The sequence below is a fragment of the Bacillus cereus genome (assembly GCF_002567495.1).
Classification (GTDB): Bacteria; Bacillota; Bacilli; order Bacillales; family Bacillaceae_G; genus Bacillus_A; species Bacillus_A cereus_AQ.
Genome location: NZ_NVAP01000023.1, coordinates 1 through 57,671, shown reverse-complemented (window position 1 = coordinate 57,671; position 57,671 = coordinate 1). Strand labels below are relative to the sequence as shown.

Sequence of the window (57,671 nt, the reverse complement as noted above, 5' to 3'; positions counted from 1 at the left end):
TACAGGTTACGTTCTCTATGTTTGTCCTAGCTAGAAAAAAATATGCTTTTAACATGGTAGACTACTACCTATTAAAACCATAAGGAATTCTACGTGCCCATTAGGGTTTTGATATCTTTAGACAAAAAATCCCGTATGAAGATACATTTCTGCATATCTTCATACGGGATTTCCCAAAGTTTAGTCTTCGTCTTTAACATCCATATCTTCTGGAATTGGTTCGTTTAGTATTTCTTCCACTAACTGCTTATATTTCTCCATTTGCTCTAAATGTGTATTAAATTGTTCTTTATTTACTAAATATTGCTCTCCATCGAATAGCGCACGAATTTTCTTTTGCTGAATTAACTCTTCAATATATGATTTTGGCAGATTCAAGTACTCCGCAGTCTCTTCTACTGTTATATACAATGCGTTCATTCCTTTATTATTTTTTCATATATACTGTATCTTACTTTACTTTATTTTTGTAAACAAATAAAAAAGATTTTGTAAATGCAGTTTAAAAAGCAGGTAGATGCATTCCATATATTGTATAATAGTATATAGTAAGAATTTTTTAAATATATAAGGGTGTTACCCATTTACACAAAGGAGAGTTAACATATGGCTACTCGTCACATCATTACAATGTTAGAAAAAACACTACAAGTTGAAACAGAAAACACAATTTCTCATTTAAATGTATCTTTATCTGATCGTTTTCTTTCTCAAAGCGCAACAATACATGGAAACAATTGTTATCATACAATTGGTGAATGGTACAAAAATCATTTCTTATTCCAACAAGATGATTTCCTTTGGGCTAAATATGCTTTCTATGACGCATATTGTGAAGCCATCAAAAAACAAGGCCACCTTACAAAACGCGTCCGTCAAATATTAGAATCATTGGCTCGAAAACACGGAAAACAATATATTGCTTCTATACTAAATATGCCATTTCCTAATGGACGCGCTAAAGGGACAGCATAATGAAGCCATGTTCTGCGTAAGCAAAACATATCTTCATTGTTTTCTAGGATGCTTTACAAATAAAATGTTCATATCACACGAACTGATGAAACCGGTGTCATTATAATGATTGAAAATATAGTAAACAGGAAAACCCCCACTTACATCTCTCATCCATTTGAATAGAGAAATAAGTGGGGGTATACTTGTTCCTTATTATTTCATCATCTGCTTAATCAGTTCGCGATTTCTCTTCTTAAATACTTCATTATGAGAAGAAACCATTCCGTACTCACTTGCATCTGGTTGAATAAATTGTTTTGCTTTATTCACAGCATTTCCAGCATCTTGGAATGCACCTGCAATTAAGTGTAATTTCCCTTCATGCTTTAAAATATCTCCAGCAGCATATAATCCATCTACTGAAGACTCACTATTTGCATTCCCTGCAATATAATAATTGTCTATAATTGCAACGTCTAACTCACTATTTTCTAATAATGTAATATCACGTTCATATCCATGATTAATAATAACTTCATCAATAAGTAAATGAGAAACCTCGCCCGTTTCATGATTTGTTAATTCTACATATTCAATCGCTTCATGATTATCACCAGCAATTAATTTTGTAATCGATGTATTAAAGAAACACTCCGCTGAGCTGTTCATTAGTTGTTTTACTTGTGCTTCATGACCAGATAATTCTTCTTTTCTATATGTTACATACACTTTTTTCGCAATTGGTTCCAATTCATTTGCCCAATCAACAGCAGAATTACCTCCGCCAGAAATAATAACTGTTTTACCTTTGAAACGCTTTAAAGATTTGACTGTATAATTTAAATTCGATACTTCAAATCGCTCAGCACCTTCAATGGATAACTTTTGCGGTTTCAATATACCACTTCCAGTTGCAACGATAACTGTTTTTGAAAAATGTTCTTCCCCATCGCTTGCTTTTAACGTAAAAGTACCATCTTGATTACGAATAATTGATTCTACTTTTGTATTTAATACAACTTCCGGCTTAAATGTTAGCCCTTGCTGTACAAGTTGTTCAATCAATTTATCACCTGTAACTGGCAATAGCCCTCCTACATCCCAAATCATCTTTTCCGGATAAACATGTATCTTTCCACCTAACTGTGGTTGAAATTCTATTATTTTCGTTTTCATCTCTCTGAGTCCACTATAAAAAGCTGAATAAAGCCCTGCAGGTCCTCCGCCTATCACGGTTACATCAAACAATTCTTCTCGATTCATTCGTGCTCACTCCTCAGCTACTAATCATTGATTATCATTCTCAATAAAATATAACCTGTTTCTACAAAATTTACAATCAAAATTACTATTGACAATACACCCATATAAAATTATATTATTTAAAGAATCAATAGTGATAATCATTATCAACTTGTTAATAATTAGTAATTTTGGGATTACATCTTCTTTCATTAATATGGTCAATACTATATTGTGAAATCTCACATTCAAGATTTTTAATAGGCGTTTTGCATTACCACTACTCTTTCAAAAAGATTAAAGTTAAACAAATTATTGTATACACATACCATCTATTTAAAGGAGAAAGACGATGAAAAAGTTATTTATTTCACTAACAGTTCTTTTCGTTTTTGTTATGAGTGCTTGTAGCAATGGCTCTACAGACAAAAAGAACGATGCAAAAGGTAGCAAATCAGAAACAATTACATACCAATCTGAAGATGGTAAAAAAGTAGAAGTTCCTGCAAATCCAAAACGCGTTGTTGTTTTATCATCATTCGCTGGTAACGTAATGTCATTAGGTGTAAATCTTGTTGGGGTGGATTCATGGTCTAAACAAAACCCACGTTTTGATAGCAAACTTAAAGATGTTGCTGAAGTATCAGATGAAAACGTTGAAAAAATCGCTGAACTAAATCCAGATTTAATCATTGGTTTATCAAATATTAAAAATGTCGATAAGTTAAAGAAAATCGCTCCTACTGTAACATACACTTACGGAAAAGTTGATTACTTAACACAGCATTTAGAAATCGGTAAATTATTAAACAAAGAAAAAGAAGCAAAAACTTGGGTTGATGATTTCAAGAAACGTGCACAAGATGCTGGTAAAGAAATTAAAGCAAAAATCGGTGAAGATGCAACAGTTTCTGTTGTAGAAAACTTCAACAAACAGCTTTATGTATACGGCGAGAACTGGGGCCGTGGAACAGAAATTCTGTACCAAGAAATGAAATTAAAAATGCCTGAAAAAGTAAAAGAAAAAGCATTAAAAGATGGTTACTACGCATTATCTACTGAGGTATTACCTGAGTTTGCTGGTGATTACTTAATCGTAAGTAAAAATAAAGATACTGATAACTCATTCCAAGAGACAGAATCATACAAAAACATCCCAGCAGTAAAAAATAATCGCGTATATGAAGCAAACATGATGGAATTCTATTTCAATGATCCACTGACATTAGATTTCCAACTAGACTTCTTCAAGAAGAACTTTCTTGGTCAATAATACAAACATGAGGAATTCTTAATTTAAGAATTCCTCTTCCTTTATTCTATGAAAAGAAAAGATGTGAAACGAATGACAAAAGATCATGATAATCCACGTTCCATGGCTTTTACATACAAACTAATTTTAAGTATAATTGCATTCTTTCTTATTTTTATGATTGCAATGGTATTAGGTGCTGCAGATACTTCTATAAAAGATGTATGGTTAGCACTCACTTCCTCCGCTAAAGGAGACAAAATATCTATTATTCGCGAAATACGTTTACCACGTGAAGTTGCTGCTATCTTTGTAGGAGCTGGACTCGCTGTTTCTGGAGCTATTATGCAAGGTTTAACACGAAATCCACTTGCAGACCCTGGATTACTTGGCCTAACTGGTGGAGCAAATGCTGCACTTGCGTTAACGCTGGCTTTCAATCCTTCCATCAGCTATCTTTACTTAACATTAGCTTGTTTTATCGGTGCTGCCATTGGCGCTCTTATGGTATTTGGAATTGGTATGGTGAAAAAGGGCGGCCTTTCTCCCCTTCGAATTGTATTAGCTGGTGCTGCAGTTTCAGCATTTCTGCTCGCAATTTCAGAAGGAGTCGGCATTTACTTTAAAATTTCACAAGATGTATCACTTTGGACTGCTGGAGGCGTAATCGGAACAACTTGGAGCCAATTGAAAGTTATTATTCCGGTCATTTCTATCAGTATCTTTATCGCTATCTTACTAGCAAAAAAATTGACAGTCCTTAGTTTCAGTGAAGAAGTGGCTGTTGGACTCGGTCAAAAAATTATCGTCATTAAAACAATTTTATTTATCATTATTATCTTACTTGCTGGTGCCTCTGTAGCACTTGTCGGGAACATGGCATTTATCGGATTAATGATACCTCATATGGTTCGTCCAATTGTGGGTCCAGATTACCGATTTGTTATTCCGATATCAGCAATCGCTGGCGCATCCTTTATGCTACTTGCAGATACAATCGGGCGTACTATTAACGCTCCGTATGAAACACCAGTTACGGCAATTGTCGCTATTGTAGGATTACCATTCTTCCTATTCATTGTTCGTAAAGGAGGAAAAACATTCTCATGATGCCATCTATTTTAAGAAAACAACGTCTTATTATACTCGCTTTACTTATACTGACCATCACAACCATTGTAGTTGGAATGGGACTCGGTTCAGCATCGTTATCTTATGATCGACTACTCCCAACACTAATGGGACAAGGAACTTTTAAAGAGGAGTTTGTTTTATATTCTTTAAGGCTACCGAGAATTATCATTACATTATTAGCTGGTATGGCACTCGCTTTATCGGGCGCTATCCTGCAAGGGATTACACGTAACGATTTAGCTGAGCCTGGTATTATTGGGATTAACTCTGGTGCTGGTGTTGCCGTTTCTATTTTCTTTCTATACTTCCCAATAGACGTAGGTTCGTTTCTTTACTTACTACCAGTCGTTGGGTTTATCGGTGCTCTTCTGACAGCTATTCTAATTTATGTATTTTCATATAGCAAATCAACAGGACTTCAGCCAATACGGTTAACATTAACCGGTATCGGTTTTTCATTTGCACTATCTGGAATGATGATTGTCCTTATTTCATCTGCTGATCGTATGAAAGTCGACTTTATCGCCAAATGGATTGCGGGAAACATTTGGGGAGATGATTGGGTCTTTATTTTCGCAATGCTCCCATGGTTAGTCGTATTAATTCCGTTTGTTTTCTATAAAGCAAATCGATTAAACATTCTAGCATTAAACGAACCCGTCGCAATCGGCGTTGGAATTGAAATTGAAAAAGAACGTAGATACTTATTAATTGCAGCTGTTGCACTTGCTGCTGCAGCTGTTTCCGTAACAGGAGGAATCAGTTTTATCGGGCTGATGGCTCCTCACATCGCAAAATCTTTAGTAGGTCCAAGACATCAAATCTTCATGCCAATCGCCGTTTTAATAGGCGGATGGTTATTACTACTAGCAGACACAATCGGACGAAACATCGTTGAACCTAACGGTATCCCAGCAGGTATTGTCGTTGCTTTAATTGGTGCTCCTTACTTTATGTATTTATTGCTGAAGAAAGCATAAAAATACCCTCAAGAGTGAAATCTTGAGGGTATTTTCGTTTTATTTTACTGCTGCCCATATCCTTCAAACTTCTTCGCCAAATTCTCCATCTCATCTTCTGGCAACAACTTCGGTTCCCCGACACTTTTCGTTTGATAATAAATTTGAGCACAGAACTCAATCTCTTCTGCAACAGTAAACGCCATTTTTATATTGTTTGCACCAGCAATTAAACCGTGATTGGCAAGTAACACGGCACGACGATCTATCATTCCTTCGAAGGCAGCCTCTGCTAATCGCTTCGTGCCAAATGTTTCATAGGGCGCACAGCGGACATTCGGACCTGCAAAAGCAATTAAATATGACACAGCAGGAAGCTCCCATCCTAATGATGCAATCGTCTTTGCATAAGGAGAATGTGTATGCACAAGCGCATTTATGTCTTCACGATTTCTATAATAAATAAGATGCATATCTAATTCACTTGATGGTTTTCTCTCTCCTTCTACTACTTCACCATCTAAGTTTAATATAACTACATCTTCTGGCTTTGTTCCATAATACTCTAGACCACTTGGGCTAATCGCAATAAGACCTTGTTCACGATTGAAGATACTAATATTACCGCCCGTCCCCTTTGTTAAACCACTAGAAATCATTTTCTTTCCATACGCTACAATTTCTTCTCTTTCTTTTTGTAATAACATATACATCCCCCTAAGTATGAAGCTTCTGATGACTGATTTTTATATTTATCTACTTATTGAAATAGCTTTTTTAAGTTCTCCGTAAACGGTGCTTTTACAATCCCTTTTTCCGTAATAATTGCTGTTACATTTTCATGTGGCGTAACAGCAATTGCTAGATTATATACTTTGCTTTCTTTCGGAACCGAATATTGTCCGAAACGATTAATCACTTCAGAAGCATCTCTTTCTTCCATAAAAATACTTCGTGAACTTAGAAATGGTTTCCCTTCCATACTAATTGTAAACGTTTTCTTAAAGCTATAAAAAAAGAATAGGTTTAATTTTTTTCATCCTATAAATATGTATTCTTCTTTTTGAAAGGTATATCTAGATTTTATTATATCTTGTTAGCACTTTGAGTCAATGTTTCTAACTATCAGCGTAATATACTTCCTAATTACATATTTGAGCTGACAAAAATTGTTCAAAAAGATTTCGATTCATTTTATTTTATTTATCGCACAATTCTTTGTAAAATAGAAATAAGCAGTTCCTTTTCAAATACATAACTTCTAAGAAATATTTCCTTCCTAAGAACTTATACTTACACCATATCTCTAACATACACACTAAACTTTCAATCACTCATCTAAAATTGATAGACTTAAAATTACCTTTCTATTCCCTGATAGCCTTAATTGAGAATAAATATTAATTAAATTGGAATAAAGTTGCTTTATTCGCTTGACAAAATAACCACTTCTATATGATAATTAATATCGAATTAGAATTATTATAGTTAATTAAAAAATATATTTTATGAGCACACTATTTTTTGATGCTCACAACCAACATTTAGGAGGAATTTTAACATGTTATTAATCGGCACAGAAGTAAAACCGTTTAAAGCTAATGCTTACCATAATGGAGAATTTATCCAAGTTACTGACGAAAGTTTAAAAGGAAAATGGAGTGTAGTTTGTTTCTACCCAGCTGACTTCACATTCGTTTGCCCAACTGAACTTGAAGACTTACAAAACCAATACGCAACTCTAAAAGACTTAGGCGTTGAAGTATACTCTGTATCTACAGATACTCACTTCACTCACAAAGCATGGCATGATAGCTCAGAAACTATCGGCAAAATCGAATACATTATGATTGGTGACCCAACTCGCACAATCACTACAAACTTCAACGTTTTAATGGAAGAAGAAGGTCTTGCTGCTCGTGGTACATTCATCATCGATCCAGACGGCGTTATCCAATCTATGGAAATCAATGCTGACGGTATCGGCCGTGACGCAAGCATTCTTGTTAACAAAATTAAAGCAGCTCAATACGTACGTAACAACCCAGGTGAAGTTTGCCCAGCTAAATGGCAAGAGGGTTCTGCAACACTTAAACCAAGCCTTGACCTTGTAGGCAAAATCTAAGGAGTTCGATCAAAATGATACTAGATGCAGATATAAAAACACAACTATCCCAATATCTTCAATTAATGGAGAACGATATTTCACTTAAAGTAAGCGCTGGAGACGATGCAGTATCTAAAGATATGTTAGCTCTAGTTGATGAATTATCTACTATGTCATCTAAGATTACAGTAGAAAAAGTTGAACTAGAGAGAACACCAAGCTTTAGCGTAAATCGCCCTGGTGAAGACACTGGTGTTGTATTCGCTGGTATTCCATTAGGACACGAATTTACTTCATTAGTGTTAGCTTTACTACAAGTAAGTGGACGCGCTCCAAAAGTTGAGCAAAAACTAATCGATCAAATTAAAAACATTCAAGGCGAATATCATTTTGAATCTTATATCAGCCTAAGTTGTCATAACTGTCCTGATGTTGTACAAGCTCTTAACGTAATGAGCGTTCTTAACCCTGGTATTACACATACTATGATTGATGGCGCTGCATTCAAAGAGGAAGTAGAAAGCAAAGACATCATGGCAGTACCAACAGTTTTCCTAAATGGCGAATCTTTCGGAAGCGGTCGTATGACACTTGAAGAAATTTTAGCTAAAATGGGTAACGGTCCAGATGCATCAGAGCTTTCTGATAAAGATCCATACGATGTTCTTGTTGTTGGTGGCGGCCCTGCTGGTGCAAGTGCAGCAATTTATGCAGCACGTAAAGGCATCCGCACTGGTATCGTTGCTGAGCGCTTCGGCGGTCAAGTAATGGATACTATGGGTATTGAGAACTTCATCAGCGTAAAACGTACTGAAGGTCCTAAACTAGTAGCAAGCCTTGAAGAGCACGTAAAAGAATACGACATCGATGTAATGAATCTACAACGTGCGAAACGTTTAGAGAAAAAAGAACTTATTGAAGTGGAACTTGAAAACGGTGCTATTCTGAAAAGTAAGAGCGTAATCGTTTCTACAGGTGCTCGCTGGCGTAATGTTGGCGTACCAGGTGAAGCTGAGTTCAAAAATAAAGGTGTAGCATACTGCCCACACTGTGACGGTCCATTATTCATCGGAAAAGATGTAGCAGTTATTGGCGGAGGTAACTCTGGTATTGAAGCAGCTATCGACTTAGCAGGTATTGTTAAGCACGTAACTGTTCTTGAATTCATGCCAGAATTAAAAGCTGATGCTGTATTACAAGAGCGTCTTAACAGCTTACCAAACGTAACTGTTCTGAAAAACGTTCAAACGAAAGAAATCACTGGTACTGACAAAGTAAACGGTATTTCTTACATCGATCGTGAAACTGAAGAAGTTCATCACGTTGAATTACAAGGTGTATTCGTACAAATCGGTCTTGTTCCAAACACAGACTGGTTAGGCGAAACAGTTGAACGCGCTCGCGGTGAAATCGTAACAGACAAGCACGGCGCTACAAACGTACCAGGAGTGTTTGCTGCAGGTGACTGTACAAATAATCCGTACAAACAAATCATTATCTCTATGGGTTCAGGTGCAAACGCAGCTTTAGGTGCATTTGATTACTTAATCCGTAACTAATAAAAAAACAGGTGCCAAGGCACCTGTTTTTTTATTACCCTAATGTATACACTAAAAACCTCTCATGTCCATTCTTCTCATAAGCACCTGACAATCTAACTTCTTTCTTCAGCTCAAACGCAGTCTGATTCTCTAAGAAGAAAATATAATCCTCCGAAGGATAATATAAAATAATATCCACTTCTCTCTCCATTTCTTCTACCGAAAGCAAAATGTTATTGACTACGTTCATAAACACTTGTACAGAAAATGGATTAAAGAAATAAAACCGATTATCACGCGAATCAATCTCATATTCTTGTGCCAAACAACATTCAAATTGAATTTTATCTTTACTGTTTCGCACCTTTCGTCCATAACGATCACGATTATCCATCGCTTCTTTATAAAACTCTTCATTCATTTCAATTCCGACTGCTGATGCACCACATTTATGATGCATATAAAAGTTTAATCGACCTTTCCCGCACCCAAAGTCTACAATTCGGTCGCTACTTCGTATTTCATATTGATTCAATAACTCATCTAACCCGCTATACGGCGTCGGTTCATAGCGGTGATAATGCATAGACTTGTTAAACCCTTTTTGCTCACCGACTGTTTTTATATGTAAAACTGCATCGTAATATTGTTCGTTCATTCGTTTTCTCCTATTAAAAAATGGTACTTATTATTATACACCATGTACTGGAGACTCATTTTTCATCAAATTAATTGGTACGTGAAATTATATAAACTTAACAACAATTCACAACAAAAAAACAGGAGCTCTCTAGCCCCTGTCTTCTAACACTTTCAATACTGTTTGCTTCAATATTTCTACCCCATCCATAACACAACTATGATCAAACCTCATATACGGATGGTGTAATCCAGGTTGTAGATCTGCTCCTAGTCCAAGCATGACAGCTTTTAAATGTGGTCTTTTCACTGTGTAATAATGGAAATCATCGCTTCCCGTCGTATAGAGAGGTCCCGTACATCTCTCTTCCCCATACACTTCGAGAATACCTTTACGCATAAAGCGCTCTGCTTCTTCTGAAACCTCTGCTCCTGGTGCAAGATCCATCCATTCGTATGAAGTTTTTGATCCCATCGATGCTGCTGATTCTATTACATGCTCAATCTTTTTCTTTAATTCTTCTAATAGTATATTACTCTCTGCTCTTACATCTAAACTAAAATGACCATTTCCCGGAATGATATTTAAATTATCACCACCAGCTTGGCATCTCGTCATTTTTACTGAATAGGAACTTTGCGGTGATAGCCAAATATTTTTCAAACCGATATTAATCATGGAAATGACATCAATTGCATTCACACCTTGGTGTGGTCTTGCCCCGTGTGCATCCTCCCCATGAATCATACCCTCTAAAAATCCTGCTGCTCCATGGCGAATAGATGAGGCTGCTTGTTTCAAAGATAGTTCTTCAATCGGTCTTAGATGGACGCCAAATAAGAAATCAGCATCATCTACAGCACCTTTCTCTACCATCTTTAAAGCACCATTCCCCTTCTCTTCTGCCGGCTGAAAAATAAATCTAACCGTACCACTTTTCCATCTCATATTTTTTAATTGTAAAATAAGTCCCATTACAATAGTCATATGAGCATCATGACCACACGAATGGTTTGCCTTAAATTCTCCATCTACTTCTTGCCAAAGTGCATCCATATCAGCACGAATCGCAATAACTGGATTCCCGCCTCCAATCTCAGCAATTACACCTGGGCAATCATCAAATGTTCTATATGAAATTCCTTCTTCTTTTAAAAAGTTAGTAATATACGCTGTCGTTTCATATTCTTTCCAACTTACTTCAGGGTTTTCGTGTAAATGCTGAAAAATCTCCGTTAAGCGCTCTTGTAGTTCTAATGTTTTCAACGTTCCAGTCTCCTTCCCAAATTATAAACCATCAGATTAATTATACTTATGAAAAACAGATGTTTTTATGAACATATTGAATTTTAAGAAAAAAGTCAATTATTTATTTTTAGAAACTTCAAAAGCTTACTCCGCATCTATATTACAAACTAAAATAACAAATAGAAGATTCCTTATTTTCTGTTTTTTATTGACGCTTACATATATCTTTAGTTATCATAACCTAATAAACGTCTATTTTACGACAATTCTAAAAATACAAACAAACATACGTAACAAGGAGGAAATTTATGAAAAAAGAAATACCTTTTGGAGTAGCGATTATCCCTATTATCATTACCGTTGCAGTTATGATGGTTACAATTGTTGTATTAAAACAAAGTCCTCACGTTCCACTTATTATCGGTACAACCGTTGCCTCTATTGTCGCTTGGCGTTACGGTTACAAATGGAACGATCTTGAAGAATCAATGTATAAGGGAATTCGTCTTGCATTACCCGCTATCGTCATCATTATTCTTGTTGGCTTAACAATCGGTGCTTGGATTGGCGGTGGAATCGTCGCAACAATGATCTACTACGGTTTAAAACTTTTAACTCCATCACTATTTTTAGTTTCGATTACCGTGATTTGTTCTATCGTTGCGTTAGCCATCGGTAGCTCTTGGTCTACAATGGGAACAATTGGTGTTGCTGGAATGGGAATTGGCCTAAGTATGGGAATACCAGCTCCAATGGTTGCTGGTGCCATTATTTCAGGCTCTTATTTTGGCGATAAAATGTCACCGCTTTCAGACACAACTAACTTAGCCGCAGGATTAACAAATACAGATTTATTTGCGCACATTCGTCATATGTTATTTACTACAGTTCCAGGTTTAATTATTACTCTTATCGTCTATGCTCTCTTAGGAAGAACCTTTGGTGCTAACAATATTGATGCGAAGAGCATCGATCAAACGTTACAAGTATTGCAACAAAACTTTGTTATCTCACCTTTCCTACTCATTATACCCGTAGCTGTTATGGTATTGGTCGCTAAAAAGGTCCCTGCTATACCAGCGATTCTCGTCGGAATTATTTTAGGATTCTTATCACAAGTCTTTATTCAAGGTGGTTCGGTCTCAGCATCTGTCGGTGCACTCCAGGCTGGATTTGTTATAGACACTGGAAACAAGCTAGTAGACGAACTATTTAACCGCGGTGGCCTAGATTCGATGATGAATACAGTCTCTATGACAATTGTCGCTATGACGTTCGGAGGAGTACTAGAACATACAGGTATTCTTCGCTCAATTGTAAATCAAATTTTAAAGTTAGCGAAATCAGCAAAAGGGCTTATCGCTTCTACTATCGCATCTTGCTTTGCAACAAACCTTACTTGCTCTGAACAATATATTTCAATTGTTGTCCCTTCAAGAATGTACGCAAATGCCTACACGGAAAAAGGACTACATTCAAAAAATTTATCCAGAGCATTAGAAGATGGCGGAACATTAACTTCTGTCTTCGTTCCTTGGAATACGTGCGGTGTATTTATTCTCGCAACACTTGGCGTAGGTGCATTTGAATATGCTCCTTATGCTATTTTGAATTTCATCGTACCTATTATCTCAATCATTTATGGCATAACTGGTTTCACAATTGTAAAACTATCAGACATTGAAAAAGCAGAACTACTAAAGAAACAACAGGCTCAACTAGAAGCTTAAAAATAGTGGTAAATTCAGTTCATATAGTGCGCGAGGTCGCCCTTGTTGATAGGGCATTTCCTCGCCACAAATATGAGCATACCCACAATCAACTAATTTCTTTAACAGCCTTTCTGTCGACCTTCGAGTCACTTGTAAGTACTCAGAAAGATCAGCCGCTGTAAACTTCAATGACGGATGCGATTGACTAAACTGAATGATTTTTGACAAGTTTGCCGGACTAAGCTTCGTTTCCTTCGCTATTTTCATTAATTCAGGATTATCATTTTTCAAACTTTGTACTCCCTGTTCTTTCGGGAACGGACCAAATAATTCTTTATCACTTGTTAGTATATAAAAACAGCGATCTATTGGATTATTCTTTGCAAAACCTTGAGCGATTTTAGCATTTTGCTCCGCTTCTTTCACAGTTTTTCCATAACCAAATCCAATAGCTATCGTTCCTTCTACACTCGTAAACAAGTTATCTATCGCATTTGTTTTAATAATCGATTCGATATCACCACGAGTTGTATACAAAATACATGTCATTTCATCCACTTGTTTAAATGAACCACGTAGTTCTTTTGAAATGACATCTAGTTTTTCAAGCAAACTCGTTCTTAATTCTAAAGAAGAAATAATACAAGCACCAACAGTAGCTGAATAGCTTTTTGCTAACTCAGCTTTTATTTTTGCATCTTTTAACCCATGTATAATGGATTGTGTTGGATCAATCATACGCTCTGCAGGAACACCTATTTTTTGAAGCTCGTCGTAAACAGCGTGAATACTAGTTAAAGCTAAACGGGCCTCTCCAGATTGATATTTGGCTACATGAAAATCGATAACTCTATTTATTTCATCTTTACTCCACAGCATATTTTCATAATCCAATACTTGCGGACTTTCTTTTATACCAATATCCTGGAACACATTTGTAATAAAGGAGCTGTCTACTAAATCGATGGAAATGTTATGTGGTTGAATATCTTGATGATACATGACAGAAAGAATTGAAGATGCGACTGTCGTCTCGTCTTGCTGTAAGTATGTACTTGGAATTCGTAATTGTTCTCTCATTTCTTTTGCCATATAATAAGGTAAAGCACCTGAGAAAAAGATGACATCACAAGGCTTTAGACGCTTTAATAGTTCAGAAGATTCTGCCGGATGAAGGTAAATGTATGGATCAATTTCTATTTCTTCTAATTTATGAGCAATAGGAAAAAGGTTCTCCATAAACTCCTTTGAACCGACAACTGCAATTTTTATCATCATTTTCTCTAACTCCTTATTATTAATTAACGACTATTTAACGTCAACTATATCAAATGTACAAAACTATTGTAAACAGGAAGGGGTTTCTATTCAATGAAAATTACAGCTATTCATCTTTACGCAATTCGTTTACCGCTTCGCAATCCGTTTGTTATTAGTTATGGTTCTTATTCCGATATGCCTTCTATTATCGTCAAAATGGAAACAGACGAAGGTATTATCGGTTACGGTGAAAGCGTTGCTGATGATCACGTCACAGGTGAATCATGGGAAAGTACTTTCTATACTTTAAAACATACGCTAGCTCCTGCTCTAATTGGGCAAAATCCAATGAATATCGAAAAAATACACGACATGATGGACAATACAATTTACGGTGTTCCAACAGCGAAAGCCGCAATTGATATTGCTTGTTTTGATATAATGGGCAAAAAACTAAATCAACCTGTATATCAATTAATTGGCGGGCGTTACCATGAAGAATTCCCTGTCACTCACGTCTTAAGTATTGCCGATCCTGAAGATATGGCTGAAGAAGCTGCTTCTATGATTCAAAAAGGTTACCAATCTTTCAAAATGAAAGTGGGTACGAATGTAAAAGAAGATGTAAAACGTATTGAAGCTGTACGAGAACGTGTAGGAAATGACATCGCTATTCGCGTTGATGTAAACCAAGGCTGGAAAAATAGCGCAAACACATTAACTGCACTGCGTTCATTAGGACATTTAAACATTGACTGGATTGAACAACCTGTTATTGCGGACGATATTGATGCAATGGCTCATATTCGTTCTAAAACAGACCTCCCTCTTATGATTGATGAAGGATTAAAAAGTTCTCGTGAAATGCGCCAAATTATTAAATTAGAAGCTGCTGATAAAGTGAATATAAAACTAATGAAATGCGGCGGCATATATCCAGCTATAAAGCTCGCTCATCAAGCAGAAATGGCTGGTATTGAATGCCAAGTGGGATCAATGGTCGAATCATCTGTTGCCTCTTCCGCAGGATTCCATGTCGCTTTCTCAAAAAAAATCATTACGAGCGTTGAACTTACAGGACCATTAAAATTCACGAAAGACATCGGAAACTTACATTACGATGTACCATTCATTCGCTTAAACGAAAAGCCGGGACTCGGCATTGAAATAAACGAAGATACACTACAAGAACTAACCGTCTTTCAAGACGTTGTACGCTAAAGGAGGACTATCACATGACGGTTCTATATGAAGGCACATTAAAACAAAATAACGAATCATTTCACGTTACATTACTATCACTAGAGCACATCAAACAAATTTTATCACTACAAAACGTCATAGTTGAAGCACTAGAAGATAAAAGTCGTTTACAACCACTCTCACTAGAAGAATTTCAATACATTCTAGAAGGAAACGGCATGATGATCGGTGCTTTTATCGAAAACGAACTCATCGCATTTCGCGCCCTACTCGTCCCTCCTATCGATGATGAACATTTAGGGATCGATATTGGTTTGCCAGAAAGTGAACTACACCGCGTAATCTATCAAGAAATCTCAAATGTTCATCCGAACTGCCGAGGAAATGGTATGCAAAAAATATTAGCAAACGTCATCATGGACGAATTGCAAAAAGAAGATAGCAAATACGATTATGTATGCTGTACGGTCGCACCTTTTAACATTCCGAGTTTGAAAGATAAGTTTGCGCAAGGGATGGAGATTGCTGCATTGAAGGAGAAGTATGGCGGGAGTATGCGGTATGTTTTTGTGAAGGAATTGCGCGAAGATAAAGAAAGAGATTGGATAGATGTTCAAAGTATTCTAATGAGTGATGCTAGTGGACAGCGGGCGTTACTTTCGGAAGGGTATCGTGGGTATGAGATGGAGAAAGTGGATGGGGATTTTGTTGTGATGTTTGGACGCTAATCTATATACTCGAAAAGAGGAGATGTCCCTTGTGACATCTCCTCTTTTCGATTTGTTGAACAATCCTGTAGTAAATGAAATTATATCAACGATTTTTCGAATATATCTATCAAAACTCACAATATATCAACGATTCGACAAGAAATATCGATTTACCGACAAAAATCGATATCCCTTCCTAAACCGTCATCTTCCAACTAGATAACGCTAACCAGTTCTCCATTTCCTTATAATCAGGCATTATCTTCCCAACAAGACGCCAAAAAGAGCGATCATGATTTAAATGAACCATATGACACATTTCATGAACAACTACATAGTCAATTACTCTCTGTGGTGCCATCGCTAACTTCCAATTGAATGTTAGCTGTAAATTTGAGTCACAAGTTCCCCACGTGCGGCTACTATCTGTAATACGTATGGAACGTGGTTTTGTCTTAAAGTTACTTTGATGCGCTTTAATACTCTTCTCTACTAAAGTTTTACACTGCTTATAATAAAATCGTTTTAAAGCTTGCTGTATTTTCTCATCCTTGAGCTCTTTCACATAAATATGTAGCTTATCTCCTTCAAACACCGCATTGTCTTGCGTAATACTGGCATCTTTGGAAATCTGTATCGGATACGTATTCCCTAAATACAAAAAGCCCTCTCCTTGATCATAATCCTTTTCCTGTGGTCCATGCGCTCGCTCCTGCATTTCCTTACGTGTTGTCTGAATCCAATCCCACTTCTCCTCTAGCAACTGGACTAAGTATTCAACAGGTGTCCCTTTCGGAGCTTGTATTTCCACATTTCCATAGGAATCCACAAAAAGACGCACGGACTTTTTCTTCTTATAAGTTATATGAAAATTAATTGTCTCACCTAAATATGTATGTACCATTTCATCACCTAACGTATTATTTTACAAATAAAAAAGAGTAGGATACAAACGTCCTACTCTACCTATTATATCATTTACTGCTTTAACGAACTCATTATCCTCTATACTTTACAGCTAATCCTTTAATGAAATTCCTTGCGTATCTATCGCCGCACTCTTTGTAATTTTTATGGCCTTTTTTTCTTAACAGAGCGCCTAACTCTCCTTTTGTTACCGTAACGCCTACGCTATCTAATATATCAAGTACATCTTCACTCGTTAAAGATAGTGCAATTTTCATTTTCTTTAGAAGAAGGTTATTAGCACTCTCTTTGCTTTGTACAGGTGCTGGTTGCCCTGGTTTCGGATCTTGCTTTCCTCTTTTCAAAGTAATAAATCCATTTAAAAACGCCTCTAACATCATCATATCGCATGTTTTTACGTACTCATCTTCGATTACATCCGCATCTTCGGCTTCATGCTGCGGAGCTCTCTTTATTTTTGTAAGCATATCAACTACGTCTTCTTTTGTTACTTCCATCCCGCCAAGTTTAAAGATTTCCACCATATCTATATCTCTTATATCTAAAGCGTATCGTACTCTTTTTAATATATCGTTGTTGCTCATTGCCATTGGGTTTCCTCCTGAAATGTTGATTATAGTAATGCTTTTAGCATGTGTAAACTAATGTCGTTAAGTTACTACTTTAACATTTTAGGGGGAGGTTTTGTAGTCTTAACCAAATTAATGATTATAGAGGCTATACTACAATCCAAGTAATAATTTGATTCTATAGAAGGGTTTCAATAACTTTTCGGTTCATTTTTTCTTAGTTCATTAGATCTACGTTCTAGTTTAGATTTGTTAACTAAAAAAGCAGTGCTTTGATTTCTCAATACACTGCTCGTCTCTTACATTGTTATATTTCTTCTGTCAAACTAGGCAAACTAGAGTTTATGGGTTTCGATGAATTTTATCTATATAGGAGACTATTGCATATCATAAATTAGCCACTTTCCGTCAACTTTCTTCAAATCAATAGTAATATTGTCAGGATTGGGGCCGTATAAAGGTTTTGGAGAGATATCTATCGTAACTTTTAATTTTGCTCTATCTCCAACTTTTTTTTCTTCTATATTCAATATATTTATTGAAGCATTTTTTGGAATTCCAATCCTTTTTCCAGCTTCTACATCCCACGGGAGGCTCGGATGTATATACTCACCTGCTTTATTTAAATCTCTTGATTCAAGAGCTTTAAAAAAGCCTTTCACTGTTTCTTGTGGATTATTATTTTGAATTAGAACGTTAACTAATATAACTATAAACACAATCCCAATTATCCACACGTACCAAGGAGATTTTTTTGCAATTCTTATTAATTTTATGTTTTTATCATTCCTATTTTTGGGCATATTATCGTTATGGAATTCTCCATTATCAAATAGTTCTTCTGATTCATCCAAATTTATTCTCTCTGTACCACAATTAGTACAGTATTTATCTGTCTTCAATAATTTCTTATTACATTTAGTGCAATTCATTATTTCATTTCTCCCTGCCCTATTATTAAAATCAAATCCCCAAAGTTTCACATATTTAATTTTCTATTATTTTCAATTTTTTTGATGTAGTAGCATTAAAATTACCTGATGAATCCAATTCTGTATGATAGATATACGTTTTGACTCTAAAATTTTTATGTGGAAACTTTTTATTTACAGCACTTACCACTAAATTGTTAATTTCATTTCCAATTTTCACAGCTTCTTCTACCGTAGACTTATTATCAACTCGAACTTTTATCGGAAAATCAGCTGTATAATACATATTGGGATTATCATACAGCGTTGCTTGAAATAAAAATGGGGCTAATCCGGTTTGTTCAATAAGTAAATCCTTCGTATCATAAACTTTTATATTTGCAATATTCTTTCCTACTTCCGATCCTGCCTCTGCATCAAAGGGTTCTAATTTCTCGTTAGCAACGCTTGTTTCATTTCCTACCGCCTTACCCTTATAATTCATTTCAATAAATTTCACATTACCATCCCGGTCACAATCCAACCAAACAGTACCTTCTTTATTTTTGAAAGCCCCATCCACACTTACAGATATGGTACCGCCCCCAGTTCCTGAAAACTTCTCAATCTGCACACTTTCCGCATCATTTCCTCGAACATCATATTTTGCATACCCTTCCGCCTCAGTGCCTTCTGATTCAATTTTAGTACCTAACATAATATCAAGACCTAATAATTTGAAGGCATCCTTATACTTCAAATCTTTTGGCTCTAATAATTCAATCTTAATATGATTAATAATTTTCCCATCACTTTCAAATGTATATTTAGCATAATTATCTACATATAACCATCTAGTTTCCTCTTTTGTTCTTGGGGATGAAAGCGTTTTTTCTAAATCTTCAAGTCGATAAGTTTTTTTTAGGTACATTGCTATTCCACTTAAATTTGAAGTCGAAATATCATTGCTCTCATTCGTCATAATTTTCTTCTCATCTTGCTTAACATTTTGGCTTACTTCTTTTGTTGGTACTGATTCTGTTGATTTTTGACAACCCGATGTAATTAATCCTGCTGTAAGTAAAGCTATTAATACTTTCTTCATAATTTCCCTCCAATTAAAATAAAAAAATTCTGGTAGCTCCTATAAGAAAACATCTTCAAATCAGAAGAAAATTCCACAGTACTCTAAAATTATTATAGAATATTTAAAAATAACTATTATTCAAAAGATCTTCATACCAATACTAAATAATTAACCTTATAAATTATGTCGAAAGAAGTCGAAAAACAATATTTTTATAATCGGAAATTTAAATTTAATTCTTCCGCTGTTAAATTATTTAATTTGAACATAAAATAGGACCCCCTTACATGCATTCTGCATGTAAGGAGGTCCTATTTAGATAAAAATCATACATTTTCTTAACTTGATGGCCATGCTCAAATAAAGGGATTTTTTATTTCTGTCTATTATTCAGATTACATTTCATATCTCGATAGAGCCTATTGTACTCTACTCCAGCTCTTGTCAATTTTCCCCTTACGAGTATTCGTTAGTTCATTATATTCTCAAAGACTTCTTCTTTCAGCAAGCAGACTGTATCAACAAAAAAAGTTACATTCACAAAAAAACTCAAAACTAAATAAAATAACTACCCACAAATTAATACAATCCATTTCCCTCTATCTTCAAAGTATTACACCGTCTCACTATCCTGAGCCACACCAACACTATCCTCAAACTTATCCAACAACGCACGCACCTCATCCGTCGACTTCGTACTCATCAATTGATTTCTCAATTCAGCAGCTCCAGGGAAGCCTTTTACATAAATTTTGAAGAAGCGATGAAGTCCTGTGATTGAGCGTGGCAGTACTTCTGCATATTGATCTTGAAGATCAAGTTGTAGTCTTAAAAGATCTAGATGTTCTTTACTGCTATGCTCTCTTGGCTCTTTTTCAAACGCAAATGGATTTTTAAAGATGCCTCGTCCAATCATTACGCCATCAATACCGTATTTTTCAGCAAGTTCCAGCCCCATTTTACGATCAAGGATGTCCCCATTGATTGTTATTAACGTATTGGGTGCAATGCGATCACGTAATTTTTTAATTTCCGGAATTAGTTCCCAGTGCGCATCTACTTGGCTCATTTCTTCTCTTGTGCGTAAATGAATCGAAAGGTTTGCAATATCTTGTTCGAAAATATGAGTTAACCAATCTTCCCACTCGCTTAATTCTTTAAATCCAAGTCGTGTTTTTACGCTGACAGGTAGTCCGCCCGCTTTTGCGGCTTGAATTAGTTCTGCCGCAACGTCTGGACGTAGAATAAGGCCACTACCTTTTCCTCTTGATGCTACGTTCGGTACTGGGCAACCCATATTAATATCGATACCTTTAAATCCTAGCTCTGCCATACCGATACTCATTTGACGGAAGTATTCAGGATTATCTCCCCAAATATGTGCTACCATCGGTTGTTCATCTTCTGTAAAAATCAAACGGCCACGTACACTTTTCATACCTTCTGGATGGCAATAGCTATCCGAGTTTGTAAACTCTGTGAAAAATACATCTGGGCGACCAGCTTCACTTACTACGTGACGGAAAACAACGTCTGTCACATCTTCCATTGGTGCAAGTACGAAAAATGGTCGTGGTAATTCACGCCAAAAATTATCTATCATTTCAAATTCAAATCCTCTCACTATGAATACAATTTCAAAATCTCAATTTATAATTTGTAAAAATCAGCAATATTTATTTTAACTAAAATCGTTGCTGATTGGTATTTTTATAAACCAAAAAGCAGATGATATAGAGTTTTTCTATATCAACTGCTTTCCTATTATACTAACTTAAGCCAAGCCACACACTCTACGTGAGTTGTATGCGGGAACATATCAACAGGTTGTACTTCCTGTGTTTTATATCCGCCTTCTTCTAGTACTTTTAAGTCACGTGCTAATGTTGCTGGGTTACATGATACGTATACGACGCGGTTTGGCTTCATGTCGATGATTGTGTTTAGTAATGCTTCATCACAGCCTTTACGCGGTGGATCTACGACCATTGTGTCGGCGATTACGCCTTCTTTGTACCATTTTGGAATAACTACTTCAGCTTCTCCTACGCCAAATTCAGCGTTTGTCATATTGTTTAGTGCCGCGTTTCGGTTTGCGTCTTCAATTGCTTCTGGGACGATTTCAACGCCGTACACTTTTTTCGCTTTTTGCGCTAGGAATAACGAGATTGATCCGATTCCGCAATAGGCATCGATTACTGTTTCGTTACCATTTAATTTTGCGTATTCTAACGTTTTATCGTATAGCACTTTCGTTTGTTCTGGGTTTACTTGATAGAATGAACGTGCTGAAATCGCAAATTTAATGTCACCGATAAAGTCATAAATATATTCTGATCCGTATAGTACTGTCGTTTTGTCCCCGAAAATTACGTTTGTACGCTTCGTATTTACGTTTTGAACGATTGATTTTACTTCTGGGAATTTCGCTGCAATTTCTTCAATGATTGCTTTTTTGTTTGGCAATTCCGCTGTACGCGTAATGAAGACAAGCATAATTTCCCCTGTTACTTGTCCGTAACGAGCCATTATGTGACGAAGTGTTCCTTTGTTACGCTCTTCGTTATACGCAGTGATACCGTGCTTTTCACAAATACGTTTTACTTCTTGAATTAATGTATCGTTTTCTTCAGCCTGAATTAAGCATGATTCCATATTAATGATGTCATGCGTTCCTTGGCGATAGAAACCAGCTACAAGTCCGCCTTCACGTTCTCCGATTGGTACTTGTGCTTTATTACGGTATACCCACGGATTTTTCATGCCAAGTACAGGATGAACAGGAACATCACCTAGTCCTCCGATGCGTTGCATAACGTCACGTACTTGTTTTTCTTTCGCTTGTAATTGTCCTTCATATGTTAAGTGCTGAAGCTGGCAACCGCCGCACTGGTTATATACCGGGCATTCTGCATCTTTACGATATGGACTTTCTGTATGAAGCTTCATTAAACGACCAAATGCGAAGTTTTTCTTCACTTTAATAATTTTAATTTGCGCTTCTTCACCTGGTAATCCGTTTTTAACGAAAATAGGATAGCCCTTTACTTTCGCAACACCGGCACCATCATGTGTTAAATCTTCAAATACTACATCTATAAACTCGTTTTTCTCAACTGGTGGCGTCATTTTAGTACTCATTTTCCGACCTCTCTTTTTCATAACACTGCGTTACATTTTATCATACTTATATGGTCTTTTTCTATTGGAAGAAAAAAAGCTATTGACGATACTTCTCTGTTAATGTTACGCTACTACTAATTTAATACGGACGATGTTACCTCATATATACTTGATAATATGGATCGAGAGTTTCTACCCGGCAACCTTAAATTGCTGGACTATGGGGAAAACTAATGAATATTAGCCTATGCGCAAAAAAGGACTCATATTGATTAGCTTTCTCTCATAGATGAAAGTGAATCCATATGGGTCTTTTTTTATTTTTATTTTTCTAAAAGGTCAGACATCTTACGTATGACATAAAACCTCGTTCTTTTATTTTTAGTAATATAACGAGCGTTTTATGTACAAACTTTATACGAACTTCTGAAAGGGGCAACTACATGCAATATGTAATGAGCATTATCGGTATTATTGCCGTGTTAGGTTTATGTTTTGCTTTGTCAAACAACAAAAGTAAAATCAACTTCCGTGCAATTGCAATTATGATTGGTTTCCAAATTTTAATCGGTTGGTTTATGTTTGCTACAAAGGTTGGTCAACAAATCATTATTTTCATTAGTAAAGTTTTCAACAAACTAATTAAACTTGGTACGACAGGTGTCGATTTTCTCTTTAATGGAATTCACAGAGATTTTGTCTTTTTCTTAAACGTATTATTAATTATCGTATTTTTCTCAGCACTACTTTCAATCTTTAGTTATTTAGGTGTTTTACCATTCATCGTTCGTGTTGTCGGCGGTGCAATTTCAAAAATTACTGGTTTGCCACGCGTTGAGTCATTCCACGCAGTAAACTCTGTATTCTTCGGTTCAAGTGAAGCGTTAATCGTTATTAAAAACGATTTACAGCATTTCAATAAAAACCGTATGTTTATCATTTGTTGTTCTGCGATGAGCTCCGTTTCTGCTTCTGTTACAGCATCATACGTAATGATGTTAGATGCAAAATACGTACTAGCAGCTCTTCCGCTAAACTTATTCTCAAGCTTAATCGTTTGTTCGTTATTAACACCAGTTGATACGAAAAAAGAAGATGAAGTGATTCAAAAATTTGATAGAACTCTATTCGGAGACAGCTTTATCGGCGCAATGATTAACGGTGCGCTTGATGGTTTAAAAGTAGCTGGTATCGTTGCCGCATTAATGATCGCCTTTATTGGTGTAATGGAAGTTGTAAACTACGTAATTAGTGCAGCTTCAGGCGCAATGGGACATGCTGTTACTTTACAACAAATCTTCGGTTATATACTTTCTCCATTCGCATTCTTAATGGGTATTCCAACTCAAGATATTATCCCAGCCGGTGGTATTATGGGTACGAAGATTGTTTTAAATGAGTTTGTAGCAATCCTTGATTTAAAAGACACAGCTACAACATTAGCTCCACGTACAGTTGGAATCGTTACAGTATTCTTAATTAGTTTCGCAAGTATTAGCCAAATTGGTGCAATCGTTGGTACAATCCGTGCCCTTTCTGAAAAACAAGGAAGCGTTGTTTCAAAATTTGGTTGGAAAATGCTATTTGCATCAACACTTGCTTCTATTTTATCTGCGACAATCGCTGGATTGTTTATTTAATAAAAAATCACCTTTGCTTAGACAGCAAGGTGATTTTTTATTATCATCATTTAAGAAACTGAAGAAAACTCTAATGCCTCTTCCTTATTAATAATTTCCCCCTTATATTTACCTTTCACCGAAATATCAATAATTGATTTATTTTCTGCTTCCATTTTCCCTAAAGAAAATACATATATTAAGTCATCTTTTTTTAACATCCATTGTTTTCCGTGCCAAGGACCAGTTAAATTCTGTTCTGGTGACGCCAGTATTTCTCCAAAATATTCACATTCGCCTAGAGATGTTTTTACTGTATTCTTCTTCGTATCAATAACTACATATTTAAGGAGCTTTATACTTTCACTTGAAAAAATCTCTACTTCATGATCATTTTTTTTCTTAAATTTCAGCTTTCCATCTTTTGTATTAACCAATTTACTTTGATCAATTGCATTTAGTACAAACTCATACTCTTCTTTTGTAACACCGAAATTAGGATGATATGGAAAACTTTTTTTCTCTGCATGCTCTTCTACATATTTTAAATACCATTCCATATTACTCGCTAGATGTTCTCTCATTCTTTGACCAATACTCCCTACCTTTTTAAGAGTATCTGGATCCATCTCAAGTGTCATAATATCCGCCGTTACTTCCGCATTCATAAGATGCGGTGGAATATACTCTTCCACACTATTCGCTTTACTCACTTCACTTTGACAACCAACTATAAATAGCGATATGAAAAAGATATATATTATTTTTTTATATTTCATTTCTGTTCTCCACTCCATACATTATTCTTACTCAGTTTTATAGCGGCTTTTATTATAGTATAAAATCTCTATATTTTAATAAAATCCGTATTCATATGCAAAATTGCATATGAATACGGATTCCTCTTACTTTAAAATTAGCTTAAATCACTTTCCAAATTATACAAACAACAATTGTTAAATGTTATAATTTGTAAAAAAATAATTGGAGGACTTTATGAAAATTCATGCCCTTGCCGATTTCTTACATTTACTAGTCTTGACCCTGAAAAGCTATTATGTATGGGGAATGCCTATCTATGTCTTCATTATTCCTCTTATCTTTGTAGTCGGTTATATTATTATTAATTCTAATAAGAAACAAAAAAACACATCTATTCAAAGTCACTAATCTATTACCTTATTAGCCTCCTAAAAATCATATTCCCCTCATTTTCTTCAAATGATATGATGAACAAGGGTATATCCCCACCACTCTTATAGCGGTGGGGATTTTAATGTAAATATGCAACATACTACACAATAGAAGGTGATTTTATGAGAAAATACGCAGCAATTGCTTTATGTACGTCTGCCATTTTAGCAGGCTGTAATACTAACAATGTAAGTCCAGAACCTAAAAAAGAGAAAACGGCTCAAGGGATTAACAAACAAGAAGAGACTGTGCAAGAACAAGTTAAAATCTCATATAATGCAATTACACACGAATCTACAAACACAAGTATTCATATTACAGACATAAAAGATTCTTTAAATGAAGTACAATATAAAATTTGGCGCACAGCTGACGGAAAGGAACGTGCTAAATCTTTTTCTTCTAAAGAAAAGGAGAAACAATTTACACTTCCTTTTGATATAAAAGAATTTGAAGGAAAACGCGGTGAGTTCCAAATTGAAGCAGCAGGAATAAAAGAAGATGGGAAAACAATCCCGCTTACGAAATCTACTATTACTTTCGAACAAAAAGTTCCCGTTCTTATGTATCATGCAATTGATGATTATCATGGTCAAGGTATTAAAGACTTATTCGTATCACCCGCTAACTTTGAAGCACAAATGAAATATTTAAAAGAAAACGGTTATACGTTGTTAACGTTTGAACGCTGGGGCGATATAAATAAAGTGAATAAACCGATTTTCGTTACATTTGATGACGGTATGAAAAATAACATGAATGCATTTCGCGTTTTACAAAAACTAAAAGATGATACTTTTAAACCGGCAGCAACAGAATATATGATTGTTGATAACGTTGATGTAGAAGGAGCCTTGTCTACTTTTGAAATAAAAGAAATGGTTGATTCCGGCATTTTCTCCGTGCAATCTCATACTGCCACACATGCGGACTTGCCGAAAATTACAAACTATGAGGAAGAGTTAAAAGGTTCAAAAGAAAAACTGGAAAAAATAACAGGTAAGCCTGTTATCGCAATTGCTTATCCATTCGGTCATGTAGATGATAAGGTTGTTGCAGAAACGAAGAAGTATTATCAATTTGCAACGACAACAAAGCCTGGGCAATTCATTACGAAAGGTGAACCTGATGAATTGTTAAAGATGAAGCGCGTTCGTATACACCATACAACTACAGTTGAACAATTTGCTTCTTCCATTAAGTAAATGTGGGAGCTCAATACATTTTGAGCTCTCTTTTTGCGCTATATTTATATATATTTTTAGAATTTTCTTGTATTATATATAGTAAGAAATCTTTCAAACTAAAGGAGATTATACATATGTCATTTGAACAAACGTTAGAGAAGTATGCTGCTCTTGCAGTTAATGTTGGTGTTAATATTCAACCAGGACAAACTTTATCAATCAGCGCACCTCTTGAAGCTGTACAATTTGTACGCCTCGTTACAGAAAAAGCATATAAATCTGGTGCAAAACACGTATATGTGGATTGGAATGATGAGACGTTAACACGCTTGAAGTTCGATCTAGCTCCTGAAGAAGCTTTCGCTGAATTCCCTTCTTGGAAAGCACATGCTCGTGAAGAATTAGCAAAAGAAGGCGCTGCATTTATGTCTATCTATGCAGAAAACCCTGATTTATTAAAAGGTGTAGAAGCGACACGTATCGCAACAGCTCATAAGGTAGCTGGTGAAGCAATGAAAGTATACCGTGATTACGTACAAGCCGATAAAGTAAGCTGGTGTGTAATTTCTGTTCCTACGAAAGAATGGGCTGCGAAAGTATTCCCTGACGTAGCGCCAGAAGAACAAGAAGCAAAGCTATGGGATGCTATTTTCAAAGCTACTCGTGCTGATTTAGAAAATCCTGTAGAAGCATGGAAAGAACATGATGAAACATTACATACAAAAGTGGATTACTTAAACGAAAAGCATTATAAAGCTCTTCACTATACAGGTCCTGGAACAGATTTAACAATCGAACTTCCAGAAAAGCATATATGGGCTGGTGCTGGTAGCTTAAATGAAAAGAACGTACCATTTATGGCTAATATTCCAACTGAAGAAGTATTTACAATGCCACTTAAAACAGGTGTAAACGGCCAAGTTTCTAGCACAAAACCATTAGTATTCGCAGGTAATATTATCGATAATTTCACGTTAACATTTGAAAACGGACGTATCGTAGACTACAAAGCAGAAGCTGGTGAAGAAGCTTTAAAACATTTAGTAGAAACAGATGAAGGTTCTCACTTCTTAGGAGAAGTAGCTTTAGTACCTCATGACTCACCAATTTCAAACACAAATGTTTTATTCTACAATACACTATTTGACGAAAATGCATCTTGCCACCTTGCGATTGGAAATGCTTACGCATTTAACTTAGTTGGCGGAAAAACAATGTCTAAAGAAGAACTTGCTGAAAACGGCGCAAACGCTAGTATCACACACAACGACTTCATGATTGGATCAGCTGAACTTGATATTGACGGTATTACAGCTGATGGCAGACATGAGCCAATTTTCCGTAAAGGTAACTGGGCGTTTTAATAAAGTGAAACTTTAATCAGCCCTCACCAATCGGGCTTTTACGGGCAGCCCGATCCCCCACCTAACTTCTTTGCTTTCGCTGAATTTTGAGGTGGTGGTCTTACTGCCCGGCAAATAGCGGGATAAAAGTAAAAGGCTATCTTCCACACAGGAAGATAGCCTTTTATGATGCTGATGATACTTTAAGCCCAATTACTCCTAATACGATAAAGAGAATACAAAATGCTTGGAATAAGCTAATATGCTCTTTAAAAAAGTACACACTAATGATTGTAATAAGTAATGTTCCAACTCCAGACCAAATTGCATAAGCAATACTTAAATGAATCTTTTTAACGACGATAGCAAATACACTAAAACAAATACCATAGAATACAAAAATAAGTACACTCGGAACGAGCTTTGTTAAACCATTTGATAGTTTCATTGCGATTGTTCCAGCTACTTCAAAAATAATTGTAACAAGTAATAATAGCCAATATACCATACTAGAATCTCCTTCTCTGTTACCTTATAGAGATTCTAGTATACTACTTATAGTCCTAATGAAATATATTTAATTTCTAAATATTCCTCGATACCGAAATGGCCTCCTTCACGGCCAATACCACTTTCTTTAAAGCCACCAAATGGGGCTTGTGCAACTGACGGAAGACCGTCATTTAGACCAATAATACCGTACTCTAGCGCCTCGCTAATTTGGAAGGCTTGACTAATATCCTTCGTGAAAATATACGCTGCTAAACCGTATGGTGTATTATTTGCACGTTCGATTACTTCTTCAACGGTTTTAAATTTCGCAACAGGGGCAACTGGCCCAAATGTTTCTTCATTCATACAAAGCATCGTATCATTTGCCAATCCAATGACAGTCGGTTGAATGAAGTGCCCGTCTAACTCAGCAATTTTTTGGCCACCATATAAAACTTCTCCACCCTTTTGAATAGCGTCTTCAATATGTTCTTGTACTTTCGAAACTGCATTCTTGTCAATAAGTGGTCCTACCGTAATTCCTTCACCAAAGCCGTCCCCTACTTGTAGTTGCCCTACCACCTTTTGGAACTTCTCTACAAATACTTCGTATACGTCTTCTTGAACGAATACGCGGTTTGTACATATACACGTTTGTCCTGCATTACGGAACTTCGAACCAATCACTGCTTCTACCGCTTTATCTAAATCAGCATCATTCATTACGATAAATGGGGCGTGACCACCTAATTCTAATGAAACTTTTTTCATCGTTTGTGCGGCACTAGCCATTAATTCTTTCCCAATTTCCGTTGAACCTGTAAAGGACACTTTTCGAACACGAGCATCTTCCATCCACGTATCAGCAATTGCTTTTGCACTACCTGTTACGATATTGATTACACCTTTAGGAATATCCGCTTCATGAGCTAATTCAGCTAATTTCAATGCAGTTAATGGCGTTTGACTTGCCGGTTTCACAACGGTTGTACAGCCTGCTGCAAGCGCTGGGGCTACCTTTCTCGTAATCATAGCAGCTGGGAAGTTCCAAGGTGTAATAGCTGCCATAACGCCAACTGGTTGCTTCATAACTAAAATGCGCTTATTCGGATGAGAAGCAGGAATCATTTCACCATATACGCGTTTCCCCTCTTCTGCATACCATTCAACAAAACTGTTTGCATAATTTACTTCACCAAGCGCTTCTGCAAACGGCTTTCCTTGTTCCTTCGTCATAATCGCTGCGATCTCTTCCTTATTTTCATCAATAAGTGTGAACCACTTTTTTAGCTTCGCTGCACGATCCGCTGCTGTTAATTTTGACCATGATTTAAAGGCTTCATGTGCCGCATCAACAGCTTGCTTTGCCTCTGTTACGCCGCCTTTTGGTACAGTTGCAAATATTTCCTTCGTCGCTGGATTATTTACTTCAATTTGCTCTTGTAGTGTAATCCATTCACCATTTATATACATCGCCTTTTTATCTACACTTACGAAAGTCGCCTTTTTATCCAATGTTTTCTTCCTCCTCTATGAACTTCTTAATTTTCCTAGTGGCAGCAGATTGACTAATTTGCAAAAACTCAGCTACTTTATAACTTGATCCATACGTTTTATAAGCTTTAAGAATAATATTTCTCTCTACCTCTTCCAGCATTCTATAAAGACTTTGTCCAGATTGTTCAACTGTGGCCTCTTGCAAAGATAGTGGCAAATCCTCTACCGTTACAACATCATCCACTGTAATAACAATTCTCTCAATTACATTCTCTATTTCTCTATTGTTTCCTTCCCACGGATATCCAACAAACATTTGTAACGTACTTGGCGCTAGTTTCACATCACGTCCGTACTTTTTATTAAAGTGCTGCAAGTAATGATAAATAAGTGGCAAAATATCTTCTGTTCTTTCCCTAAGCGGGGGAATTGAAATCGGAATGACATTCAGACGATAGTATAAATCTTTCCGAAATGTTCCTTGTTTCACCATCTCGCTTAAATCTCTATTTGTTGCCGCAACAATCCGAACGTCTACCTTTTTTAACTCTCTTCCGCCTATAGGGCGAAACGTTTTTTCTTGCAATACTTGCAAAAGCTTCGCTTGAATTTCAAGCGACATTTCACCAATTTCATCTAAGAAAAGAGTTCCTTTATTCGCTACTTCTAATAGCCCCTTTTTCCCTTCACGATTCGCACCTGTAAAAGATCCACCCAAATATCCAAAAAGCTCCGATTCAATTAAATTAGTTGGCAATGCCGCACAATTAATTTCATAGAAACTCTCATTCTTTCGGTGACTCATTTCATGTAAATAGCGTACTAATCGACTTTTCCCTACTCCAGTCTCACCTAAAACGAGAACAGTACTATCCACAACAGATACTTTTTTGATTGTGTCGACTATTTTTTGCATAGCTAGGCTTTTAAAAATAAGTCCTTCATGCTCATATGTTTCTCTTAATTCTTTTTTATATGTTTTTAGCTGATTATCCATTTCCTCTACCTTTTGACGTAATTGATAGAGTTCAGTAAGATCCCGAGAATAACTAATTACTCTTCTTAAATTTCCCTCATCATCAAAAACAGGCCTTGTACGAACGTGTAAATACTCTCCTGATTTTGTCGTTTGAACGAGTTCAATTGGTCTCTTTTTTTCAATTACTTCTAATGTCGCTGATGGATAAAAGATTCCATCCTTTTGTAGTTCTTTTACATGCTTACCCACCAACTCTTTGGCAGCTAGTTGATAGTGCCTTTCACATGTACTATTTACACGTACAACGATCCCCTGCTCATCTGTAACAAAAATTTCGTCAAACGCATATTCAAATACATCTTTTAAATCCATTAACACTCGTTCCTTTTCTGCAACCATCCTAGCCACCCCTAACTTCAAATCCATCGATTCACTTCACTACCTTTATTATAAGTGAATTTTCTGCATTTAATATAGAGTCAGCTAGAATGTTTGCTATTTATACTTCAGTTTTTAAACGCGCGCGATGTTTGTTTGCTCATAACAAGCTTGCAACGATTCTTCAATTATTGTTAACCCTTCTTCAAGTTGCTCATCTGTAATAACTAAAGGCATTAACACACGGATAACATTTCCATATGTTCCTGCTGATAATAAAAGTAACCCACGCTTATTTGCTTCTGCACATAGATTAGACGTTAACGTTTTGTCAGGCGCTTTCGTCTTACGATCTTGCACGACCTCGAATGCACACATTGCCCCTAACCCACGCACATCACCGATGCAATGATATTTATTTTTCATCTCTTCAAATCGGTTCATTACGACTTTTCCTAATTCTATCGCTCTATCATTTAATTTCTCTTTTTCTATTACATCAAGTACAGCTAATGCAGCCGCACATCCTAATGGACTTCCTGCATACGTTCCACCAAGTTCACCTGGTGCAGATTCATTCATAATTTCTTTACGCCCAATGACACCACTTATCGGTACACCAGCCCCTAATGATTTAGACACTGTAATTAAATCTGGAACGACATCATAATGATCAATTGCAAAATATTTTCCTGTACGACTAAAACCTGTTTGAATTTCATCCGCTACAAATAAGATGCCATGTTCTGAGCAAATGTTGCGTACTGCTTGAACAAACTTCTTACTTGGAACGATAAATCCACCTTCTCCTTGAACAGGCTCCATCACAACAGCTGCGATTGTTTCTGGTGCTACTTCTGATATGAAGAAGTTCTTAAACTCTTCAATGATGAAATCATCATACTGCTCTTCCGTTAATCCTTCTGGACGACGGTATTCGTATGGAAATGGCGCTTTATATACTTCTGGAGCAAACGGACCAAATCCAAATTTATATGGCTTCACTTTGCTTGTCATCGTCATTGTCATTAATGTACGCCCGTGGAAACCTTTAGAAAATGCGATAATACCAGGCCTCTTCGTATATTTGCGAGCGATTTTCACCGCGTTCTCAACAGCTTCTGCACCACTGTTTAAAAATAGCACTTGCTTATCAAAACTCCCTGGCGCTAATGCCGCAAGCTTTTCTGCTAACTCAATATACGGTTCATACATCATGACATTAAAGCCAGTATGAATGTATTGATCGACTTGTTTATGGAGCGCTTCTTTAACAACTGGATGACAATGCCCTACGTTAATTGTCCCGATTGCTCCTGCAAAATCAATGTACTGATTGCCATCAACATCCGTTACAAGAGCACCATCTGCAGACTGTACAAACGTTGGGATGCCGTTACTTACTCCTTTTGGTACTATATTTTGACGGCGTTCTAATAAAGATGCCGCTTTTGGCCCTGGAATTTGTTCATTTACTTTAGCAAATTTTTTTGTATTCATTGCGTACCCCATCCTTTTCTTTACATTGTTTTCTCTTCTTATTGCAAAATATATGCCAACTTTCTTTCCTAGCATTTATCCTATATTCCTTGTATCCAAGCATAAAAAATAAGTCTATAAAGACNNGTCTTTATAGACTTATTTTTCTTACGCATTAGACTTTTCTTTCTCCCAGAAAAACTCACCCGATTGAGAAATAAACTCTCCAACAGAATCTAACACTAAATCAGCAAGTGGTTCTAATGTTGGACGATCTCCTGTCCCAGAAAGGACTCCAATTGCATAGCAATCACCGCCATTTTTAGCTAAATTTAAATCCGTTGGCGTATCTCCAACAACCGCAACCTCAAATGATTCTAAATTAAACTCCTTACAAAACACTTCTATAATCTTTTTATCTGGTTTTTGCGCCGGGAATATATCCGAGGCTATAATATAATCAAAAAAGTTTTCCAACTTATATTGTTTTAAAAACAATTCTGTCGGTGCAAAATCGTCCGCCGTGACAACCCCTAATATAAATCCTTTATCTTTTAATGCCTGTAGCACTTTCGGTAAATCCGCTGTCATTTTCATATGCGAACGATGCTCATACATAAGGGAAAATAACTTCTCACTTACCCAATGATGCATCTCTTCTTCTCTAGCAGACTCAATATAATTACAAAGCCCCTTCGCTACATCAAGACTTGTCCCAGCAGCTATTGCACTCCTCGGATTAACAAATGCTCCCTCTACACCAATCTCTTTTAATAAGGTCTGCCGCATTGTACTTGGTAAATGATATAAACTTATACATTCAGCTACAAGTTCTTCAGCTACTTTTATCCAGATTGAATGAAAATCCATTAATGTCCCATCTTTATCAAATAGTATTGCTTTTACCTTCTCCATAGCACCCTACCTCTCGCTTCTTATCTCCTCCAGTGTATCAATAAAGTATGGATGTAAAATAAAGGAATTGTAAAAATACCATAAAAATCAAACTAACTCCCAATTTACAATTCATTTTAACAGAGTAAAAAAGGATGCCTTTACAGGGCATCCTCTTGATGTTCAGGAACAAATAGTTCTAAACAATGATATATATTTTCGAATTCCATCGGTGCATCTCCACCATACTCACCATCTAAATTAATCATTAGTTTATCTGGTGAATGTACTTTAATTCGGTTCGCTTGTGTATATAACACTTTTGGGTTGTTAATATGTTCACCACGTTGTGCTTGTGTTGCTGCTTTAATCAAATCAGCGATAGAACCTTTTTTCAGTACTAATAGGTCGAATAATCCATCGTTAATAGATGCATACGGTGCTACCTTTTCAAACCCACCTACTGAACGAGTATTCGTAATTAAAAACATCGTAATTTCTTCTTGTAGTAATTTTCCATCATACTCAATTTCAACATATGTTGGATGTAATGATGGTAACATCTCAATACCTTTTAGGTAATAAGCAAGTTGTCCTAATACTGTCTTTAACTTACTCGGTACTTCGTATGTTAATTCTGTAATACGACCGCCACCAGCGATGTTAATAAAGTATGTATCGTTCGCTCTACCAAGGTCTAATGGCACTGTTTTTCCTTCGCAAATAATATCTGCTGCCTCTTCAATAGAACGAGGTACACCAATAGCACGTGCAAAGTCGTTTGTCGTTCCAACTGGAATAATTCCAAATTTCGGACGGAATTCATGTCCAACTAAACCGTTTACTACTTCATTTAATGTACCATCGCCACCAGCGGCAATAACAACATCAAACTTACGATCCGCAGCTTGCCTCGCTGCCACAGTTGCGTCTCCAGGACCCGTTGTCGCATGACAAGATGCTTCATAGCCAGCTTGTTCTAATTTTTGTAATACTTCTGGTAAGTTCTTCTTAAACAACTCACGCCCAGAAGTAGGATTATAAATAATTCGTGCTCGCTTCATCATTTATTAGCACAGGAAATTTCCTTATTCATTGAAAAAGAACATACCGAACTTCTATTCAGTATTCCTATGCCTACCTCCTCTCATCTTCCTATCCTTCTTTTATCCCGCTCAAACAGGCAGTAAGAACCCGATTCGTGTAGTCCATCAAAAGTAAATATTCACTTTTAATGGTTTTGTTTTATTTGACCAAAAAATTTATGTCCATCTATTTCCTCACAACAATTTACATATAACGAATAATAACTATCTATTATTTCATGAGATGAAAAAAAAACCTCTATGTTTAGATTTATCATTATTCCCACCTTTTTGCAACTATCATACCATAGTTGCTATACAAACATTTTTACACTTTTGACAGTTAATCAAACGTTTGTTTAAACGATTTTGTCTCATTTAAACAAACGTTTGATTAACCTAGAAAAACACCCATGTACGGGTGTTTTTCTGTTTAATCTTTAAAATTCACTACTATTATCGCTTATTAATCTCTTCAAGTAAGATTTTGTTAACAAGCGGTGGATTTGCTTGTCCTTTTGTAGCTTTCATAATTTGACCAACTAAGAAGCCAATTGCACGGTCTTTACCGTTTTTAAAGTCTTCGATAGATTGCTCATTATTATCAAGAATTTCTGTTACAACTTTACGAAGTGTACCCTCGTCAGAAATTTGAACAAGACCTTTCGCTTTAACAATTTCTTCTGGGTCTCCACCTTTTTCAATTAATTCGTTAAATACTTTCTTCGCGATTTTAGAAGAAATTGTACCTTTTTCAATTAATTGAACCATCTTAGATAAACCAGCAGGCGTTAATGCAACGTCTTTTAATTCTTTTTGTTGTTTGTTTAAGTATGCAAGTACTTCACCCATTAACCAGTTTGATGTTAATTTCGCATCAGCACCGTCTGCAATTGCTGCTTCAAAGAAATCTGACATCTCTTTCGTTAACGTTAATACATGTGCATCATAAGCTGGTAAGCCAATTTCTGCAACGTAGCGAGCTTTACGTGCATCTGGAAGTTCTGGAATCGAAGCACGAATTTCTTCTTTCCACTCATCATCAATGTAAAGTTCAACTAAGTCTGGCTCTGGGAAGTAACGGTAATCGTCAGATCCCTCTTTCACACGCATTAAGATTGTTTTCTTCGTTGCTTCATCATAACGACGTGTTTCTTGTTGGATGATACCACCAGATAACAATTCTTTCTCTTGGCGCACTTGCTCGTGCTCAAGACCTTTTTGTACGTAAGTGAATGAGTTTAAGTTTTTCAGTTCCGCTTTTGTACCGAACTTCTCTTGTCCAACAGGACGAAGAGAAATGTTCGCATCACAACGCAAGGAACCTTCTTCCATCTTACAATCAGATACGCCAGTGTATTGAATGATTGATTTTAACTTCTCTAAGTATGCATATGCTTCTTCTGGCGTACGCATATCGGGCTCAGATACGATCTCGATTAAAGGCATACCTTGACGGTTGTAGTCTACTAATGAACCATCAGCTGTATGCGTTGATTTACCAGCATCTTCTTCTAAATGAAGACGTGTAATACCGATACGTTTCTTTTTGCCGTCTACTTCGATTTCAATCCAACCATTTTCACCAATTGGCTTATCGAATTGAGAAATTTGGTAAGCTTTCGGATTATCTGGGTAGAAATAGTTTTTACGGTCGAACTTCGTTTCCGTTGCGATTTCACAGTTTAATGCCATTGCAGCTTTCATTGCAAAGTTAACTGCTTCTTTATTTAAAGTTGGAAGTACCCCTGGGTATCCTAAGTCAATTACACTTGTTTGTGTATTTGGCTCTGCTCCGAATTCTGTTGGACTCGCAGAGAAAATTTTCGAATTTGTTTTTAACTCAACGTGAACCTCTAAACCAATAATTGTTTCTAAATTCATCTATGCTCGCCTCCTTACAGACTTGCTTTTTTTGTATGATAGTCTGTTGCTTGCTCAAACGCATGTGCAACGCGGTAAATTGTCGCTTCATCAAAGTGTTTACCAATGATTTGTAATCCAAGTGGCATACTGTTAGCACCGAATCCACAAGGAACCGAAATCGCTGGAACACCTGCTAAGTTTACTGGGATTGTTAAAATGTCATTCGCATACATTGTCATTGGATCATCCACTTTTTCGCCCACTTTAAATGCTGGAGTTGGCGTTGTTGGTCCAATAATAACGTCGTAGTTAGCAAATACATTTTCAAAGTCGTTTTTAATTAATGTACGTACTTGTTGTGCTTTTTTGTAATATGCATCATAGTAACCAGAGCTAAGTGCAAATGTACCAAGCATAATACGGCGTTTTACTTCATCACCGAAACCTTCGCTACGTGTGTTTTTGTAAAGATCTAATAAGTTTTTTACATTATCAGAACGAACACCGTAACGTACGCCATCGAAGCGTGAAAGGTTAGCTGATGCTTCAGAAGAAGATAGCAAGTAATACGTTGCTAGAGCGTATTTAGAGTGCGGAAGAGATACTTCTTCCCAAGTTGCGCCCATACCTTCTAATACTTTTAAAGCAGCTAGTACTGACTCACGAGCTTCTTCGCCAACACCTTCGCCTAAGTATTCTTTCGGTACAGCAATGCGTAAACCTTTAACATCGCCTGTTAAACCAGCTAAATAGTTTCCAACTTCAACGTTTGCAGAAGTTGCATCCATGCGGTCAATACCTGAAATAGCTTGTAATAAGTATGCATTGTCTTCTACTGTACGTGTAATCGGTCCGATTTGGTCAAGTGAAGATGCGAATGCTACTAATCCGTAACGAGATACACGTCCATAAGTTGGTTTTAAACCTACAACACCGCAATATGCAGCTGGCTGACGGATAGAACCACCCGTATCAGAACCTAAAGAGAATAATACTTCTCCTGCTGCTACAGCTGCTGCAGAACCACCACTAGATCCGCCTGGAACGTAATCTAAGTTCCATGGATTTTTCGTAGCGTAGAAACCTGAGTTTTCATTTGAAGAACCCATTGCGAACTCGTCCATATTTAATTTACCGATTGTAACTGTGTCAGCAGCTTTTAGCTTTTGCACAACTGTTGCATCATAAATTGGATCAAAGTTTGCTAACATTTTGCTCGCACAAGTAGTACGAAGACCGTTAGTTACAATGTTATCTTTTACACCAATTGGCATACCGAATAATAAACCATTATCTTCAGCACCAATTTTCGCGTCTAATTCTTTCGCTTTCGCGCGTGCGTTTTCTTCATCTAATGTAAGAAAAGCTTTTACGTTATCTTCAACATCCGCAATACGTTTGTAAGATTCTTCTACTAAATCCGTAACGGAAATTTCTTTGTTGTTTAACTTCTTATGTAACTCTGATACGGAATGATCAAATAATGACATCGAAATTCCCCTCCTCTATTCTAATACTGCTGGAACACGGATTTGATTATCTTTGTGATCCGGTGCATTTTTTAATACTTCTTCAACTGGTAAACCTTTTTCTGGTACATCTTCACGCATAACATTTTTCATAGTTAATACATGAGTTGTTGGTTTTACATCAGTTGTATCTAATTCATTTAACTGTTCTGCAAATGTAACAATTGCATCTAGTTGTTTTTGAAATTTTTCTGCTTCTTGATCAGTAATTGCAAGACGTGCTAAATGTGCTACGTGCTTTACATTCTCAACGGAAATTCTTGACACGGCTAGGCCACCTCCATAATATATCGTTCAATCTACAATACTATTGATGATACCAAATTTTCAGTACTTCAAGCAAGTCAACACACGGCACTTACTGCATTTTTACATAAAAAAAGAAAGGCGAACGCCTTTCTTTACACTTTAATCTTTATCTAGTGATTCATTTTTTGGAAATCTCTCGTTATCCTCTTCATTATCACGAATTGTTTTTTGTAATACAAAACAAGACATCGTTAAAAATAATGTTCCTAATAAATAGTATCCTTTTACACTAAGCGTTTCATCTAGCGTATAAATCCCAATTAGCATACCTGAAAGCGCGCAAACAAATGAAGTCCATGCTAAAAACGTGAACGCTTGCGTATTACGTCTTCTCATCGTTCTCCCCCTCGTTAGCTATACACCCATTATAGATAAGTATATTTACTATGATGGATTTTTATGTAAATTCTAGTTTTATATTTATAAATCTATCATAAAAAAATGCTATTTTAAATATAATTTTCTGTCTAATCTGAAAAAACAATTAAAATGATTGACATTTATTTCTATTCTGCATAAAATAAAATTAAATATTACGAACCTCGAAATATACGGGAGTGGAATTAATTGTTGCAATATGAACATTTTTTAGACTTACTGCTAGATAACGCCAAGAAACTTTTCTATCCTGAAGAATGGGTCAGCCTTGATTTAACACTTTCCAAAACAGAAGTATTTTGTTTACTTTGGATGGAACGAAATACAGATATTACAATGACAAAAATTGCCGAACTTCTTGATATACCAATGAGTACAACGACAGGCGTTGTAAATCGACTTGTAAAAAAGGGGTATATTGAACGCTACCGTGATGAAAACGATCGACGCATTGTATTAATTCGTTTAACAGAAACCGGCGTAATGCTCGTTCAAGAAGTAAAACAAAATGCAGCCCATTACTTTAGCTTAGTGACAGAAGCATTGTCAGAAGAAGAAAAAGCATTCTTACTACAAATCTTCCAAAAGATTATGAATCACATTGCTACGTCACAGCAAAAAACAGAAGAAAAGGTTTCTACACCTAAAATGAAAAACATTCCGATTGAATAAAACCCTATCTGGGTTTTTATTCAACCACTTACTTCGACACTCGTAATATTCGACATCCGAAACAAAGGGGATATGAATAATGAGAATTATTTTGTATACAGGTAAAGGCGGTGTAGGAAAAACTAGCATTTCAGCAGCAACAGCAATCCAAAGCGCAAAACAAGGATTAAAAACTTTAGTAATGAGTACAGATCCTGCTCATAGTTTAGGAGATTCATTTGGTATAAAGTTATCTTCTGAGCCATTAGAAATCCGTGAAAATTTATGGGCACAAGAGATTAATACGATTTATGAAATGGAAAAAGGCTGGGGAAAGTTACAGAAATACATTACCTTGCTATTCACTTCCAAAGCAGCTGATGATATTACAACAGAAGAATTAACGATGTTTCCTGGTATGGAAGATTTAATTAGCTTGCTTCGCGTACTCGATTATTATAAACAAAACACATATGATGTTATCATCATTGATTGCGCTCCAACGGGAGAAACATTAGCAATGCTAAGTTTTCCAGACATGCTCGGCTGGTGGATGGAAAAATTATTTCCTATTAAAAGAAAAGTTTTAAAAGTCGTTCGTCCTGTAGCTCAACCACTCCTTGGTGTCCCTCTTCCAACCGACGATATTATGGACGAATTAACAAATACACTTGAACAGCTCGGAGAAATGAGAGATATTTTATCAAATCGAGAAGTAACAAGTATCCGCATCGTTGTAAATCCTGAAAAAATGGTCATTAAAGAAGCTCAGCGCAGCTTTACCTATTTAAATTTATACGATTATAACGTAGATGCCATTATGATTAATCGCGTCATCCCTAACACTGTCACCGATCCTTATTTTCAAGCATGGAAAGATACGCAAAGGAAATATAAAACATTAATTCAAGATAGTTTTCACCCCCTTCCTATTTACGAAGCTCCAATGTTTGAACAAGAAGTTGTCGGTCTAACTATGTTAGAACGTGTAGGAGATTCTTTATTTAAAACTGATCATTCCCCTACAGAAATGAAATTTAACGGGCGCACACAATATGTAAAAAAAGATGGCGATGAATATATTTTCGTACTATCCATCCCCTTTTCAAACAAAAGTGAACTTGCATTAAATCAAAAAGGTGATGAGCTTATTATTCGAGCTGGTTCTGTGAAACGAAATATCACATTGCCAAAAACGTTAACACACCTTTCTATTCAAGGAGCAAAATTTGAAGAAGATGTACTAAACATTCGGTTTGGAGGTGTTGTGCATGCATGAAGAACTACTACGAAGGGTAATTCGTACAAAAGTAAAAGTCGGGATGCATATATTAGAAGAGCTACCTAATCCAGTCCAGCAATCAGCTAAGCAAATACTAAATATTTTGCAAGAGGAACTAGCTGCTTATCCGAAAGAGCGAGAGCATTATGAAAATAATTTGAAAAATATCATAATTGAATAACTATCTCTGTATAGAGGGCCTTTTTTAGGCTTTCTATACTTTATTGGGGTGATGTAAGTTGATGAAAAAACATTCCACTACTATACTCTGGATCATTCCTTTATTATTTTTCATTCATAACCTTGAAGAAACTTTCCAAATGCCACAATATATTGCTAATCAATTTTCAATTCATCTTATAACTAGCCAACAATTTTTCATTGCCATTTCCGTATTAACAATCTTTGTCTTACTTATCATCTTTCTATATCAACTGAACTTCTTGTCTTCTATATACTGGATTATTTTTATACAAGGGGCTATCTTCTTCAACTCTGTTCAACATATTGTTTTGTTTTTCATTTATCGCTCCTATAACCCCGGCGTAATATCCGCAGTTTTCATTGTTATCTTTTCTATTTTCGTTTTTTTATCCCAAAAACACTTAATTCATAAAAAGCAATTCGTAATTGCACTCATGTTCAGCTTATTTTCTTACCCCATTATAATTTGGATTACCTTACTATTTGCTAGTTGCTTTCATTCATAAAGTGAAACGTTAATCAGTGGGTGTCTTTTTCATCCCCCACTGATTATCAGCCCTCACCAATCGGGCTTTTACGGGCAGCTCGACCCCCACCTAACTTCTTTGCTTTCGCTGAATTTTGAGGTGGGGGTCTTACTGCCCGGCAAATAGCCGGATAAAAAAAAGACCAGGAAAACTCCTGGTCCATTACTCTACTTAACAAACATGGGATTCTATGTTATACAAAATTGGAAGGTACAGAATTAGGATTTGTTCGTTAAGTAGTTTATATGTTGAACGAACTAACAGCGGAGGGGTTCCTTCTGTTAGTCCATTAAACCCAATGATTATTTTACGATTTTTTCAAGCTCCTCAAGTGAAAGATCTACTGAAATTGAACCATCATTTGTTTCTTTCTTGATTGCATCTGTTACTTCTTTTGAATGGTATAATTCAATTACCTTTTTCAGTGTTGGATCATCTTTATCTTTCGTACGAGCTGCGAAAATATTAATATACGGCTTCGCATTTTCATTCTTTGGATCTTCTAAGAAAATAGGATCCTTTGCTGGATCTAATCCAGCTTGACCAGCCACACCGTTATTAATAACTGATGCTGCCACATCTTTTAATACACGAGGTGTTTGCTGTGCGATAACCGGTGTAATTTTTAACTTCTTCGGATTTTCAGCGATACCACTTGGATCTCCGAATAGGCCAAAATCTTTTTTAAGCTTTACTAATCCAGCTGCATCAAGAAGTTTTAATGCACGCGCTTGATTCGTTGGATCATTTGGAATCGCGATTTCTGAACCATCTGGGATTTCATTTGCTTTCTTATATTTTTCAGAGTATAGGCCCATTGGTGCAATTTGCGTTGTACCAACAGCTGTAATATCTAACTTATGCTCCTTTTTAAATTGCTCTAAGAAAGCAATATGCTGGAATGAGTTTAATTCAATATCTCCATCAGCTAACGCTTTATTTGGTGTTGTATAATCAGAGAACTCAACTAGTTTAATTTTAATTCCTTCTTTTTCAGCTTTTTTCTTCAAAATTTCCCAAGCGTCTCCATCCGTTCCAGTTACACCGACGCGAACTACTTTTTCTTTTGCTCCTGCACCCGTGTCTCCACTTGAGCAGCCACTTAATGCTGAAACCCCTACAATGGCTGATAAGGCAAATGCTAAAATTTTCTTCATTTTCTTTTCCCCTCTTCCTTTTTATGATCTGCGTAACAAGACTTTCGCAAAGTAGTTTCCTAAATTTTGAGCTATCTGTACGAGAATAATAAGTAAAACAACCGTTACGAACATAACTGATGTATCAAAGCGTTGATAACCATATGTCATCGCTAAGTCACCAAGACCGCCACCACCGACAAGCCCAGCAACTGCAGAAAATTCAATTAGACCAACTGTCATAAATGTAACTCCTAAAATCAATGGCGCTAACGCTTCTGGCACAAGGATTTCAAAAACAATCCTAATTGGTGAAGCACCCATCGCTTGAGCTGCTTCAATGACTCCCTTTGGAACTGAAACAAGATTTGTTTCAACCATTCTAGCAATACCAATTGATGCGACTAACGTCATTGGGAAAATTGCTGCCGCTGTTCCAATCGTCGTTCCAATAACGCTTCTTGTTAGTGGGCTTAAAGCTACTAAAAAGATAATGAATGGTACCGGACGAATTGTATTAATTATGATATTAAGAATAGAAAAGACCCATTTATTTTCTAAAAAGTTTCCTTTTCTCGTTACATATAAAAGTAAACCTAGAGGTATACCGAGAATTGTAGCAAATATAAGGGTGACAATTACCATTAAGAGGGTATCCCCCGTCGCATCTAGTATGCGTGGCCAAAATATACTCCAATCAACTCGCATGAGCTTCTACCTCCTTCAGCTGCACTTGCAGTCTTAGATGTTGTAATGCTTTTTGAATTTCCCTCTGTTCACCTTGCAATTCTACAAGAAGATTTCCAAATAGCACATTTTGAAGTTCAATAATATTTCCGTACAGTACATTTACATCGACATTATAGTTTTTGGCGATATATGATAGTACCGGCTGTCCTGTCTCCTCACCAGTAAATGTTAGGCGATAAATTTGACCACCATTTTGAATTTTCGCTAGAACACTTTCCGGTAAATGATCATTAATAACAGAACGTACAAAGTTTTGAGTCGTCTTTGTTTTTGGTTGTGTGAAAACGTCAAACAGTTTTCCTTCTTCAATAACTTTTCCCTTCTCCATTACAGCTACACGGTGGCAAATTTCTTTCACAACATGCATTTCATGTGTAATAAGAAGAATTGTTAAATTGTATTCTCGATTTACTTTCTTTAATAAGTTTAGAATTTCTGTCGTCGTTTCTGGATCTAAAGCTGATGTTGCTTCATCACATATAAGAATATCTGGCGATGTCGCAAGTGCTCTAGCAATGCCAACACGCTGCTTTTGTCCGCCTGATAACTGCTCTGGATAATAGTTTGCTTTATCTTCTAATCCTACAAACTTCAGCAGTTCATTTACTCTCTCTTTTATCTCATTCTTTGGCAATTTCGCTAACTTTAATGGATAAGCAATATTCCCAAACACTGTTCTTGAATTAAATAAATTAAAGCTTTGAAAAATCATTCCGATTCTTTGTCTTAGTTTGCGTAATTCTTTCGTCGATAATGATGTAATATCTTTATCATCTATTGAAATCGTTCCTACCGTTGGTCTCTCTAACATATTTACTAGACGTAATAACGTACTCTTTCCAGCGCCACTAAAACCGATAATGCCAAAAATTTCGCCTTTCTCAACTGATAATGTTACATCCTCCACCGCATGAACAGATTGCCCAGCTGATTCATACACTTTACTTACATTGTTAAAAGAAATCATTTTTTCTCCTCCTATATGCTGTAAAAACTTGAAGTAGAGCTTTCGAGGTAAAATAAAAAGCGCTCTCCTTCTTATCAACCATAAAGATAAGAAGGAGAGCACTTATATGTACTCGTTCACATCTTCTCATCTTCCAAGCCTTTATATGGCTTGCTGGAGTTAGCACGGTATTTAAAAACCCGTTGCTGAGGTATCGTAGGGCCAGTCCCTCCACCTCTCTGGATAAGAATGTATCGATTTAATTGTCGTTTAATTAATTCTCATTATAGAACTCAGAATAATAAGAGTCAATACATTTTTTAGAAAAATATTAATTATTCCTTTATTAAAATTTTCAGATGAAATTTCATGAAAAAATAGTAACTTTCAAAGTTATGTAAAATTCTTCTTCCTCATATTTTTAAACAGGAGAATCCTCTCTACGAATTGAATAAATTTATTTGAATATGAAACTCGGAGGAAGATAAATATATGAAAACAGCTCTTTTACTCGTTGATATTCAAAACGATTATTTTCCAAATGGAAAGATGGAATTGCGTAATCCAGTAGAAGCAAGCGAATATGCGAATCAGTTATTACAACACTTTAGAACAAACAGAGAACCTATTTTTCATATCCAACACGTAGCTATAAAAGATGACGCTACTTTTTTCCTACCTAATACAGAAGGTGTCCATATTCACGAGAAGGTCCGTCCACTTAGAGAAGAAACAGTTATACTCAAACATTATCCAAATAGCTTCCGAGAAACTAATCTTCTAGAGCAATTACAGCGTTTAGACGTTGAACATGTCGTCGTATGCGGGATGATGACTCATATGTGTATTGATGCTACAGTAAGGGCTGCATTTGATTTTGGCTTTCAATGTACCGTTATACACGATGCTTGTGCTACAAAAAACCTTTCTTTTAAGAATGCTACTATACCAGCTGTTTATATTCACAATACAATTTTGGCTAGTTTAAATGGCGTATATGCAAATGTAATAAGTACGAAAGAATTTTTGGCTACATAAAAAACACTCCTTTCAGTGAGCAAAACCGAAAATAGTGTTCCTTGTCGAACCATAGATTTTCTTTCAAATTGTATTATACAGGAAATTCTAAAAATGAATACTAAAAAATGTGACTAATGAGTCAACTTTTTTAGTCATTTTATTTCTATTCACATGTTTATCCCGCCATTAATGGGTTTTAGCTCATACCCTTCGAACAATAGTAATATATGGGATTCTAATTTAAAAAGGAGCTCTTCACATTCTGTGAAGAGCTCCTCTACTATTTCTTATAAAGTTTCAGAAGTAGTTTTTGCTTGCATGTGAAGTGCTAAGTAATCAGGTCCACCAGCTTTAGAGTCTGTACCAGACATGTTAAAGCCACCGAATGGTTGGTAACCTACGATTGCACCAGTACATCCACGGTTGAAGTATAAGTTACCTACGTGGAAGTCTTCACGTGCTTTTTCAATATGATCACGGTTGTTAGAGAGAACTGCTCCTGTTAAACCGTATTCTGTATTGTTTGCAATTGCAAGTGCATGATCGAAGTCTTTTGCTTTACAGAATGCTACTACTGGTCCGAAGATTTCTTCTTTCATTAAGCGAGCATCTTCTGCAACGTCAGCAACGATTGTTGGTTGGATGAACCAGCCTTTAGAATCGTCTCCTTCGCCACCTGCTAGAATTCTACCTTCTTCTTTACCAATTGCAACATAGCTCATTACTTTATCAAATGCAGCTTGGTCATTAACAGGACCCATGTTTGTACCTAATACTGCTGGGTTAGCAACTGTTAATTCTTTTGTTAATTCAACAGCACGATTTAATACATGATCGTATACATCTTCGTGGATTACTGCACGAGAACATGCAGAACATTTTTGTCCTGAGAATCCGAATGCTGATGCAACGATAGATTTAGCTGCTAATTCAAGATCTGCTTCTTTATCAACAACGATTGTATCTTTACCGCCCATTTCAGCGATAACACGTTTTAACCAAATTTGGCCTGGGTTTACTTTAGCTGCACGCTCATAGATACGGATACCTACATCACGAGATCCAGTGAAGCTTACGAAACGTGTACGAGGATGATCTACTAAGTAGTCACCAACTTCAGAACCGTTACCTGGAACGAAGTTTACTACGCCAGCTGGTAAGCCAGCTTCTTCTAATACTTCCATAAATTTCGCTGCTACTACAGGAGTTGTACTAGCTGGTTTTAGTAATACTGTGTTACCAGCAACTAAAGCCGCTGTTGTCATCCCTGCCATAATTGCGAATGGGAAGTTCCAAGGAGAAATGATAACACCTACTCCTAATGGAATGTAAGAGAAACGATTATATTCAATTGGACGGCTTTCTACTGGAATACCGTCTTTTAATTTTAACATTTGACGACCATAATATTCCATAAAGTCGATTGCTTCTGCTGTATCAGCATCTGCCTCATTCCATGGTTTACCTGCTTCTTTTACAAGAATAGCAGAGAATTCATGTTTTCTGCGACGTACGATTGCTGCAGCACGGAATAAAATGTCTGCACGCATTTCTGGCTTTGATTTTCTCCAAGTTTGGAATGTTTCATCCGCTACTTGCATTGCTTTTTCAGCTAACTCACGGCTTGCTTTTGAAACACGACCAACAAGTTCCTCTTTATTTGCAGGGTTTACAGAAACAATTTTGTCTTCTGTAGTGATTTTTTCTCCCCCAATAATTAATGGATAGTCTTGTCCAAGATAAGATTCTACTTTCTTTAAACCTTCTTCAAACGCTAATTTGTTAGCCTCCACTGAAAAATCTGTAAATGGCTCATGTTTGTATGCTACTACCATTCTTTTTAGCCTCCCCTTAGAAAAACGTTTACATTTTACAACATTATTCTACACGATAATTTAGATTTATTCAAATATTCCTAGACTTATATTTTAAAAATTAATTAATTTTTAAAATATAATAAAAAATAGAGTTATACAAAAGTATAACTCTACAAAATATGAGTATATTCCAAAATGTTTTTTCCGATTAATAAAATAGTTACTAATAAAAATAAAGTCCTAACATATCCAACACCCTTTTGAACAGCAAATTCCGATCCAAAATAAGCACCTAAGATCATTGATAACCCCATGATAATACCGTATTCAAAATGAATTATGTCTAAAAATAAAAAAGTAATTAAAGATACGATATTACTAACAAAGTTCAAAAGTTTTCCAGACGCTGCCGCTTGAATAAAATCCAAACCAATTAATAAAAATGCAAAAATTAAAAATGACCCTGTCCCTGGTCCAAAAAATCCATCATAAAATCCTATCATTAAAATAGTAAAGAAAAATATTAATGTTTTTCCTTTCGTCATCTTCTTATAGGTAGACACACTTCCCCAATTCTTTTTTGCAATAATATAAATAGCAATAAATACCAACATGACAAGTACTAATGGGCGTAAAATATCCGGCGGAATAAATTTTACTACTAAAGCACCTACAACAGCTCCAATAATAGTTAACGGGATTAACTTTCCTACAATTTTAAAATTAACTTTTCCTGATCGAATGAAATAAATCGCACTCGTAAACGTCCCCATCGTTGCTGCTAATTTATTCGTTGCAATTGCTGAAGCTGGTGATAAGCCAACAAACATAAGCGCCGGAAGCGAAATTAACCCTCCCCCTCCAACAACCGAATCAATAAAAGCTGCTAAAAAACCGAATGCAATTAATAAAATAATGACTTGAAAGCTTAATTCCTCCATAATCTTCCCCCTTATTTTCAACATTTTAAATTATAACAAAATTACCCAAGAAAAAAAGCTGTTCCATAAAGGAACAGCCCTCATATTTAATCTAAAATTTTCACAAGTGGTTCATCTTGTTTTGCTTCACGTATAATAATAGCTTCTGGGCGTTCTACAGATTTAATCGTTACTTGTACTTTCATATAATTCGGGAAGTATTCCATAACAAGCCCTGCTACATATTGTGTAAAACCAATTATTTCAGCTTTTCCATTAAACTGGACAGGAATATCGAGCTTCATTTCTCTTAATTCATCATCTCTATACATACCAGTACCGATAACAGCTGTATAGTCGCCTTGGAAATAATCGCTTAGTTTTGCCTTAAGGTTTGATACTCTTGCAAGATCTTCACGTTTATTATCTGTTTTCGCTTGTTCTGATGGGAACAAATAATATTTCTCATTAATTTGTTGCCAATCTTCAACCGTTTCACTACCTTTTTCTACATTTGCATAAGAAACAAAATTACCTGGCACGAGCGAAGACTTTGGAGTTTGACGATAAATCGCAAATGTTATCGGAAGATTTTTTGTTTCAGGGTCTTTTTGATGCATGACTTTCAAAATTTCTTGCGCCATCTTTTTCCCTTCAGCTAACATTTTTTCTTGCTCGATTTTAGCCTCACGCGGATAACCATGCTCTTCCTCGTAATAATGAACCGAATTCATCGCTAAACCAACTACAAGGCCGCTTCGCTCATCTACCTCGCCTTTTTTCACATAATAATCATGCTCTAAAATATTTGATATATACATTGGATTCTTTGTATTCTTTACTTCTTTCGATTCTGAGCCTTCACTTAGTGCTGGATTCAAACCGATATTCGGGAATTTAACCGCATCTTTTTTTAACTTGTCCTCTAGTTCCTTTTGTTCAGCATCTGTACGTTTTCTTTTAACCAGCATCTGTATAGTTTGAGTATCTAGAGATTTTCCGCCTTTTAAAAAATTATCTTTCGTACTAAATGATTCTTTTGCAATTCGCATTAATCCTGTTTCAAATTCATCTATATCAAGGCGACTATTTAAACCTTGCACCACTAAACCACGTGCATTTCCACCATCAAATGGAACAGTCGTCTTATAATATTCATCCGAAATAGCGTATTTTGGAACAACTGATTGTTCTTTTGCTTTCCCCGATTTCTCAACCGCTTTTTCATCTTTGCCGGCACCTGCGCTACATCCACTTACAAGTAGGCCAAGGCTTAATACCGCTAATGCTATTTTTTTCATGGTAAGTTTGCACCTCTTACTTATTTAGCTCTTGTAAGAACCTCTCTTCATTCCAAACCTCAACATTATGTTTCTCAGCTTGTGCTAATTTCGAACCAGCTGCTTCACCTGCAACAACTAAATCCGTACTCTTACTAACACTTCCTGTTACTTTTCCACCTAGCGCCTCAATCTTCTTCTTCGCTTCACTTCGTCCCATAACTTCTAGCTTACCTGTTAAAACAACCGTTTTCCCTGCGAAGTAAGATTCAACATTTTGTAAATCAGCAATTTTTATACCTTTGTATGTCATATTCACGCCATACTCTTTAAACTGCTGTAATAACTCTAATACATCTTCATTATCAAAATATGTCACAACAGATTGAGCCATTTTTTCGCCAATTTCATTAATTGCTTTTAGTTCTTCTTCTGTTGCTTTTACAAGCTCATCCATCGTTTCAAAGTGCTCTGCAAATGTACGTGCTGCTTTCGCTCCAACATGGCGAATTCCAAGACCAAATAATAATCGCTCTAAAGAGTTTTCTTTAGAATTCTCAATTGCTTGTACTAAGTTTGTTGCTGATTTTTCGCCGAATCGTTCTAGCTGCAATAATTGTTCTTTCGTCAACGAATATAAATCAGCAAATGTACGAATATAATCCGCATCAAAGAGTTGTGTAATAACACGTTCTCCAAGTCCATCAATATTCATTGCATTTCTTGAAACGAAATGAATTAATCCTTCGCGAATTTGAGCTGGACAAGTCGGATTTATACATCGAAGTGCTACTTCTTCTTCTAAACGAACAAGTTCACTCTCACATGCTGGGCAGTGCGTTGGCATGCGGTATTCTTCTTCTTCACCAGTACGCTTATCAAAAATAACGTTCACAACTTCAGGAATAATATCTCCCGCCTTTTTCACAACAACGTAGTCACCAATTCGAATGTCTTTTTCACGAATTAAATCCTCGTTATGTAAAGAAGCACGGCGAACGATCGTACCAGCTACTCGCACTGGCTCTAACTCTGCGGTCGGTGTTACAACCCCTGTTCGGCCAACACTTAATTCAATGCCTGTTAATCTCGTTACAACTTCTTCAGCCGGGAATTTATAAGCAATCGCCCATCTTGGACTCTTCGCTGTAGTTCCTAGACTTTCTTGAAGAGCAACATCATCTACTTTTATAACGATTCCATCAATCTCATAATCAAGATGCGGACGTTTTTCCTGCCATTCTTCTACATAAGCTATAACCTCTTCGATTGTTTCACATGTACGGCGATTTGGATTTGTCTTAAATCCAAGTTCACCTAAGAAATCAAGCGATTCACTATGCGATGGAATTGTTTTTTCTTCTACATTCGCAAGACCATACACAAACATAGATAAGTTACGCTTTGCTGCAATTTTCGGATCAAGTTGACGTATTGAACCTGCTGCTGCATTACGCGGATTCGCAAATACATCTTCACCATTTTGCTCTTTTTCTTCATTTAGTTTAACGAATGAACGCTTCGGCATATAGGCTTCGCCTCGTGCTTCTAACGTTACTTCTTCCTTTAAACGAAGTGGGATAGCTTTAATTGTTTTTAAGTTTTGAGTAATATCTTCACCTGTTACACCATCACCACGTGTCGCCCCTTGAATAAAGCGTCCTTTTTCATAATGAAGCGAAACGGCAAGCCCGTCAATTTTTAATTCACATATATATCTTACATTCGCACCATCAATTCCTTGACGTACTCTTCTGTCGAAATCACGTAAATCTCCTTCGTTAAATGCATTTCCTAAACTTAACATTGGTGACTTATGTGTTACTTTTTCAAATATATCAAGAACAGTTCCCCCAACGCGAACGGAGGGAGAATCTTCACTCATAAATTCTGGGTTCTCTGCTTCTAATTTTATAAGCTCCTGCATATTACGGTCATATTCCGCATCAGAAACAGAAGGATTGTCTAATACGTGATATTGATAGTTAAATGTATTTAACAAATCACGCAGTTCTTCTATACGTTTTTTTGCTATCTCTTTTGACATATCCTCATTCCTTTCTATTGTTTCGTCACAGGTGCAAATTTTGCTAATAAACGTTTAATACCAATTGGGCTTGGGAATGCAATATCTAATTCTTTTGCATCACCTTCACCTTTTACACTTACAACTGTACCGACTCCCCATTTTTGGTGGGAAGCTTTATCGCCTACTGCCCAGCCGATTTGCTCGCCGCCTGTCGTCTTAGCTGCAGGTCGCGCGAAAGCTGAACGAGAGCGTGTTGTCGTTGTCGTTCTGCTGCTACTAGCCGTTCTGCCTTTTGCACCAAACGAAGTTTCACGCTTCGGCGCCGTTTCATTTAACGATTCTACTAGCTCTGCCGGGATTTCTGTAATAAATCGAGAGGCAGCGTTCATACTTGTTCGACCAAATAAAGTACGCATTTGTGCATTGGATAAATATAACTCTTCTTCTGCACGCGTAATACCTACATAAGCAAGGCGACGCTCTTCTTGCATTTCATCTTCTTCCATTAGAGAACGAGTATGTGGGAATATTCCTTCCTCTAACCCAACAATAAAGACAACTGGGAACTCTAACCCTTTCGCTGAGTGCATCGTCATTAAAATAACTTCCTCACCAGCAGTTGGATCTTCATCTACACGATCAATATCCGCAACAAGTGCTAAGTCTGTTAAGAATGCAACAAGGCTCTTATCTTCGCTTTGAGATTCAAATGTTTGCGTAACAGATAAGAACTCATCTAAGTTTTCTAAACGACCTTCTGCTTCTAAAGAACGCTCATTTTTCAACATATCGCGATAGCCTGTTTTTTCAATAACTTCTTCTACTAATTCTGTAACAGATAAATATTCTTGCATATTTACCCAGTTGTGTAGTAAATTTGCGAATTCTTTTACTGCCTTTGTAATTTTTGCACTTACTCCAACATGCTCAATCTCATCAAATACAGCAGTTAATGAAATTCCGTTTTGCACACCGTAATTAATAATTTTATCGATAGAAGTCGCACCAATACCACGCTTTGGCATGTTAATAATACGTGCAAAACTAATCTCATCATCTGGATTACCGATTAAACGTAAGTACGCCAAAATATCTTTAATCTCTTTACGGTCGTAGAACTTCGTACCCCCGACAATTTTGTAAGGAATGTTAGATTTAAGGAAAATCTCCTCGACCATACGAGACTGAGCATTCGTACGATATAGCACTGCAAAATCAGTATATTTTCGTTTTCCCATTTGAAGATCGTCACGAATTTTTTTTGCAACAAAATACGCTTCGTCCTTTTCAGTTGCAGCACGATAATACGAGATTTTGCTTCCAACTTGATTGTCCGTCCATAATTTCTTCGGTTTACGATTCGTATTTTTTTCAATAACAGCATTCGCTGCATTTAAAATATTTTGTGACGAACGATAATTTTGTTCTAACAAAATTACTTGTGCATTCTCATAATCTTTTTCGAATGACAAAATGTTAGAAATATCTGCACCACGCCAGCGATAAATAGACTGGTCAGAGTCACCTACAACGCAAAGGTTTTTAAAACGTGCTGCCAGATGTTTAACAAGAAGATACTGCGCTTTATTCGTATCTTGATACTCATCAACGTGAATATATTGGAATTTACGCTGATAAAACTCTAATACTTCTGGAACACGTTCAAATAGCTGAATCGTCGTCATAATTAAATCATCAAAGTCTAATGAGTTATTTTTCAAAAGACGTTTTTGATACTCTGTATATACATCGCTCGTTAATTTTTCATATGGATCAGCCATTGTAATTTTTTTTGCATATTTATCCGCAGATAACAGTTCATTTTTCGCATTACTAATACCCGCTAAAATAGAGCGCGGCTCAAATTTCTTCGGATCAATATTGCGCTCTTTCATAATTTTTTTGACTACCGTTAACTGATCACCTGAATCTAAGATTGTAAAGTTACGATTAATACCAATACGATCGATATCACGTCGTAAAATACGTACACACATAGAGTGGAACGTCGAAATCCAAATATCTTCTGCTTCTGGTCCGACAAGTGTATCAATACGCTCGCGCATTTCACGAGCAGCTTTATTTGTGAAGGTAATAGCTAGTACATTCCATGGTGCCACACCTTTTTCACCCAGTAAATACGCAATACGGTGTGTTAACACACGTGTTTTACCACTACCTGCGCCTGCCATTAGTAGAAGTGGTCCATTCGTTGTTTGTACTGCTTTTTGTTGCTGTGGATTTAAACCGTTTAATAACTTATTTGTCATACTCATATACGCCTGCACCTACTCTCCTTTTACTGCTTTAACTGTTTTTAACGCCGATTTTATATCATCATAAATAATATTTCCAACAACTACTGTATCAGCATACTGTGCCATCTCTTTCGCCTGTTCTGCATTAGAAATACCACCACCATAATATAACTTAGCTTGTTTCAATTCTGCTTTTACATTTTTAACAAGTTCAATATCTCCATACATACCGCTATATTCTAAATAAAATATCGGTAAATGTAATAACTTGTCTGCTAAACGCGCATATGCAATAACGTCATCTTCTGTTAAATCACATTTTGCATCTGTAAGCTGGGCTACTTTCGCTTCTGGATTTAAAACACAATACCCTTCCATAAAAATTTCGTCCCAGTCCATAATATCCCCAAATTCTTTCAATGCCTCATGATGAACACCTGTTATCCATTCTACTTTTCGGCTATTTAAAACGCTTGGGATGTAATAAAAATCAAATCCCGGTGTAATTGCTTCTACATCAGAAACCTCTAACACACAAGGAACTGCATATCTACGAATGCTAACTAGCATGTGTAATACGTTATCAATTGTAACTCCATCACTTCCGCCTACAATAACCGCATCAGTTCCAGACTCACAAATCATTTCTAAATGTTCATCGCTTAACTCCTTATTTGGATCAAGCTTAAATACATGTTTCCATCCGGAAATATCGTACATGAAAACACCCTTCCTTTTCTCTAGTTCTATCTATAGTTCTGTTTAAAATAACAGTTAGTTTTCATCTTGATTTTTTAAAATAGCTATTAAATATTTTTCAAAAAGAAGGATTTCATTTCACCTTCTTTTTATGCATTCTTTCATTATAACAAAAAAAGCTACTTACACACACGCACATTCCAACATCTTTTTCCACGTCAAATGTTGGATTACATATCCCAAAAATCAAACGGGATACTAATAACAGAAATAGTATTTATTATCTATTTCAACTTTCATAAAAAGGAGTGTTTTTCTAATGAAGCAAAATATCGGGACAATAAACGCTCTAATTCGAATTACACTTGGGCTTGTCCTCTTCGGATGTAGTGCAACTAAACTTGTACGCAAGCCGTGGTGCATTTGGTCTAACATTTTTCTATGGATTGGTGCAATGAAAGTTGCAGAAGGAATTGTTCGTTTCTGCCCTGTTGTTGAAATGTGGAAATTCGGAAAATACATGAATATGGGGGCATTTAAAATGCCTAGCATGAATTTTGCTGAAAAAGGACATGCTAAAGAAGAAGTGAATCAAACTTCCACTCATGACAAGCCAAAGTCAAAAGGAAGTTATGACGCTTCTGACAAAGAGATTGAGTCAGCGATTGAAGATATAATCCTGGCAAAACCGCTTTGAATCATTTGTCACGACGCAAGATGCTCTCAAAGGGACTTAGCTGCTGCAGTGGGCGGTTAAGTCTTCTTTATTTTACCATAAAACAGAACGTACATTCTCTTTCCAACCTTAAAATGTATATAAAAGATATCAACCAATAAATTTCAGAAAATTAGGTGCATACCTCTTGCTTAAAATGATATAAAAGTGATATCATTTTTATATCAGGAGGCGATCATATGAAAGAAAAACAAGTATTTTATGTAAATGGTTTTCTCGGTATTATTGGAATTTTGATTTTAGCTGCTATCGGTGTATTTTTCCTTGCACAAGAAATTTTCATAGGAGCAGCACTAACTATTATATTAGCCGCAGTTCTCGCTACAGGTATCGGTATTGTTCAACCGAATCAAGCGAAGGTTATTACATTCTTCGGTAATTATTTAGGAACAATTCGTCAAAACGGCTTATTTTTAACGATCCCATTCGCATTCCGTCAAACTGTATCTTTACGTGTTGAAAACTTTAACAGTAAAAAATTAAAAGTAAATGACGTTGATGGAAATCCAATTGAAATTGCAGCTGTTATCGTATATAAAGTTGTTGATTCTGCAAAAGCAATGTTTGGTGTTGAACATTATGATCGATTTGTAGAAATTCAAAGCGAAACTGCAATCCGCCATGTCGCAACCAAATATCCTTATGACAATTTCCAAGATGAAACCTGCGTTACGTTACGCGGAAATACTGAAGAAGTCTCGGAAGAATTAAAACGCGAGTTAGAGGCACGTCTTGAAATTGCTGGTGTAGAAGTATTAGAAACTCGTTTAACGCACTTAGCTTACGCAACAGAAATTGCCCATGCAATGCTACAACGTCAGCAAGCAAAAGCAGTATTAGCTGCTAGAAAAGAAATTGTTGAAGGTGCTGTGAAGATGGCCAAAGATTCAATCCATATGTTAGATGAAGAAGGCGTACTGGAACTCGATGACGAGCGTAAAGCAAATATGGTAAACAACTTATTAGTTGCCATCGTTTCAGATAAAGGTGCGCAACCAGTTATTAATACAGGAAGCCTATACTAAGGGCTATCAGTATTTATGGCTAAAAAGAAAAGCTTTCCATTACGTATTGATCCTGAATTACACGCAGTCATCGAAAAATGGGCAAATGATGAGTTTCGTAGCGTCAATGCACACATCGAGTATTTACTTCGAGAAATGGCAAAGCAAAAAGGGAAATTAAAAAAAGATAAAGATGCATAAAAAATCCCGCTGATTCCTCAGCGGGATTTTTACATATTAACTTTTCGTCATCTCATGCCCAATTGCACGATATCCTATATCACTTCGATAAAATAGACCATCACTCTCAATTTTACCGATTTCTTTATATACTTTATCTTTTGCTTCTTGTAAACTATTTGCCTTACAAGCAACAAATAATACACGGCCACCGTTCGTTACAAAGTCCCCATGTTTCATTACTGTGCCTGCATGGAAAACAATGACATCTTGCAGTGCATCTAGCCCGCTAATAATATCACCTTTTTTATATGCTTCTGGATATCCTTTAGAAGCAAGTACAACACCGATTACCGCTTCTTCTGACCATTGTAACGTTAGTTCACTTTCATCTAATACAGCGTTACATACATCAACTAAATCGTTTTCTAAGCGAGGTAATACAACTTCTGTTTCAGGATCACCGAAGCGTGCATTAAATTCAATTACCTTCGGACCATCATTTGTTAAAATAAGACCTGCGTATAAAATACCTGTAAACGAACGGTTTTCTGCAATCATCGCCTTAGCAGTTGGATGTAATACGGTTTGAATCGCTTCTTGAACTGCTGATTCTGGAATTTGTGGTACTGGAGAATATGCACCCATTCCGCCCGTATTTGGACCTTTATCACCATCAAAAGCTCGTTTATGATCTTGGGCGATTACCATTGGATGTACAGTTGTTCCATTCACGAATGCCATTAATGAAAATTCTTGTCCATCTAAAAACTCTTCAATAACGACCTTCTTACTTGCCGCGCCGAATTTCACATCTTGCAGCATTTCTTTCACAGCTTGTAATGCCTCTTCAAGCGTCATTGCTACCGTTACCCCTTTACCAGCAGCTAAGCCATCAGCTTTAATAACGATTGGTGCACCAACTTTTTGAATGTACTGTACTGCTTCTTCATAATCTGTAAAAGTTTCGTACGCCGCAGTTGGAATATCATACTTTTTCATAAGCTCTTTTGTAAAAGCTTTACTACCTTCAATAACAGCAGCCGCTTTATTCGGACCAAATACGCGAAGTCCCTCTTCTTTAAAACGATCAACAATTCCATTCATAAGTGGAATTTCTGGTCCAACGAAAGTTAACTCAACATTATTCTCTTTAGCAAATAAAACTAATGTATCAAAATCATTTTCATCAATATCAACTGGTATTGCCACATCTCGCATACCTTCATTACCTGGTGCTACATATACCTTTTTCACTTTTGCAGATTGTGCAAATTTCCAAGCTAAAGCATGCTCACGCCCACCGCGGCCAATTACTAAAACATTCATATTTCATCCCCCAATAATTAAATAAGTACAAACTAGAAGCTATGCTCCTAGTTTGCTTTTTCATATCAATAAAAGTTTAAAAGGGAGGATCG

The 57,671-nt window shown here is 36.3% G+C and carries 54 protein-coding genes and 2 riboswitches; of the genes, 20 read left to right on the top strand and 34 right to left on the bottom strand.

The window, feature by feature from the left end; translation table 11 throughout:
* Positions 1 to 180 precede the first annotated feature (180 nt).
* Complete coding sequence (locus COK05_RS10265) at positions 181 to 420, bottom strand: helix-turn-helix domain-containing protein (protein ID WP_001998970.1); 240 nt, start codon at positions 418 to 420, stop codon at positions 181 to 183.
* 186 nt (positions 421 to 606) lie between these two features.
* Here COK05_RS10265 and COK05_RS10260 point away from each other — a divergent pair, with 186 nt between their 5' ends.
* Positions 607 to 975: a hypothetical protein gene (locus COK05_RS10260; protein WP_098612497.1), complete on the top strand. Its 369-nt coding sequence runs from the start codon at positions 607 to 609 to the stop codon at positions 973 to 975.
* Positions 976 to 1,170: 195 nt separating this feature from the next.
* Here the strand turns inward: COK05_RS10260 and COK05_RS10250 are convergent, their stop codons facing one another.
* Positions 1,171 to 2,220, bottom strand: a complete 1,050-nt coding sequence (locus tag COK05_RS10250; protein WP_098612496.1) for an NAD(P)/FAD-dependent oxidoreductase — start codon at positions 2,218 to 2,220, stop codon at positions 1,171 to 1,173.
* Between the two features lie 331 nt (positions 2,221 to 2,551).
* Here COK05_RS10250 and COK05_RS10240 point away from each other — a divergent pair, with 331 nt between their 5' ends.
* Genes COK05_RS10240 through COK05_RS10230 form a run of 3 tightly spaced genes read left to right on the top strand, consistent with a single transcriptional unit; the run spans position 2,552 to position 5,565 of the window.
* A complete protein-coding gene (locus tag COK05_RS10240; protein ID WP_098612495.1) occupies positions 2,552 to 3,472 on the top strand; it encodes an iron-hydroxamate ABC transporter substrate-binding protein in 921 nt (306 codons plus the stop codon).
* Between the two features lie 48 nt (positions 3,473 to 3,520).
* A complete protein-coding gene (locus COK05_RS10235; protein ID WP_141539003.1) occupies positions 3,521 to 4,561 on the top strand; it encodes a FecCD family ABC transporter permease in 1,041 nt (346 codons plus the stop codon).
* Positions 4,558 to 5,565 carry a FecCD family ABC transporter permease gene (locus COK05_RS10230; RefSeq protein ID WP_098612493.1) on the top strand — a complete coding sequence of 336 codons (1,008 nt, stop codon included), beginning with the start codon at positions 4,558 to 4,560 and terminating at the stop codon, positions 5,563 to 5,565. Before COK05_RS10235 ends, COK05_RS10230 begins: the two co-directional genes overlap by 4 nt.
* A 44-nt stretch (positions 5,566 to 5,609) precedes the next feature.
* Here the strand turns inward: COK05_RS10230 and COK05_RS10225 are convergent, their stop codons facing one another.
* Positions 5,610 to 6,251, bottom strand: coding sequence for an L-fuculose-phosphate aldolase (locus tag COK05_RS10225; protein WP_098612492.1), 642 nt, complete (start codon positions 6,249 to 6,251; stop codon positions 5,610 to 5,612).
* Positions 6,252 to 6,304: 53 nt separating this feature from the next.
* Positions 6,305 to 6,532, bottom strand: coding sequence for a hypothetical protein (locus COK05_RS10220; protein ID WP_369680719.1), 228 nt, complete (start codon positions 6,530 to 6,532; stop codon positions 6,305 to 6,307).
* A 573-nt stretch (positions 6,533 to 7,105) separates the two neighbouring features.
* On the opposite strand from COK05_RS10220, the gene ahpC reads away from it, so the two are divergent.
* Both ahpC and ahpF read left to right on the top strand, forming a co-directional pair.
* Positions 7,106 to 7,669, top strand: coding sequence for an alkyl hydroperoxide reductase subunit C (gene ahpC / locus COK05_RS10215; protein WP_000924420.1), 564 nt, complete (start codon positions 7,106 to 7,108; stop codon positions 7,667 to 7,669).
* A gap of 14 nt (positions 7,670 to 7,683) precedes the next feature.
* Positions 7,684 to 9,210, top strand: coding sequence for an alkyl hydroperoxide reductase subunit F (ahpF, locus tag COK05_RS10210; protein WP_098612491.1), 1,527 nt, complete (start codon positions 7,684 to 7,686; stop codon positions 9,208 to 9,210).
* Between the two features lie 34 nt (positions 9,211 to 9,244).
* Here ahpF and COK05_RS10205 read toward each other — a convergent pair whose 3' ends face one another.
* Together COK05_RS10205 and COK05_RS10200 are read right to left on the bottom strand one after the other, a co-directional pair.
* Positions 9,245 to 9,850: an SAM-dependent methyltransferase gene (locus COK05_RS10205; RefSeq protein WP_098612490.1), complete on the bottom strand. Its 606-nt coding sequence runs from the start codon at positions 9,848 to 9,850 to the stop codon at positions 9,245 to 9,247.
* Positions 9,851 to 9,982: 132 nt separating this feature from the next.
* A complete protein-coding gene (locus tag COK05_RS10200) occupies positions 9,983 to 11,098 on the bottom strand; it encodes a M20 peptidase aminoacylase family protein (protein WP_098612489.1) in 1,116 nt (371 codons plus the stop codon).
* A 290-nt stretch (positions 11,099 to 11,388) separates the two neighbouring features.
* On the opposite strand from COK05_RS10200, the gene nhaC reads away from it, so the two are divergent.
* The gene (nhaC, locus tag COK05_RS10195; RefSeq protein ID WP_098612488.1) at positions 11,389 to 12,810 is read left to right on the top strand and encodes a Na+/H+ antiporter NhaC; all 1,422 of its coding nucleotides are present in this window, start codon (positions 11,389 to 11,391) and stop codon (positions 12,808 to 12,810) included.
* Here nhaC and COK05_RS10190 read toward each other — a convergent pair.
* On the bottom strand, positions 12,799 to 14,070 hold the full coding sequence (locus COK05_RS10190) for a transcriptional regulator (protein ID WP_098612487.1): 1,272 nt from the start codon (positions 14,068 to 14,070) through the stop codon (positions 12,799 to 12,801). The genes nhaC and COK05_RS10190 overlap by 12 nt on opposite strands.
* Before the next feature lie 93 nt (positions 14,071 to 14,163).
* On the opposite strand from COK05_RS10190, the gene COK05_RS10185 reads away from it, so the two are divergent.
* The gene (locus COK05_RS10185) at positions 14,164 to 15,273 is read left to right on the top strand and encodes a mandelate racemase/muconate lactonizing enzyme family protein (protein WP_098612486.1); all 1,110 of its coding nucleotides are present in this window, start codon (positions 14,164 to 14,166) and stop codon (positions 15,271 to 15,273) included.
* A 14-nt stretch (positions 15,274 to 15,287) separates the two neighbouring features.
* A complete protein-coding gene (locus COK05_RS10180; RefSeq protein WP_098612485.1) occupies positions 15,288 to 15,983 on the top strand; it encodes an N-acetyltransferase in 696 nt (231 codons plus the stop codon).
* 178 nt (positions 15,984 to 16,161) lie between these two features.
* On the opposite strand, the gene COK05_RS10175 is transcribed toward COK05_RS10180, so the two are convergent.
* The 6 genes from COK05_RS10175 to rlmD all read right to left on the bottom strand — a co-directional run bounded on the left by COK05_RS10175 (position 16,162) and on the right by rlmD (position 22,600).
* On the bottom strand, positions 16,162 to 16,869 hold the full coding sequence (locus COK05_RS10175) for a M48 family metallopeptidase (RefSeq protein ID WP_098612484.1): 708 nt from the start codon (positions 16,867 to 16,869) through the stop codon (positions 16,162 to 16,164).
* Between the two features lie 94 nt (positions 16,870 to 16,963).
* The gene (locus COK05_RS10170) at positions 16,964 to 17,482 is read right to left on the bottom strand and encodes a DUF1456 family protein (RefSeq protein ID WP_098612483.1); all 519 of its coding nucleotides are present in this window, start codon (positions 17,480 to 17,482) and stop codon (positions 16,964 to 16,966) included.
* 356 nt (positions 17,483 to 17,838) lie between these two features.
* On the bottom strand, positions 17,839 to 18,393 hold the full coding sequence (locus COK05_RS10165; protein WP_098612482.1) for a zinc-ribbon domain-containing protein: 555 nt from the start codon (positions 18,391 to 18,393) through the stop codon (positions 17,839 to 17,841).
* Between the two features lie 55 nt (positions 18,394 to 18,448).
* Complete coding sequence (locus COK05_RS10160) at positions 18,449 to 19,477, bottom strand: hypothetical protein (protein WP_098612481.1); 1,029 nt, start codon at positions 19,475 to 19,477, stop codon at positions 18,449 to 18,451.
* A 595-nt stretch (positions 19,478 to 20,072) separates the two neighbouring features.
* Positions 20,073 to 21,062, bottom strand: a complete 990-nt coding sequence (locus tag COK05_RS10155) for a tRNA dihydrouridine synthase (RefSeq protein ID WP_098612480.1) — start codon at positions 21,060 to 21,062, stop codon at positions 20,073 to 20,075.
* Positions 21,063 to 21,223: 161 nt separating this feature from the next.
* On the bottom strand, positions 21,224 to 22,600 hold the full coding sequence (gene rlmD, locus COK05_RS10150) for a 23S rRNA (uracil(1939)-C(5))-methyltransferase RlmD (protein ID WP_098612479.1): 1,377 nt from the start codon (positions 22,598 to 22,600) through the stop codon (positions 21,224 to 21,226).
* Between the two features lie 121 nt (positions 22,601 to 22,721).
* A riboswitch (purine riboswitch) is annotated at positions 22,722 to 22,823 on the top strand.
* A 202-nt stretch (positions 22,824 to 23,025) separates the two neighbouring features.
* Here rlmD and COK05_RS10145 point away from each other — a divergent pair.
* On the top strand, positions 23,026 to 24,222 hold the full coding sequence (locus COK05_RS10145) for a NupC/NupG family nucleoside CNT transporter (RefSeq protein ID WP_098612478.1): 1,197 nt from the start codon (positions 23,026 to 23,028) through the stop codon (positions 24,220 to 24,222).
* 50 nt (positions 24,223 to 24,272) lie between these two features.
* On the opposite strand, the gene COK05_RS10140 is transcribed toward COK05_RS10145, so the two are convergent.
* The gene (locus tag COK05_RS10140) at positions 24,273 to 24,980 is read right to left on the bottom strand and encodes a hypothetical protein (RefSeq protein ID WP_098612477.1); all 708 of its coding nucleotides are present in this window, start codon (positions 24,978 to 24,980) and stop codon (positions 24,273 to 24,275) included.
* A gap of 537 nt (positions 24,981 to 25,517) precedes the next feature.
* On the opposite strand from COK05_RS10140, the gene COK05_RS10135 reads away from it, so the two are divergent.
* Positions 25,518 to 26,600, top strand: a complete 1,083-nt coding sequence (locus tag COK05_RS10135) for a polysaccharide deacetylase family protein (RefSeq protein WP_098612476.1) — start codon at positions 25,518 to 25,520, stop codon at positions 26,598 to 26,600.
* Between the two features lie 116 nt (positions 26,601 to 26,716).
* Positions 26,717 to 27,946 (top strand): aminopeptidase, encoded by a 1,230-nt coding sequence (locus COK05_RS10130; protein WP_098612475.1) that lies wholly within the window; start codon positions 26,717 to 26,719, stop codon positions 27,944 to 27,946.
* 163 nt (positions 27,947 to 28,109) lie between these two features.
* Here COK05_RS10130 and COK05_RS10125 read toward each other — a convergent pair whose 3' ends face one another.
* From COK05_RS10125 to COK05_RS10080, 10 genes are all read right to left on the bottom strand, one after another.
* Positions 28,110 to 28,433 (bottom strand): DMT family transporter, encoded by a 324-nt coding sequence (locus COK05_RS10125; RefSeq protein ID WP_000263262.1) that lies wholly within the window; start codon positions 28,431 to 28,433, stop codon positions 28,110 to 28,112.
* Positions 28,434 to 28,480: 47 nt separating this feature from the next.
* Positions 28,481 to 29,932 (bottom strand): NADP-dependent succinate-semialdehyde dehydrogenase, encoded by a 1,452-nt coding sequence (gabD, locus tag COK05_RS10120; RefSeq protein WP_098612474.1) that lies wholly within the window; start codon positions 29,930 to 29,932, stop codon positions 28,481 to 28,483.
* Positions 29,925 to 31,292, bottom strand: a complete 1,368-nt coding sequence (locus tag COK05_RS10115) for a sigma-54 interaction domain-containing protein (RefSeq protein ID WP_098612473.1) — start codon at positions 31,290 to 31,292, stop codon at positions 29,925 to 29,927. Before COK05_RS10115 ends, gabD begins: the two co-directional genes overlap by 8 nt.
* Before the next feature lie 114 nt (positions 31,293 to 31,406).
* Positions 31,407 to 32,771, bottom strand: coding sequence for a 4-aminobutyrate--2-oxoglutarate transaminase (gabT, locus tag COK05_RS10110; RefSeq protein ID WP_098612472.1), 1,365 nt, complete (start codon positions 32,769 to 32,771; stop codon positions 31,407 to 31,409).
* 147 nt (positions 32,772 to 32,918) lie between these two features.
* On the bottom strand, positions 32,919 to 33,665 hold the full coding sequence (locus COK05_RS10105; protein WP_098612471.1) for an HAD family hydrolase: 747 nt from the start codon (positions 33,663 to 33,665) through the stop codon (positions 32,919 to 32,921).
* Positions 33,666 to 33,805: 140 nt separating this feature from the next.
* Complete coding sequence (locus tag COK05_RS10100; protein WP_098612470.1) at positions 33,806 to 34,711, bottom strand: diacylglycerol kinase; 906 nt, start codon at positions 34,709 to 34,711, stop codon at positions 33,806 to 33,808.
* Between the two features lie 474 nt (positions 34,712 to 35,185).
* The gene (gene gatB / locus COK05_RS10095; protein ID WP_001047687.1) at positions 35,186 to 36,613 is read right to left on the bottom strand and encodes an Asp-tRNA(Asn)/Glu-tRNA(Gln) amidotransferase subunit GatB; all 1,428 of its coding nucleotides are present in this window, start codon (positions 36,611 to 36,613) and stop codon (positions 35,186 to 35,188) included.
* Between the two features lie 14 nt (positions 36,614 to 36,627).
* On the bottom strand, positions 36,628 to 38,085 hold the full coding sequence (gatA, locus tag COK05_RS10090) for an Asp-tRNA(Asn)/Glu-tRNA(Gln) amidotransferase subunit GatA (protein ID WP_098612469.1): 1,458 nt from the start codon (positions 38,083 to 38,085) through the stop codon (positions 36,628 to 36,630).
* 15 nt (positions 38,086 to 38,100) lie between these two features.
* The gene (gatC, locus tag COK05_RS10085; RefSeq protein ID WP_000086999.1) at positions 38,101 to 38,391 is read right to left on the bottom strand and encodes an Asp-tRNA(Asn)/Glu-tRNA(Gln) amidotransferase subunit GatC; all 291 of its coding nucleotides are present in this window, start codon (positions 38,389 to 38,391) and stop codon (positions 38,101 to 38,103) included.
* 141 nt (positions 38,392 to 38,532) lie between these two features.
* Positions 38,533 to 38,769: a YiaA/YiaB family inner membrane protein gene (locus COK05_RS10080; RefSeq protein ID WP_098612468.1), complete on the bottom strand. Its 237-nt coding sequence runs from the start codon at positions 38,767 to 38,769 to the stop codon at positions 38,533 to 38,535.
* Positions 38,770 to 39,000: 231 nt separating this feature from the next.
* Between COK05_RS10080 and COK05_RS10075 the strand changes: the two genes are divergently transcribed.
* From COK05_RS10075 to COK05_RS10060, 4 genes are all read left to right on the top strand, one after another.
* A complete protein-coding gene (locus COK05_RS10075; protein WP_098612467.1) occupies positions 39,001 to 39,483 on the top strand; it encodes a MarR family winged helix-turn-helix transcriptional regulator in 483 nt (160 codons plus the stop codon).
* Positions 39,484 to 39,559: 76 nt separating this feature from the next.
* Positions 39,560 to 40,741 carry an ArsA family ATPase gene (locus COK05_RS10070; RefSeq protein WP_098612466.1) on the top strand — a complete coding sequence of 394 codons (1,182 nt, stop codon included), beginning with the start codon at positions 39,560 to 39,562 and terminating at the stop codon, positions 40,739 to 40,741.
* Complete coding sequence (locus tag COK05_RS10065; protein WP_098612465.1) at positions 40,734 to 40,925, top strand: DUF3926 domain-containing protein; 192 nt, start codon at positions 40,734 to 40,736, stop codon at positions 40,923 to 40,925. Before COK05_RS10070 ends, COK05_RS10065 begins: the two co-directional genes overlap by 8 nt.
* A gap of 61 nt (positions 40,926 to 40,986) precedes the next feature.
* A complete protein-coding gene (locus COK05_RS10060; RefSeq protein ID WP_141538997.1) occupies positions 40,987 to 41,454 on the top strand; it encodes an HXXEE domain-containing protein in 468 nt (155 codons plus the stop codon).
* A gap of 323 nt (positions 41,455 to 41,777) precedes the next feature.
* Here the strand turns inward: COK05_RS10060 and COK05_RS10050 are convergent, their stop codons facing one another.
* Genes COK05_RS10050 through COK05_RS10040 form a run of 3 tightly spaced genes read right to left on the bottom strand, consistent with a single transcriptional unit; the run spans position 41,778 to position 44,328 of the window.
* Positions 41,778 to 42,632, bottom strand: coding sequence for a MetQ/NlpA family ABC transporter substrate-binding protein (locus COK05_RS10050; protein WP_098612463.1), 855 nt, complete (start codon positions 42,630 to 42,632; stop codon positions 41,778 to 41,780).
* A 21-nt stretch (positions 42,633 to 42,653) separates the two neighbouring features.
* Positions 42,654 to 43,319 (bottom strand): methionine ABC transporter permease, encoded by a 666-nt coding sequence (locus COK05_RS10045; protein ID WP_001261865.1) that lies wholly within the window; start codon positions 43,317 to 43,319, stop codon positions 42,654 to 42,656.
* On the bottom strand, positions 43,309 to 44,328 hold the full coding sequence (locus COK05_RS10040; protein WP_098612462.1) for a methionine ABC transporter ATP-binding protein: 1,020 nt from the start codon (positions 44,326 to 44,328) through the stop codon (positions 43,309 to 43,311). The genes COK05_RS10045 and COK05_RS10040 overlap by 11 nt, the downstream gene beginning before the upstream one ends.
* Positions 44,329 to 44,451: 123 nt before the next feature.
* Positions 44,452 to 44,557: riboswitch (SAM riboswitch) on the bottom strand.
* A gap of 242 nt (positions 44,558 to 44,799) precedes the next feature.
* Here COK05_RS10040 and COK05_RS10035 point away from each other — a divergent pair.
* Positions 44,800 to 45,345: a cysteine hydrolase family protein gene (locus tag COK05_RS10035; protein WP_098612461.1), complete on the top strand. Its 546-nt coding sequence runs from the start codon at positions 44,800 to 44,802 to the stop codon at positions 45,343 to 45,345.
* Between the two features lie 269 nt (positions 45,346 to 45,614).
* Here the strand turns inward: COK05_RS10035 and pruA are convergent, their stop codons facing one another.
* The 6 genes from pruA to COK05_RS10005 form a co-directional block, all read right to left on the bottom strand.
* Entirely contained in the window at positions 45,615 to 47,162 is a 1,548-nt protein-coding gene (gene pruA / locus COK05_RS10030) for an L-glutamate gamma-semialdehyde dehydrogenase (RefSeq protein ID WP_098612460.1), read from the bottom strand.
* A gap of 152 nt (positions 47,163 to 47,314) precedes the next feature.
* Positions 47,315 to 48,085, bottom strand: coding sequence for a TSUP family transporter (locus COK05_RS10025; protein WP_098612459.1), 771 nt, complete (start codon positions 48,083 to 48,085; stop codon positions 47,315 to 47,317).
* A gap of 86 nt (positions 48,086 to 48,171) precedes the next feature.
* Positions 48,172 to 49,365: a CamS family sex pheromone protein gene (locus COK05_RS10020; RefSeq protein ID WP_098612458.1), complete on the bottom strand. Its 1,194-nt coding sequence runs from the start codon at positions 49,363 to 49,365 to the stop codon at positions 48,172 to 48,174.
* Between the two features lie 16 nt (positions 49,366 to 49,381).
* Positions 49,382 to 51,391 (bottom strand): NAD-dependent DNA ligase LigA, encoded by a 2,010-nt coding sequence (gene ligA / locus COK05_RS10015; protein WP_098612457.1) that lies wholly within the window; start codon positions 51,389 to 51,391, stop codon positions 49,382 to 49,384.
* Between the two features lie 14 nt (positions 51,392 to 51,405).
* A complete protein-coding gene (gene pcrA / locus COK05_RS10010) occupies positions 51,406 to 53,649 on the bottom strand; it encodes a DNA helicase PcrA (RefSeq protein WP_141538995.1) in 2,244 nt (747 codons plus the stop codon).
* Between the two features lie 12 nt (positions 53,650 to 53,661).
* Positions 53,662 to 54,351, bottom strand: a complete 690-nt coding sequence (locus COK05_RS10005) for a heptaprenylglyceryl phosphate synthase (RefSeq protein WP_098612455.1) — start codon at positions 54,349 to 54,351, stop codon at positions 53,662 to 53,664.
* 298 nt (positions 54,352 to 54,649) lie between these two features.
* Between COK05_RS10005 and COK05_RS10000 the strand changes: the two genes are divergently transcribed.
* The 3 genes from COK05_RS10000 (at position 54,650) to COK05_RS09990 (ending at position 56,271) form a co-directional block, all read left to right on the top strand.
* Positions 54,650 to 55,027, top strand: a complete 378-nt coding sequence (locus COK05_RS10000) for a YgaP family membrane protein (RefSeq protein WP_098612454.1) — start codon at positions 54,650 to 54,652, stop codon at positions 55,025 to 55,027.
* Positions 55,028 to 55,245: 218 nt separating this feature from the next.
* Positions 55,246 to 56,091: an SPFH domain-containing protein gene (locus COK05_RS09995; RefSeq protein ID WP_000660670.1), complete on the top strand. Its 846-nt coding sequence runs from the start codon at positions 55,246 to 55,248 to the stop codon at positions 56,089 to 56,091.
* Between the two features lie 15 nt (positions 56,092 to 56,106).
* Entirely contained in the window at positions 56,107 to 56,271 is a 165-nt protein-coding gene (locus tag COK05_RS09990; protein WP_001085171.1) for a toxin-antitoxin system HicB family antitoxin, read from the top strand.
* A gap of 36 nt (positions 56,272 to 56,307) precedes the next feature.
* On the opposite strand, the gene purD is transcribed toward COK05_RS09990, so the two are convergent.
* The gene (purD, locus tag COK05_RS09985; protein ID WP_098612453.1) at positions 56,308 to 57,579 is read right to left on the bottom strand and encodes a phosphoribosylamine--glycine ligase; all 1,272 of its coding nucleotides are present in this window, start codon (positions 57,577 to 57,579) and stop codon (positions 56,308 to 56,310) included.
* Positions 57,580 to 57,671 lie beyond the last annotated feature (92 nt).

Excerpts from the sequence above, each read along its gene's own strand:
- COK05_RS10265 (WP_001998970.1), bottom strand. The coding sequence starts at position 420 with ATGAACGCATTGTATATAACAGTAGAAGAGACTGCGGAGTACTTGAAT.
- COK05_RS10260 (WP_098612497.1), top strand. The coding sequence starts at position 607 with ATGGCTACTCGTCACATCATTACAATGTTAGAAAAAACACTACAAGTT.
- COK05_RS10250 (WP_098612496.1), bottom strand. The coding sequence starts at position 2,220 with ATGAATCGAGAAGAATTGTTTGATGTAACCGTGATAGGCGGAGGACCT.
- COK05_RS10240 (WP_098612495.1), top strand. The coding sequence starts at position 2,552 with ATGAAAAAGTTATTTATTTCACTAACAGTTCTTTTCGTTTTTGTTATG.
- COK05_RS10235 (WP_141539003.1), top strand. The coding sequence starts at position 3,521 with ATGAAAAGAAAAGATGTGAAACGAATGACAAAAGATCATGATAATCCA.
- COK05_RS10230 (WP_098612493.1), top strand. The coding sequence starts at position 4,558 with ATGATGCCATCTATTTTAAGAAAACAACGTCTTATTATACTCGCTTTA.
- COK05_RS10225 (WP_098612492.1), bottom strand. The coding sequence starts at position 6,251 with ATGTTATTACAAAAAGAAAGAGAAGAAATTGTAGCGTATGGAAAGAAA.
- ahpC (WP_000924420.1), top strand. The coding sequence starts at position 7,106 with ATGTTATTAATCGGCACAGAAGTAAAACCGTTTAAAGCTAATGCTTAC.
- ahpF (WP_098612491.1), top strand. The coding sequence starts at position 7,684 with ATGATACTAGATGCAGATATAAAAACACAACTATCCCAATATCTTCAA.
- COK05_RS10205 (WP_098612490.1), bottom strand. The coding sequence starts at position 9,850 with ATGAACGAACAATATTACGATGCAGTTTTACATATAAAAACAGTCGGT.
- nhaC (WP_098612488.1), top strand. The coding sequence starts at position 11,389 with ATGAAAAAAGAAATACCTTTTGGAGTAGCGATTATCCCTATTATCATT.
- COK05_RS10190 (WP_098612487.1), bottom strand. The coding sequence starts at position 14,070 with ATGATGATAAAAATTGCAGTTGTCGGTTCAAAGGAGTTTATGGAGAAC.
- COK05_RS10185 (WP_098612486.1), top strand. The coding sequence starts at position 14,164 with ATGAAAATTACAGCTATTCATCTTTACGCAATTCGTTTACCGCTTCGC.
- COK05_RS10180 (WP_098612485.1), top strand. The coding sequence starts at position 15,288 with ATGACGGTTCTATATGAAGGCACATTAAAACAAAATAACGAATCATTT.
- COK05_RS10175 (WP_098612484.1), bottom strand. The coding sequence starts at position 16,869 with ATGGTACATACATATTTAGGTGAGACAATTAATTTTCATATAACTTAT.
- COK05_RS10170 (WP_098612483.1), bottom strand. The coding sequence starts at position 17,482 with ATGGCAATGAGCAACAACGATATATTAAAAAGAGTACGATACGCTTTA.
- COK05_RS10165 (WP_098612482.1), bottom strand. The coding sequence starts at position 18,393 with ATGAATTGCACTAAATGTAATAAGAAATTATTGAAGACAGATAAATAC.
- COK05_RS10160 (WP_098612481.1), bottom strand. The coding sequence starts at position 19,477 with ATGAAGAAAGTATTAATAGCTTTACTTACAGCAGGATTAATTACATCG.
- COK05_RS10155 (WP_098612480.1), bottom strand. The coding sequence starts at position 21,062 with ATGATAGATAATTTTTGGCGTGAATTACCACGACCATTTTTCGTACTT.
- rlmD (WP_098612479.1), bottom strand. The coding sequence starts at position 22,600 with ATGAGTACTAAAATGACGCCACCAGTTGAGAAAAACGAGTTTATAGAT.
- COK05_RS10145 (WP_098612478.1), top strand. The coding sequence starts at position 23,026 with ATGCAATATGTAATGAGCATTATCGGTATTATTGCCGTGTTAGGTTTA.
- COK05_RS10140 (WP_098612477.1), bottom strand. The coding sequence starts at position 24,980 with ATGAAATATAAAAAAATAATATATATCTTTTTCATATCGCTATTTATA.
- COK05_RS10135 (WP_098612476.1), top strand. The coding sequence starts at position 25,518 with ATGAGAAAATACGCAGCAATTGCTTTATGTACGTCTGCCATTTTAGCA.
- COK05_RS10130 (WP_098612475.1), top strand. The coding sequence starts at position 26,717 with ATGTCATTTGAACAAACGTTAGAGAAGTATGCTGCTCTTGCAGTTAAT.
- COK05_RS10125 (WP_000263262.1), bottom strand. The coding sequence starts at position 28,433 with ATGGTATATTGGCTATTATTACTTGTTACAATTATTTTTGAAGTAGCT.
- COK05_RS10115 (WP_098612473.1), bottom strand. The coding sequence starts at position 31,292 with ATGGTTGCAGAAAAGGAACGAGTGTTAATGGATTTAAAAGATGTATTT.
- gabT (WP_098612472.1), bottom strand. The coding sequence starts at position 32,771 with ATGAATACAAAAAAATTTGCTAAAGTAAATGAACAAATTCCAGGGCCA.
- COK05_RS10105 (WP_098612471.1), bottom strand. The coding sequence starts at position 33,665 with ATGGAGAAGGTAAAAGCAATACTATTTGATAAAGATGGGACATTAATG.
- COK05_RS10100 (WP_098612470.1), bottom strand. The coding sequence starts at position 34,711 with ATGATGAAGCGAGCACGAATTATTTATAATCCTACTTCTGGGCGTGAG.
- gatB (WP_001047687.1), bottom strand. The coding sequence starts at position 36,613 with ATGAATTTAGAAACAATTATTGGTTTAGAGGTTCACGTTGAGTTAAAA.
- gatA (WP_098612469.1), bottom strand. The coding sequence starts at position 38,085 with ATGTCATTATTTGATCATTCCGTATCAGAGTTACATAAGAAGTTAAAC.
- COK05_RS10080 (WP_098612468.1), bottom strand. The coding sequence starts at position 38,769 with ATGAGAAGACGTAATACGCAAGCGTTCACGTTTTTAGCATGGACTTCA.
- COK05_RS10065 (WP_098612465.1), top strand. The coding sequence starts at position 40,734 with ATGCATGAAGAACTACTACGAAGGGTAATTCGTACAAAAGTAAAAGTC.
- COK05_RS10060 (WP_141538997.1), top strand. The coding sequence starts at position 40,987 with ATGAAAAAACATTCCACTACTATACTCTGGATCATTCCTTTATTATTT.
- COK05_RS10050 (WP_098612463.1), bottom strand. The coding sequence starts at position 42,632 with ATGAAGAAAATTTTAGCATTTGCCTTATCAGCCATTGTAGGGGTTTCA.
- COK05_RS10045 (WP_001261865.1), bottom strand. The coding sequence starts at position 43,319 with ATGCGAGTTGATTGGAGTATATTTTGGCCACGCATACTAGATGCGACG.
- COK05_RS10040 (WP_098612462.1), bottom strand. The coding sequence starts at position 44,328 with ATGATTTCTTTTAACAATGTAAGTAAAGTGTATGAATCAGCTGGGCAA.
- COK05_RS10035 (WP_098612461.1), top strand. The coding sequence starts at position 44,800 with ATGAAAACAGCTCTTTTACTCGTTGATATTCAAAACGATTATTTTCCA.
- pruA (WP_098612460.1), bottom strand. The coding sequence starts at position 47,162 with ATGGTAGTAGCATACAAACATGAGCCATTTACAGATTTTTCAGTGGAG.
- COK05_RS10025 (WP_098612459.1), bottom strand. The coding sequence starts at position 48,085 with ATGGAGGAATTAAGCTTTCAAGTCATTATTTTATTAATTGCATTCGGT.
- COK05_RS10020 (WP_098612458.1), bottom strand. The coding sequence starts at position 49,365 with ATGAAAAAAATAGCATTAGCGGTATTAAGCCTTGGCCTACTTGTAAGT.
- ligA (WP_098612457.1), bottom strand. The coding sequence starts at position 51,391 with ATGTCAAAAGAGATAGCAAAAAAACGTATAGAAGAACTGCGTGATTTG.
- pcrA (WP_141538995.1), bottom strand. The coding sequence starts at position 53,649 with ATGAGTATGACAAATAAGTTATTAAACGGTTTAAATCCACAGCAACAA.
- COK05_RS10005 (WP_098612455.1), bottom strand. The coding sequence starts at position 54,351 with ATGTACGATATTTCCGGATGGAAACATGTATTTAAGCTTGATCCAAAT.
- COK05_RS10000 (WP_098612454.1), top strand. The coding sequence starts at position 54,650 with ATGAAGCAAAATATCGGGACAATAAACGCTCTAATTCGAATTACACTT.
- COK05_RS09995 (WP_000660670.1), top strand. The coding sequence starts at position 55,246 with ATGAAAGAAAAACAAGTATTTTATGTAAATGGTTTTCTCGGTATTATT.
- COK05_RS09990 (WP_001085171.1), top strand. The coding sequence starts at position 56,107 with ATGGCTAAAAAGAAAAGCTTTCCATTACGTATTGATCCTGAATTACAC.
- purD (WP_098612453.1), bottom strand. The coding sequence starts at position 57,579 with ATGAATGTTTTAGTAATTGGCCGCGGTGGGCGTGAGCATGCTTTAGCT.